General features: G+C 63.7%; 51 protein-coding genes (1 of these 51 running past the window's edge). 30 read left to right on the top strand and 21 right to left on the bottom strand.

The annotated features are described in order from the left end of the window. Nucleotides 1-25 precede the first annotated feature (25 nt). The 4 genes from NKJ78_RS10815 to NKJ78_RS10830 form a co-directional block, all read right to left on the bottom strand. Entirely contained in the window at nucleotides 26-910 is an 885-nt protein-coding gene (locus NKJ78_RS10815) for a transglutaminase family protein (RefSeq protein WP_023683456.1), read from the bottom strand. A 1-nt stretch (nucleotide 911) separates the two neighbouring features. Next, nucleotides 912-3,323, bottom strand: a complete 2,412-nt coding sequence (locus NKJ78_RS10820) for a circularly permuted type 2 ATP-grasp protein (RefSeq protein ID WP_352459809.1) — start codon at nucleotides 3,321-3,323, stop codon at nucleotides 912-914. A gap of 6 nt (nucleotides 3,324-3,329) precedes the next feature. Next, entirely contained in the window at nucleotides 3,330-6,689 is a 3,360-nt protein-coding gene (locus NKJ78_RS10825) for a transglutaminase family protein (protein ID WP_352562431.1), read from the bottom strand. A gap of 248 nt (nucleotides 6,690-6,937) precedes the next feature. Continuing rightward, a complete protein-coding gene (locus NKJ78_RS10830; protein WP_023699743.1) occupies nucleotides 6,938-8,134 on the bottom strand; it encodes an acyl-CoA dehydrogenase in 1,197 nt (398 codons plus the stop codon). A 105-nt stretch (nucleotides 8,135-8,239) separates the two neighbouring features. Between NKJ78_RS10830 and NKJ78_RS10835 the strand changes: the two genes are divergently transcribed. Continuing rightward, nucleotides 8,240-9,151, top strand: a complete 912-nt coding sequence (locus NKJ78_RS10835; RefSeq protein WP_023686321.1) for a LysR family transcriptional regulator — start codon at nucleotides 8,240-8,242, stop codon at nucleotides 9,149-9,151. Nucleotides 9,152-9,162: 11 nt separating this feature from the next. Here NKJ78_RS10835 and NKJ78_RS10840 read toward each other — a convergent pair whose 3' ends face one another. The 9 genes from NKJ78_RS10840 to NKJ78_RS10880 form a co-directional block, all read right to left on the bottom strand. Next, entirely contained in the window at nucleotides 9,163-9,345 is a 183-nt protein-coding gene (locus tag NKJ78_RS10840) for a hypothetical protein (RefSeq protein ID WP_023820690.1), read from the bottom strand. A gap of 65 nt (nucleotides 9,346-9,410) precedes the next feature. Beyond that, nucleotides 9,411-11,732, bottom strand: coding sequence for a Tex family protein (locus tag NKJ78_RS10845; RefSeq protein WP_023744238.1), 2,322 nt, complete (start codon nucleotides 11,730-11,732; stop codon nucleotides 9,411-9,413). Between the two features lie 114 nt (nucleotides 11,733-11,846). Beyond that, nucleotides 11,847-13,028 (bottom strand): serine hydrolase domain-containing protein, encoded by a 1,182-nt coding sequence (locus NKJ78_RS10850; RefSeq protein WP_023744237.1) that lies wholly within the window; start codon nucleotides 13,026-13,028, stop codon nucleotides 11,847-11,849. Nucleotides 13,029-13,060: 32 nt separating this feature from the next. Further along, entirely contained in the window at nucleotides 13,061-14,257 is a 1,197-nt protein-coding gene (locus NKJ78_RS10855; RefSeq protein WP_023831527.1) for a serine hydrolase domain-containing protein, read from the bottom strand. Nucleotides 14,258-14,319: 62 nt separating this feature from the next. Further along, complete coding sequence (locus NKJ78_RS10860; protein ID WP_023683465.1) at nucleotides 14,320-15,354, bottom strand: ABC transporter substrate-binding protein; 1,035 nt, start codon at nucleotides 15,352-15,354, stop codon at nucleotides 14,320-14,322. Nucleotides 15,355-15,377: 23 nt separating this feature from the next. Beyond that, nucleotides 15,378-16,178: an ABC transporter permease gene (locus tag NKJ78_RS10865; RefSeq protein WP_023820688.1), complete on the bottom strand. Its 801-nt coding sequence runs from the start codon at nucleotides 16,176-16,178 to the stop codon at nucleotides 15,378-15,380. Beyond that, entirely contained in the window at nucleotides 16,171-17,091 is a 921-nt protein-coding gene (locus NKJ78_RS10870) for an ABC transporter permease (protein WP_352459807.1), read from the bottom strand. The genes NKJ78_RS10865 and NKJ78_RS10870 overlap by 8 nt, the downstream gene beginning before the upstream one ends. 2 nt (nucleotides 17,092-17,093) lie before the next feature. Next, entirely contained in the window at nucleotides 17,094-18,194 is a 1,101-nt protein-coding gene (locus NKJ78_RS10875) for an ABC transporter ATP-binding protein (RefSeq protein ID WP_023691713.1), read from the bottom strand. A gap of 156 nt (nucleotides 18,195-18,350) precedes the next feature. Then, the gene (locus tag NKJ78_RS10880; protein ID WP_352459806.1) at nucleotides 18,351-20,030 is read right to left on the bottom strand and encodes an amidohydrolase; all 1,680 of its coding nucleotides are present in this window, start codon (nucleotides 20,028-20,030) and stop codon (nucleotides 18,351-18,353) included. Nucleotides 20,031-20,307: 277 nt separating this feature from the next. Between NKJ78_RS10880 and NKJ78_RS10885 the strand changes: the two genes are divergently transcribed. Together NKJ78_RS10885 and NKJ78_RS10890 are read left to right on the top strand one after the other, a co-directional pair. Beyond that, complete coding sequence (locus NKJ78_RS10885) at nucleotides 20,308-20,961, top strand: TetR/AcrR family transcriptional regulator (RefSeq protein ID WP_023686329.1); 654 nt, start codon at nucleotides 20,308-20,310, stop codon at nucleotides 20,959-20,961. A 24-nt stretch (nucleotides 20,962-20,985) separates the two neighbouring features. Next, nucleotides 20,986-22,017: a histone deacetylase family protein gene (locus tag NKJ78_RS10890; RefSeq protein ID WP_023737689.1), complete on the top strand. Its 1,032-nt coding sequence runs from the start codon at nucleotides 20,986-20,988 to the stop codon at nucleotides 22,015-22,017. 86 nt (nucleotides 22,018-22,103) lie between these two features. Here NKJ78_RS10890 and NKJ78_RS10895 read toward each other — a convergent pair whose 3' ends face one another. Both NKJ78_RS10895 and NKJ78_RS10900 read right to left on the bottom strand, forming a co-directional pair. Beyond that, nucleotides 22,104-23,297, bottom strand: a complete 1,194-nt coding sequence (locus NKJ78_RS10895) for a TMEM43 family protein (RefSeq protein WP_023737688.1) — start codon at nucleotides 23,295-23,297, stop codon at nucleotides 22,104-22,106. A 64-nt stretch (nucleotides 23,298-23,361) separates the two neighbouring features. After that, nucleotides 23,362-26,268, bottom strand: coding sequence for a M16 family metallopeptidase (locus NKJ78_RS10900; protein WP_023737687.1), 2,907 nt, complete (start codon nucleotides 26,266-26,268; stop codon nucleotides 23,362-23,364). 506 nt (nucleotides 26,269-26,774) lie between these two features. On the opposite strand from NKJ78_RS10900, the gene NKJ78_RS10905 reads away from it, so the two are divergent. After that, on the top strand, nucleotides 26,775-27,485 hold the full coding sequence (locus tag NKJ78_RS10905) for a helix-turn-helix transcriptional regulator (RefSeq protein WP_023683473.1): 711 nt from the start codon (nucleotides 26,775-26,777) through the stop codon (nucleotides 27,483-27,485). Further along, the gene (locus tag NKJ78_RS10910) at nucleotides 27,482-28,252 is read left to right on the top strand and encodes a helix-turn-helix transcriptional regulator (RefSeq protein ID WP_023737686.1); all 771 of its coding nucleotides are present in this window, start codon (nucleotides 27,482-27,484) and stop codon (nucleotides 28,250-28,252) included. Before NKJ78_RS10905 ends, NKJ78_RS10910 begins: the two co-directional genes overlap by 4 nt. A gap of 33 nt (nucleotides 28,253-28,285) precedes the next feature. Here the strand turns inward: NKJ78_RS10910 and NKJ78_RS10915 are convergent, their stop codons facing one another. Genes NKJ78_RS10915 through motA form a run of 6 tightly spaced genes read right to left on the bottom strand, consistent with a single transcriptional unit; the run spans nucleotide 28,286 to nucleotide 33,137 of the window. Then, nucleotides 28,286-28,723, bottom strand: a complete 438-nt coding sequence (locus NKJ78_RS10915; protein WP_023671756.1) for a BspJ family T4SS effector nucleomodulin — start codon at nucleotides 28,721-28,723, stop codon at nucleotides 28,286-28,288. Beyond that, the gene (gene flhB / locus NKJ78_RS10920; RefSeq protein WP_352562432.1) at nucleotides 28,720-29,802 is read right to left on the bottom strand and encodes a flagellar biosynthesis protein FlhB; all 1,083 of its coding nucleotides are present in this window, start codon (nucleotides 29,800-29,802) and stop codon (nucleotides 28,720-28,722) included. Before flhB ends, NKJ78_RS10915 begins: the two co-directional genes overlap by 4 nt. A 13-nt stretch (nucleotides 29,803-29,815) precedes the next feature. Beyond that, entirely contained in the window at nucleotides 29,816-30,832 is a 1,017-nt protein-coding gene (locus NKJ78_RS10925) for a flagellar motor switch protein FliG (RefSeq protein ID WP_023737684.1), read from the bottom strand. 38 nt (nucleotides 30,833-30,870) lie between these two features. Further along, complete coding sequence (gene fliN / locus NKJ78_RS10930) at nucleotides 30,871-31,260, bottom strand: flagellar motor switch protein FliN (RefSeq protein WP_023683477.1); 390 nt, start codon at nucleotides 31,258-31,260, stop codon at nucleotides 30,871-30,873. A 33-nt stretch (nucleotides 31,261-31,293) separates the two neighbouring features. Further along, nucleotides 31,294-32,226: a FliM/FliN family flagellar motor switch protein gene (locus NKJ78_RS10935; RefSeq protein WP_023737683.1), complete on the bottom strand. Its 933-nt coding sequence runs from the start codon at nucleotides 32,224-32,226 to the stop codon at nucleotides 31,294-31,296. A 35-nt stretch (nucleotides 32,227-32,261) separates the two neighbouring features. Further along, nucleotides 32,262-33,137, bottom strand: coding sequence for a flagellar motor stator protein MotA (gene motA / locus NKJ78_RS10940; protein ID WP_023671751.1), 876 nt, complete (start codon nucleotides 33,135-33,137; stop codon nucleotides 32,262-32,264). Nucleotides 33,138-33,281: 144 nt separating this feature from the next. On the opposite strand from motA, the gene NKJ78_RS10945 reads away from it, so the two are divergent. From NKJ78_RS10945 to flgK, 25 genes are all read left to right on the top strand, one after another. Next, entirely contained in the window at nucleotides 33,282-35,093 is a 1,812-nt protein-coding gene (locus NKJ78_RS10945; RefSeq protein ID WP_023737682.1) for a DUF1217 domain-containing protein, read from the top strand. Nucleotides 35,094-35,100: 7 nt separating this feature from the next. After that, nucleotides 35,101-35,826, top strand: coding sequence for a flagellar basal-body rod protein FlgF (gene flgF, locus NKJ78_RS10950; RefSeq protein WP_023691721.1), 726 nt, complete (start codon nucleotides 35,101-35,103; stop codon nucleotides 35,824-35,826). A 4-nt stretch (nucleotides 35,827-35,830) separates the two neighbouring features. Next, the gene (gene fliI / locus NKJ78_RS10955; RefSeq protein WP_023710976.1) at nucleotides 35,831-37,252 is read left to right on the top strand and encodes a flagellar protein export ATPase FliI; all 1,422 of its coding nucleotides are present in this window, start codon (nucleotides 35,831-35,833) and stop codon (nucleotides 37,250-37,252) included. Further along, nucleotides 37,233-38,105, top strand: coding sequence for a hypothetical protein (locus NKJ78_RS10960; RefSeq protein WP_023737681.1), 873 nt, complete (start codon nucleotides 37,233-37,235; stop codon nucleotides 38,103-38,105). The genes fliI and NKJ78_RS10960 overlap by 20 nt, the downstream gene beginning before the upstream one ends. An 84-nt stretch (nucleotides 38,106-38,189) precedes the next feature. Beyond that, entirely contained in the window at nucleotides 38,190-38,570 is a 381-nt protein-coding gene (flgB, locus tag NKJ78_RS10965; protein ID WP_023691724.1) for a flagellar basal body rod protein FlgB, read from the top strand. A 2-nt stretch (nucleotides 38,571-38,572) separates the two neighbouring features. Beyond that, entirely contained in the window at nucleotides 38,573-38,989 is a 417-nt protein-coding gene (gene flgC / locus NKJ78_RS10970; protein WP_023686341.1) for a flagellar basal body rod protein FlgC, read from the top strand. Next, nucleotides 38,989-39,324 (top strand): flagellar hook-basal body complex protein FliE, encoded by a 336-nt coding sequence (fliE, locus tag NKJ78_RS10975; protein ID WP_023737680.1) that lies wholly within the window; start codon nucleotides 38,989-38,991, stop codon nucleotides 39,322-39,324. The genes flgC and fliE overlap by 1 nt, the downstream gene beginning before the upstream one ends. A 12-nt stretch (nucleotides 39,325-39,336) precedes the next feature. Further along, nucleotides 39,337-40,125 carry a flagellar basal-body rod protein FlgG gene (gene flgG / locus NKJ78_RS10980; protein ID WP_023737679.1) on the top strand — a complete coding sequence of 263 codons (789 nt, stop codon included), beginning with the start codon at nucleotides 39,337-39,339 and terminating at the stop codon, nucleotides 40,123-40,125. 6 nt (nucleotides 40,126-40,131) lie between these two features. Further along, a complete protein-coding gene (gene flgA / locus NKJ78_RS10985; RefSeq protein ID WP_023737678.1) occupies nucleotides 40,132-40,659 on the top strand; it encodes a flagellar basal body P-ring formation chaperone FlgA in 528 nt (175 codons plus the stop codon). Next, on the top strand, nucleotides 40,656-41,897 hold the full coding sequence (locus NKJ78_RS10990; protein WP_023749089.1) for a flagellar basal body P-ring protein FlgI: 1,242 nt from the start codon (nucleotides 40,656-40,658) through the stop codon (nucleotides 41,895-41,897). The genes flgA and NKJ78_RS10990 overlap by 4 nt, the downstream gene beginning before the upstream one ends. A 3-nt stretch (nucleotides 41,898-41,900) precedes the next feature. Beyond that, nucleotides 41,901-42,482 (top strand): MotE family protein, encoded by a 582-nt coding sequence (locus NKJ78_RS10995; RefSeq protein ID WP_027049841.1) that lies wholly within the window; start codon nucleotides 41,901-41,903, stop codon nucleotides 42,480-42,482. Continuing rightward, complete coding sequence (gene flgH / locus NKJ78_RS11000; RefSeq protein ID WP_023691727.1) at nucleotides 42,479-43,183, top strand: flagellar basal body L-ring protein FlgH; 705 nt, start codon at nucleotides 42,479-42,481, stop codon at nucleotides 43,181-43,183. The genes NKJ78_RS10995 and flgH overlap by 4 nt, the downstream gene beginning before the upstream one ends. A 17-nt stretch (nucleotides 43,184-43,200) precedes the next feature. Next, nucleotides 43,201-43,701: a flagellar basal body-associated FliL family protein gene (locus tag NKJ78_RS11005; RefSeq protein ID WP_023735023.1), complete on the top strand. Its 501-nt coding sequence runs from the start codon at nucleotides 43,201-43,203 to the stop codon at nucleotides 43,699-43,701. Then, complete coding sequence (fliP, locus tag NKJ78_RS11010) at nucleotides 43,698-44,429, top strand: flagellar type III secretion system pore protein FliP (protein ID WP_023710973.1); 732 nt, start codon at nucleotides 43,698-43,700, stop codon at nucleotides 44,427-44,429. The genes NKJ78_RS11005 and fliP overlap by 4 nt, the downstream gene beginning before the upstream one ends. Nucleotides 44,430-44,638: 209 nt before the next feature. After that, nucleotides 44,639-45,523 carry a flagellin N-terminal helical domain-containing protein gene (locus NKJ78_RS11015; RefSeq protein WP_023683303.1) on the top strand — a complete coding sequence of 295 codons (885 nt, stop codon included), beginning with the start codon at nucleotides 44,639-44,641 and terminating at the stop codon, nucleotides 45,521-45,523. Nucleotides 45,524-45,805: 282 nt separating this feature from the next. Beyond that, nucleotides 45,806-46,690 carry a flagellin N-terminal helical domain-containing protein gene (locus tag NKJ78_RS11020; protein WP_023683302.1) on the top strand — a complete coding sequence of 295 codons (885 nt, stop codon included), beginning with the start codon at nucleotides 45,806-45,808 and terminating at the stop codon, nucleotides 46,688-46,690. A 189-nt stretch (nucleotides 46,691-46,879) separates the two neighbouring features. Continuing rightward, on the top strand, nucleotides 46,880-48,520 hold the full coding sequence (fliF, locus tag NKJ78_RS11025; RefSeq protein WP_023683301.1) for a flagellar basal-body MS-ring/collar protein FliF: 1,641 nt from the start codon (nucleotides 46,880-46,882) through the stop codon (nucleotides 48,518-48,520). 3 nt (nucleotides 48,521-48,523) lie between these two features. Next, nucleotides 48,524-49,168 (top strand): hypothetical protein, encoded by a 645-nt coding sequence (locus tag NKJ78_RS11030; protein ID WP_023737675.1) that lies wholly within the window; start codon nucleotides 48,524-48,526, stop codon nucleotides 49,166-49,168. 13 nt (nucleotides 49,169-49,181) lie between these two features. Then, nucleotides 49,182-50,528 carry a MotB family protein gene (locus NKJ78_RS11035; protein ID WP_023737674.1) on the top strand — a complete coding sequence of 449 codons (1,347 nt, stop codon included), beginning with the start codon at nucleotides 49,182-49,184 and terminating at the stop codon, nucleotides 50,526-50,528. After that, nucleotides 50,525-51,955, top strand: a complete 1,431-nt coding sequence (locus tag NKJ78_RS11040) for a MotC family chemotaxis protein (protein WP_023737673.1) — start codon at nucleotides 50,525-50,527, stop codon at nucleotides 51,953-51,955. The genes NKJ78_RS11035 and NKJ78_RS11040 overlap by 4 nt, the downstream gene beginning before the upstream one ends. Beyond that, nucleotides 51,952-53,334: a flagellar hook-length control protein FliK gene (gene fliK, locus NKJ78_RS11045; RefSeq protein WP_023737672.1), complete on the top strand. Its 1,383-nt coding sequence runs from the start codon at nucleotides 51,952-51,954 to the stop codon at nucleotides 53,332-53,334. Before NKJ78_RS11040 ends, fliK begins: the two co-directional genes overlap by 4 nt. Next, nucleotides 53,267-53,854: a transglycosylase SLT domain-containing protein gene (locus NKJ78_RS11050; RefSeq protein WP_444848970.1), complete on the top strand. Its 588-nt coding sequence runs from the start codon at nucleotides 53,267-53,269 to the stop codon at nucleotides 53,852-53,854. Before fliK ends, NKJ78_RS11050 begins: the two co-directional genes overlap by 68 nt. 220 nt (nucleotides 53,855-54,074) lie before the next feature. Further along, complete coding sequence (locus tag NKJ78_RS11055) at nucleotides 54,075-54,743, top strand: response regulator transcription factor (RefSeq protein ID WP_023683295.1); 669 nt, start codon at nucleotides 54,075-54,077, stop codon at nucleotides 54,741-54,743. Between the two features lie 94 nt (nucleotides 54,744-54,837). Next, the gene (locus NKJ78_RS11060; protein ID WP_023691731.1) at nucleotides 54,838-56,091 is read left to right on the top strand and encodes a flagellar hook protein FlgE; all 1,254 of its coding nucleotides are present in this window, start codon (nucleotides 54,838-54,840) and stop codon (nucleotides 56,089-56,091) included. A gap of 176 nt (nucleotides 56,092-56,267) precedes the next feature. Next, on the top strand, nucleotides 56,268-57,671 hold the 5' portion of the coding sequence (flgK, locus tag NKJ78_RS11065) for a flagellar hook-associated protein FlgK (RefSeq protein WP_352562433.1). It continues 51 nt past the right edge of the window; 1,404 of the gene's 1,455 nt are visible here — the first part of the coding sequence; it begins with the start codon at nucleotides 56,268-56,270; its stop codon lies beyond the right edge, outside the window.

Here is a 57,671-nt window from a genome sequence, read left to right on the forward strand (position 1 = left end):
GTTGAGAAGCTGTGCTTCGAGGCTGTCAGGCCTTCTCGAGCGCGACCGGGATGACGTCGACGGCCTGGTCGCCGACCTGACCGCCGGTGGTTTTCAGCACGCCGACGATCGGAGCCACGTCGGAATAGTCGCGGCCATAGCCAACGGTGATGTGGTCGTTGCTGGCCCGCATGCCATTGGTCGGGTCGAATTCCTGCCAGCCGGCATCGCGCCCACACCACACCTTGACCCAGGCATGCATGGCATCGGCGCCTTCGAGCCGCGGCTTCCCTTTCGGTGGAATGGTGCGCAGGAAGCCGCTGACATAACCCGCAGGAATACCTAGACCGCGCAGGCCGGCGATCATGATGTGGGAGAAGTCCTGGCACACGCCCCGCTTCAAACGGAAGGCATCGCTGGCCCCGGTACGCACCGTGGTCGCTTCCCCGTCATAGGTGAAGTCGCGGTGGATGCGGTTGCACAGATCGATGGCCATGCCGACCGTCGAGCCGCCGGCGCTGTCGCGAGCATAGGCGGTGATCGCCGCATCGATGCCGGCATGATCGCTGGCGGCGAGAAAGTGATGCGGTGCATCCGGCGCCAGTGACCGTACGGCGCCGAGTTCTTCCCGCAGGCGCTGCAGATCGGGCGACACGTCGAGCCCAGGCTCCGGCCGTGACACCGACACGCGCGCGCTCATTCTGATGTCGAGCCCGTCATGGACGTCGCGAAAGGCGATCGCGGTGACATTGTTGCCGAAGAAATCGGCAAAATCCGTGCGCTCCGATGGGGTCGGCACAAACGAAAGCGAGGCCGCGATCACGCGCTGCACGCCGGCAATGGTCGGCGGCAATACACGCACCTGATGCCGGCTGCCACCGGCCGCGGCGTCATAATCGTAGCTGAGATGAAGCCTGATATCGTACAGCATGTTAACCGAAATACGCTTTAGCCAGGCTGCTATAGAGGTTGCCGATCTCAGTTGCGAGATCGTCCAGCACCTCCGCCGACATCTCCGATGGCTCCATGACGGCAATTGCCGTGTTGAGCTGCAGGATTTCCTTGGCCGCGACCGACATATGCCCCTCCGGCCCAACCGATGGCAACAGGCCGATCTCCGCCTTCAGCCGTTCGAGCTGGAACAGGATCGAGCGCGGGTTGAGTGGGTCGAGCGCCAAGAGGTCGATCACCGTGCGCCGTCCGGCCCGCACCGGATATTGCCGGCGGTGGGTCATGACGCTGTCACCGATCTCCAGTATCATGTCGAGCGAGCCGTCCGGCGCACCGGACCTTGTCAGTCGGGCTAGCGTACGGGCGATCTGGATGCCGCGCTCGATCCGCCGGCCGATCTCGAGGAAACGCCAGCCAGTGAAACGGTACATATTCTCGTGCAACAGGCCGGAAAAGCCGGCCAACTTGCGCAGCATGACCGTCATCGCCCGTGTCGCGTCGTCACCCGGCGCCACCGTGGTGGCGAACTGATGAATGGTCTTCGACAGGTCGTTCAGCGCCAGCCAGCCATCGGGCGAAAAGCGGTCGCGGATCTGTCCGGCGCTGTAGACGGCGCTGTCCAGCGTGCCGATCAATCCGGGCGGAATGGCCGCTTCGAGATCGATGCCGAAGGGTTCGAGATAGTCCCTTATATCGGCGAGCAGCAGCATGTCAGGATCGGACGTCTCGGCCAGCCGCACATGATAGGCGCGCAGGATGCGAACCGTATCCTCCGAGCGCTCGATATAGCGGCCGAGCCAGGTCAGGTTTTCCGCCGCGCGGCTGGGCAGGCTGCCCGGCATGGTGCGGACGAAGCTGTCATGCTCCTGCGGCAGCAGCGTCTCGCGCTCGACCGACCGGTCGCTGACCACCCAGACGTCGGCCGCCTGGCCGCCGCGCTGCATGGCGATGGCCGTCGGGTCGAGCGAAAGGCCGACACGGGCGAAACCGCCCGGCATTACCGTCCAGCCATCGGGCGTGCGCGCGAGATAAACGCGCAGGCTTGCCGGCCGTGGCTCCAGCCAGCCGCCGACATAGACCGGCGTCGTCGACAGCGTCACCGCTTCCTGGCCGACGAAACCGCTGCCATCGCTCTCGATGCGCGCAATCAGCGCGATGCGTTCCTCCGGCGTCAGTGCCGAACCGAGCCTGGTCTGGCCGTCATCCTCGAAGGCCAGCCGCGTCGACAGCGCCGGACCGATCACCATGCGATCGATATTGGCAAGCACATGGGCCCGTTCGGTTGCTTGCCCGCACCACCAGGTGGCGACGCTTGGCAACAGAAGTTCTTCGCCGCGCAATGCGCGCGAAATCTTCGGCAGGAAGGCGAGCAGCGCCCGGGTTTCCATCAAGCCCGACCCCAGCGCATTGACCGTAGACACGGTGCCGCGGCGGATCGCCTCGACCAGCCCCGGCGTGCCGATATGCGAGTCCGACCGCAGTTCCAGCGGATCGGCAAAGGCGGCATCGAGCCGCCGCCACAGCACGCTGATCGGCATCAGCCCCGAAACCGTGCGCACCATCAGCTTGCCGCCGGACACGGTCAGATCCTCGCCCTCGAGCAGCATGATGCCGAGATAGCGGGCGATATAGGCGTGCTCGTAATAGGTCTCGTTGAGCGGCCCCGGCGTCAGAATGGCGACGCGGCCGTCATTCTCCTTCGCCATGCCGATCAGCGCATCGCGAAAGCGGCGGAAGAAACCGGCCAGGCGATGCACATGCATCTCGCCATAGACGTCGGACAAAGCCCGCGTCGTGGCGACGCGGTTTTCCAGCGCAAAGCCGGCGCCCGACGGCGCCTGCGTGCGGTCGCCCAGCACCCACCAGCTTCCATCCGGCCCACGGCCGAGCTCGAAGGCGCAAAAATGCAGGAAATGACCGCTGGCCGGCATGGTGCCGACGACGGGGCGCAAAAATTCGGGGCTCGCCGCAATCAGGCCTGCCGGCAGGATTCCCTTCTCGATCAGCCGGTTCGGGCCATAGATATCAGCGACTATCTCCTCGAAAAGGTCGGCGCGCTGGACGAGACCGGCGCTGATCCCGGCCCATTCCTTGTCTTCGATCAGCAGCGGGATATGCGCCAGCGGCCATTCGCGCTCATTGGCGCCGGCCTTGTCGTAGACGCGGTAATAAACCCCGGCGTCGCGCAGATACTGGTCGGCGCGGGCAAAGCGCTGGCCGAGCTTTTCCGGGCCCAGCTCCTCCAGCGCCTCGATGAAGGGCGCCCAGGCCGGACGCGGACGGCCCGAAGCATCGACCATCTCGTCGACGACGCCGTCAATCGGCTGATAGTGCTCCAGCAGACTGTGCCTCAGCGGCTTGCCGCGGACCTTTTTCTGATTCCCCTTTGCCATCGCTGATCAGACTCTTGCTGGCCGCCTGAGGTCAAGGGTCATGGGGAAGTCTTCAGAGGCTTCTTCATTGCGCAGCACATAGGCCGACGGCGTATGGCCGCGCGGCTCGAAGCGGGCGAGACGCCTCGCCTCGGCCTCATTGCCGTTGACCGGGAACGTGTCGTAGCTGCGCCCACCTGGATGCGCGACATGGTAGACGCAGCCGCCCACCGCCCGCCCCGACCAACGGTCGTAGATATCGAAGACGAGCGGCGTGTTGACCGGCAGCGCCGGATGCAGGCCCGACGAAGGCTGCCAGGCCTTGAAGCGCACACCGGCCACCGCGACCTCGCGATTGTCGGTGACCTTCATCGGCACGATTCGGCCATTGCAGACAATGGCATGACGTTCCGGGTTGAGGCCTTCGGTCCTGACCTGCAGCCGTTCGACCGAGGAATCGACGAAGCGCACGGTGCCGCCGATGGCGCCTTGCTCACCCATCACATGCCACGGCTCCAGCGCCTGCCGCAGTTCCAGCTTGATGCCGGCATGCTGGACTTCGCCGCAGAACGGAAAGCGGAACTCCAGCTGGGCATCGAACCATTCCGGCCGGAATTCGAAACCGTTGAGCTTGAGGTCGTCGAGCATGTCGAGGAAATCCGCCCAGACATAATGCGGCAGCATGAAACGGTCATGGAGCGAGGTGCCCCAGCGCACGAAGCGGCCATCAAGCGGGTTGTTCCACGCACGGGCGATGATGGCGCGTACCAGCAATTGCTGCGCCAGCGACATGCGCGCATTGGGCGGCATCTCGAAACCGCGGAACTCAACAAGCCCAAGCCGGCCGGTCGGGCCATCGGGCGAAAACAGCTTGTCGATGCAGATTTCCGAGCGGTGCGTATTGCCGGTGACATCGGTCAACAGGTTGCGAAACAGTCGGTCGACCAGCCAAGGCAGCGGTGGGTTGCCCTGGCCCGGGTGCGGCACCTGCGCCATCGCGATCTCGAGTTCGTAAAGCGAATCGTGCCGCGCCTCGTCGAAGCGCGGCGCCTGGCTGGTCGGGCCGATGAACAGGCCGGAGAATAGATAGGACAGCGACGGGCGCCGCTGCCATTGCAGCACCAGGCTCTTCAACAGATCGGGCCGGCGCAGGAACGGGCTGTCATTGGGCGTCGCGCCGCCGACGACGACATGGTTGCCCCCGCCGGTACCGGTGTGGCGGCCGTCGATCATGAACTTGTCGGCGCCAAGCCGCGTCTGCCGTGCTTCCTCGTAGATCGCCGTCGTCGTCGCCACGCAGTCCTGCCAGTTGGCAGCCGGATGGATGTTGACCTCGATGACGCCGGGATCGGGTGCCACCCTGATGACGTTGAGGCGCGGATCGTGCGGCGGTCCATAGCCTTCGATATGCACGGGAAGGCCGATCGCCTTGGCCGCGTTTTCGGCGGCTGCGACGAGTTCGAGATAGTCTTCCAGCGCCTCGACCGGCGGCATGAACACGCACAGCCGCCCGTCGCGTGGCTCGACCGAAAGTGCTGTACGCACCGCGCCGCCGATCTCGGTGATCTCCTGTTCGACCCTATCCTGCTGGCCGGTCGTCGCCGTGAAAGAAATCGCCTGCTGGCGTCGTGCCATCTCGTCGGCGCCTTCCAGCTCGGCCGGAGCCGGTTCTGGCAGTATGGCTTCCCGCGCCGGCAGCGGTCCACGCGGCAGCGACGGATCGACCGGCACAATATAGGGGAACTGCGCCGGCGGCACATAGGGCAGCGTGCCCAGCGGCAGGCGGTAACCGACAGGGGAATCGCCCGGCACCAGGAACAGCCGCCCGCGCCGGGTCTTCCACTTCTCCGAGCGCCAGCGCGGGTCCGAAGCCTGGCTGTTCCAGCGCTGCACCGGCAGCACGTAGCCCGACGGCTTGGTCAGCCCGCGCTCGAACACTTTCGCCATGCGGCTGCGCTCTTCCGGGTCTTCCAGCTTGGAGTTGGACGGATCGACATTGTCGGGCAGCTTGCCTTCTTTCAGCAGCCATTCGGCCGGGTCCTCATAGGCCTCGCTGACCATCGCCTTGTCGATGCCGAGTTCGCCGGCGATTGCCGTCAGCAAGCTCTCGGCCTGCTGCGGCCCCACCTTTGCGTCGCTCTTTTCGCGTGCGATCAGCGACGGATCGCTCCACACCGGCTGGCCGTCGGTGCGCCAATAGAGCGAAAAGGTCCAGCGCGGCAGGCTTTCGCCCGGATACCATTTGCCCTGGCCGTAGTGGAGGAAGCCGCCCGGCGCGAAGCGTTCGCGCAATTTACGGATCAGCGCATCGGCCTTTTCGCGCTTGGTCGGGCCGACGGCGGCGGTGTTCCACTCGGCGGACTCGAAATCGTCGATGGAGACAAAGGTCGGCTCGCCGCCCATGGTCAGCCTGACGTCGCCCGCTTGAAGTGCGGCGTCGACCTTGTTGCCCAGCGCATCCAGCGCCTGCCAGCTTTCGTCCGAGAATGGCTTGGTGATGCGCGGATGTTCGGCGATGCGGTCGACACGCATGTCGAAGCCGAATTCGACATTGGCGAAGCTCGCCATGCCGGAAATGGGTGCGGCGTTGCGGAAATGCGGCGTGGCCGCCAGCGGCACATGGCTTTCGCCGGTGAGCAGGCCGGACGTCGGATCGAAGCCGATCCAGCCGGCGCCCGGCAGATAGACCTCGCACCAGGCGTGCAGGTCGGTGAAGTCGACGGCGGTTCCGGCGGGGCCATCGAGCGCGACCAGATCGGGCTTCAGCTGGATCAGATAGCCGGAGACGAAACGCGCGGCGAGGCCGAGATTCCTGAGGATTTGCACCAGCAGCCAGCTCGAATCCCGGCACGATCCCTTTTTCGCGGCCAGCGTTTCCTCCGGCGAGAACACGCCGGTTTCCATCCGCACGATATAAGCGATCTCCCGCTGCAGCCGCGCATTGAGGTCGACGACGAAATTGACGGTGTTGGTGGCGCTACGGTCGATGGTTGCGAGGAAAGCAGACAGCAGCGGCCCCGCCGGCTCCGGCGTGCGGTAGATGGCGAGATCGTCCCTGATGTCTTCGGGGTACTCGAACGGGAAGGTCTCGGCCGATGGCTCGACGAAGAAATCGAACGGATTGTAGACCGTCATGTCGGCGACGAGGTCGACCTCGATCTTCAATTCCGTCACCGGTTCCGGGAAGACGAAGCGGGCCAGGAAATTGCCGTAGGGGTCCTGCTGCAGATTGACGAAGTGGTTCGCCGGCCCGACCTTCAGCGAATGGCTGAGCACCTTGGTGCGGGAATGCGGTGCCGGCTGCAGCCTGATGACCTGGGGCCCGAGAACCACCGGCCGGTCGTATTTGTAATGGGTCAGGTGGTAGACGGCTGCCAGTATTGCCATGGGGCCCCGGAGATCGGCGTTTCTTCAGCCGAACCCTGACACATCTATTGGCCATTCTCCAAGCAGAGATGTTGCGCTGCACCTAAATTAAGCAGCCGAAGTCGGCTACGCTGTGTCGAGATTCAGGTCAGGCCGAGTCGAAAATGGCTGATACCGAGAACCGGAGCAGAGCGTACTTTTGGTACGCGAGCACCGGAAGCGCAGGTATCGGCCATTTGCAGGCCGGCCTCACTTGAATTCGGCACAGCTTAGAAAAACGCCTGTATCCCCGTCTGAGCCCTGCCAAGGATCAGCGCATGCACGTCATGCGTGCCTTCATAGGTGTTGACCGTCTCCAGGTTCTGCGCGTGGCGCATGACGTGGTAGCCGATCTGGATGCCGTTGCCGCCATGCATGTCGCGGGCCTGGCGCGCGATGTCGAGCGCCTTGCCGCAATTGTTGCGCTTGACGATCGAGATCATTTCCGGGGCCATCTTGCCTTCATCCATCAGCCGCCCGACGCGCAGCGAGCCCTGCAAGCCGAGCGCAATCTCGGTCTGCATGTCGGCGAGCTTTTTCTGGAACAGCTGCGTGCCGGCGAGCGGCTTGCCGAACTGCTTGCGGTCGAGTCCATACTGCCGGGCCCGGTGCCAGCAATCCTCGGCGGCGCCCATCGCGCCCCAGGAAATGCCGTAGCGGGCCCGGTTGAGGCAGCCGAATGGGCCGCCGAGGCCCCTGGCGTTGGGCAGCAGCGCGTCTTCGCCGACTTCGACGCCTTCCATCACCACCTCGCCGGTGATCGAGGCCCTAAGGCTGAGCTTGCCGCCGATCTTCGGCGCCGACAGCCCCTTCATGCCCTTCTCCAGCACGAAGCCGCGGATTTCGTCCTTGCCGTTGTCGCCCTTCAGCTTCGCCCAGACCACGAACACGTCGGCGATCGGCGCGTTGGATATCCACATTTTCGAGCCGGAAATCTTGTAGCCGTTCGCCGTCTTCTCGGCCCGCGTCTTCATGCCGCCCGGATCGGAACCGGCATCCGGCTCGGTCAGGCCGAAACAGCCGATCCATTCGCCCGAAGCCAGCTTCGGCAGGTACCTCTTGCGCTGTTCTTCCGAGCCATAGGCATGGATGGGGTACATCACCAGCGACGATTGCACCGACATCATCGACCGGTAGCCGGAATCGACCCGCTCGACCTCGCGCGCCACCAACCCGTAGGTGACGTAATTGGCGCCGAGCCCGCCATATTCCTCGGGAATGGTGATGCCGAGCAGGCCGGCCTCGCCCATCTCGCGAAAAATGCCGGCGTCGGTCTTTTCCTCGAGATAGGCCTCCTCGATGCGCGGCGCGAGCTTGTCGGCGGCAAAGGCGGCCGCGCCATCGCGCACCATACGCTCATCCTCGGAAAGCTGGTTCTCGATCAGGAAGGGGTCTTCCCAGACGAACGCGTTCTTGTCGGCGGCCATGGCTTCGCCCTCTCCCAAATCTTGAAGTGCTCGGGCTTATCCACCTCCGCTTCGGAAAAATCAAACAAAATTGCATCACAGATCAATGAGGTTTAGTAATGGATCATGAACGTCCAACGCCGGCTTTTACCCAGCACCAGCGCCCTTGCCGCCTTCGAGGCCGTGGCCCGCCTTGGCTCCTTCACCGCTGCCGCCCAGGAACTCGATTTGACCCAAGGGGCCGTCAGCCGCCAGATAGCCCTTCTGGAGGAACAGTTCGGCCGCCGGCTGTTCGAGCGCGACAGCCGCAATGTTCGGCTGTCCACGGCGGGCGAAATCTATGCCGAAGCCGTGCGGGCGGCACTCGGGCAATTGCGCGACGCCGCGCTCGGATTGATGAGCAATCGGCATAGCGGCATGCTGAACCTCGCCATACTGCCGACCTTCGGCACGCGCTGGCTGATGCCTCTGATCCCGGATTTCGTCGCAGAAAACCCTGACATCACCATCAACTTTGTCACCCGCATCGGCCGCTTCGACTTCGCCCGCGAGCGGCTCGACGCCGCCATCCATCATGGCCAGCCCGACTGGCCGGACGCCGATTCCACATTGTTGATGCGCGAAACCGTGATGCCGGTGGTTTCGCCCGACTTCCTTGCCAGCCGCGATATCACCACTGCGGCCGACATCAGCCGCCTGCCGCTGCTGCACATGGCGACGCGTCCCGGGGCCTGGGGCGAATGGTTCGAGGAACAGGGCTTGAGCGCACCGATCGGACCCGGCATGCAGTTCGAGCAATTCGGCACCGTTGCCCAAGCCTGCATGGCGGGGCTTGGCGTCGCGCTCCTGCCGCAAGTTCTTATCGCCGGCGAATTGCAGCGCGGTCAGCTCGTGCCGGCGCCGGGACAGCCGATGCAAAGCCGCAGCGCCTACTACCTCGTCGTCCCGAACGACAAGCGCGGCCACCCGCCCGTCGTCAGCTTTCGCGACTGGCTGCTGGGCCAGGTTGAGAAGGAACCGGCCGTTCTGGCCTGGTAGCTACTTCCGCTTCATCGGCACGGTTTCCGGCTGGAAGCGCAGCGTTTTTGCGACTTGCGTTCGGCAACTTTCGCATCGAGCTTGCTTTTGATCCGGGCGAAAGCCTGGTCTCCATCGACCGAACTGCCACTCGCCATGCCCTCGTCCCAAAGACGCCCCAACTCTTGGACACTCACTTTCTCGAAACTTGCCATATCGCGCGTATCTCCACACAAGGATGGTAGATAACGCTCTAGCGATTGCAAGGAACCATTCGAGGCTACTTCCGCTTCAAGGCATCGGCCAGTGCTGCGCCAAACGCGCCTTGCTGTGCCGGTCGTTCCGGCTGACGCTGCGGCATCGGCGAAGGTTGCGCCGGCTTGCCGCCGCCATTGTCGCGCGGCCCCTTCGGCGTCCCGCCCTCGCCGCCGTCCTTGCGCATGGACAGCGCGATGCGCTTGCGCTTGATGTCGACATCGACGACCCGCACCTTCACCACGTCGCCGGCCTTCACCACCTCATGCGCGTCCTTGATGAAACGATCGGCCAGTTGCGAGACATGCACCAGCCCGTCCTGGTGCACGCCGATATCGACGAAGGCGCCGAAGGCAGCGACATTGGTGACGGTGCCTTCCAGAAGCATGCCGGGCTTCAGATCCTTGATGTCGTCGATGCCATCGGCAAAGGTTGCGGTCTTGAAGCCGGGGCGCGGGTCGCGGCCGGGCTTTTCCAGCTCGGCAATGATGTCGCGCACCGTCGGCAGGCCGAACCGTTCGTCGACGAAGACGCGCGGATCGAGCGCCTTGAGCGCGGCACTGTCTCCCATCAGCGAGCGCACATCGCGACCGCAGGCGGCGACGATCTTCTTGGCCACGCCATAGGCTTCCGGATGGACCGACGAGGCGTCGAGCGGCTCGCTGCCATTGGCAATGCGCAGGAAGCCTGCGGACTGTTCGAACGCGCGCGGTCCGAGCCGCGCTACCTTGAGCAGCTCCTTGCGGCTGGCGAACGGCCCGGTCGCATCGCGATGCGCGACAATGGCGTCGGCAAGCGAAGCGCCTAGGCCTGACACGCGGGCCAAGAGCGGCGCCGAGGCGGTGTTGAGATCGACACCGACGGCATTGACCGCGTCCTCCACCACCGCTTCCAGCGAACGGCCGAGCCGATACTGGTCGACGTCATGCTGGTACTGGCCGACGCCGATCGATTTCGGTTCGATCTTGACCAGTTCGGCGAGCGGATCCTGCAGCCGCCTGGCTATGGACACCGCACCGCGCAGCGACACGTCGAGCCCGGGAAACTCAGCCGCCGCTGTCGCCGAGGCCGAATAGACCGAGGCGCCGGCCTCGCTGACGATCACCTTGAGCGGCTTTGGCCTACCATCCGAAGGCATGTCGGACAGCATGTCGGCGACCAGCTTTTCAGTCTCGCGGCTGCCGGTGCCGTTGCCGATCGAGATCAGCTCGACCTTATGCTGGCGGATGAGTGCTGCGAGCTGGGCCTGTGTGCCGCGCACATCGTTCCGCGGCGGAAATGGATAGACGGTCGTCGTCGTCAGCACCTTGCCGGTGCCATCTACCACCGCGACCTTGACGCCGGTGCGGATGCCGGGATCGAGCCCCATGGTCGGCCGCGAGCCGGCGGGTGCCGCCAGAAGCAAATCCTTGAGGTTGCGTGCAAAGACATGGATCGCCTCTTCCTCCGCCCGCTCGCGCAGGTCGCGCATCAAATCGAGCGTCAGGTGCAGCGAAAGCTTGATCCGCCAGGTCCAGCCGGCGACTTCCATCAGCCAGCGGTCGCCCGGCAGGCTGCCGCCGATGGCGTAGGCATTGGCGATCATCCGCTCGACCGGCTTCACCGGCGAGGCATCGTCGGCATCGACCTCGATGTCTAGCGACAACACCTCTTCGTTGCGGCCGCGCAGCATGGCCAGCGCGCGGTGGCTCGGAACATTTGCCCAACGCTCGACATGCTCGAAATAGTCGGAGAATTTCGCCCCGGCCTCCTGCTTACCGTCGACGACACGGGCACGCATGAAAGCGCGCTCCTTCATGTAGGTGCGAAGCTTGCCGACCAGATCGGCATTTTCCGCGAACTGTTCCGACAGGATGTCGCGTGCGCCTTCCAGTGCGGCCTTGGCGTCGGTCACATCCTCGGTCACATAAGCCAGCGCCGCCTCGGCGGGCACCAACGACCGGTTGGCCAAAATAGCCTCCGCCAATGGCGCCAGCCCGCGCTCCCGGGCGATCTCGGCCTTGGTGCGCCGCTTGGGCTTGTAGGGCAGGTAGATGTCTTCCAGTTCAGCCTTGGTGGCGGCAGCCACAATTTTGGCCTCAAGTTCTTCGGTCAGCTTGCCCTGCTCGCGGATCGAACTGAGAATGGTATCGCGGCGCGCATCGAGTTCGCGCAGATAGGCCAATCGCTCGGCAAGGTCGCGCAATTGGGTGTCGTCGAGCCCGCCGGTGACCTCCTTGCGGTAGCGCGCCACGAACGGCACCGTCGCGCCCTCATCGAGCAGCCCTATAGCTGCTGATGCCTGCTCCGGCCGCGCCCCGATCTCTGCCGCGATGATGGATGCGATGCGTTTGCTGTCTGCTGCCATGCTGGTCCCTGTCGCAAAGAGCGGCGACCATAGGCGCTGATGTCCGTCACGCCAACCGCAGTGTTCTCAAGCGTCAAAGAGGTCCACAGGAAAGCGCCTTGCTTTGGCTCGTCCTCAGACCATCCCGCTCAGCGCCTCGAAAAAGGCAACGATCTCGCGTTCGAGCGGATAATCTTCAGGCACCGGCTGCGACCCCATTTTTGCAATCACCACTTCCGTCTTCGGGTTGACGTAGAGCCATTGGCCGTGGATGCCGATGCCGCAGAAGGCGCCGTTTGCCGCCCCCGTCTGGTACCATTTGTTACGGTAACGGCCCTTCGGGAACAGATGCACCATTGTGCCGCGCTGCCAGGCCTCCGCGCTGCCGCCGGCAACGGTCGTATCGCGCACCCAGCCTTCCGGCACGATGCCGCGGCCATTGGCCGTGCCGCCCTGCCGCATCATCTCGCCGATACGCGCCAGGTCGCGCGGCGTCACCGAAATGCCGCCGGCGGTGCGCGCCGTACCTTCCATGTCGACGCCGATCGAAGCCTCGCTGACTGCACCCAGCGGTAGCCACAGTTTCTCGCGCATCAGGTCCGGGAAGCGCTGGCCGGAAGCTCGTTCGAGCAGCAGGCCGAGCAGATCGGAATTGGGCGAACGGTAGCGGAAGGTTTTGCCGTGCGGTTCTTCGAGCCGCTGCAAGGTCAGAATGAATTCGCGCAAGCTTTCAGTGCCGCCGCCCGGATTCCACAGCGTCGCGCGGCGGTAACGGGCAAAGGCGCTTTCGGGATCGAGATAGGCCTCCTCGAAATCGAGGCTGACGCTCATATCGAGCACATGCCGGCAGCTTGCATCGGCATAGGCCGAGCCGGCGGCTTCCGGAATGTACTGGGTCACCGGCGCTTCCGGGTCGAACACGCCCTCGCCTTCCAGTATTCCGGCGATGATCGCGGTGACCGATTTGCTGATCGAAAAGATGATGTGACGGGCACCGAAATCCATATTGGGCGCGAACCAGTCGCCGATGACCTTGCCAGCCTTCATCACCGTCAGCGCGTCGCTGCTCGAACGTGTGAGGAATTCGGCCACCGTCTCCGGCGCGCCGGCGACGGGGACGTTTTCGCCGAGCAGGCCGCTCAGGTCCCGCACCGGTGCCTCGACGCTTCCCGGCGTCGCCGCCACGGGGGCGGTAGGCACCAGCTCGCCAAGGTTCTGGAACGACCAGCGGTTGAACGGGCTTTCGCGCCAGTTGGAGAGCAGCACCTCATTGCGGGCGAAGCCGTAGCGGGTCTCGAACGCGGTCTTGCCGGTCATGAACGTTTCCTCAGAGGGTGATTTGTTGTGGGTCAACCAAGCGCCATGGCGATGGTGTGCACCGCCTTCAGCGTTGCCACCGAATAGGCGACATTGCTGAAATCCGGATAGGTCGAAAGCTTGACCACGACCATGCCGGTGTCCCAGTCGATATGGATCATCTGCCCGAACACGCCCCGGCACATCAGCGCGCGTGAGCGCGGGTTTTCGATCCAGAACTGGTTGCGATAGCTGCCTTCGGGCAGGCTCGGATTGAAGTCCGGCCCATGCCTGCCGTTGCGCGTCGCCTCGATCCAGTCGGCCGGCACGATGCCGCGGCCCTTGTCGAGGATCAGCTGGCCGAAGCGGGCGTAATCGCGCAGCGTCGCGTTGAAGCCGCCATCGGCCAGCGCATAGCCGGCGCTGTCGACCGTGAAGCAAGCGCTTTCGTCGGCGCCGAGCTTTTGCCACAGCTCCTCGGACACCAGCTGCGCCAGCCGTTTACCGGTGACCCGCTCCATGATGAAGGCAAGCACGTCGGTCTCGATCGAGCGGTACTCGAACGCGACGCCATGCGGCCGCACCTTGTCCTTCAGCTGCTGGATCAACTCGAACAGATGCGGCGGCCATTGGAAATCCGGATCGCTGTCCGGCGGCACCGGCTTCCAGCCCGTGGCGACATCAACCTGGCCGATGTCGGAGTAACGGTCGGTGTATTCCTCGGAAAACCGCACGCCGGTGGTCATATCCAGCACATGCTGCACGCTGGCGCCGTCCCAGCCGGTCGCGCCGAGCTCCGGCAGATAGGCGGTCACCGGTTTGGCCGGGTCGATCAAGCCGCGCCCAACCAGAATACCGAACACGGTGCCTGTTACCGACTTCGCCATCGACTGCGACAGATGCAGCGTGCGCTCGGCCATGCCGTTGAAATAGCGCTCATAGGCGACCTTGCCGTCTTTGAGCACCAGGAAGCCGTCCGTGTAGGTCTCGTCGAGCAGGCCAACGAGCGTCGTCGGACGGCCCTTGCTGTCTTCCACCGGCAGCGCGTCGAGATCGGTCTCTGCGCGCTCAAGACGATGGCGATGGCCATTGCCGCGCCAGACCTCGATGGTCGGCAGGAATTCGCGGATGTGTTGGAAGGCCCAGCGATTCCATGGCGGCCGGTCCCAGTCGAGCTTCGGCAGCACCATTTGAGGCGGCGAGCCCTGCATGATCGACGGCCGCGGATCGCTGTTGCGATAGGAGTCCATGAAAGCCATTCCGGAAAAGAAAAGACCCGGCGGCGCATGCCGCCGGGTCTGTCAGACTGCGGTTATTTCTGCAGTTCGGTCCAGATCTTGGTGTAGATGTCCTGGATCTCAGGCGCGCACATCTTCTGGAATTCGCCTTGTGCCTTCGCAGCCTCCGGAATGACGACTTCCGGGGCATCCTTCATATCGGCCGGCATGTACTTGTCCGAGCCGGTAATGGCGTTTGCGTAGCGATGGAAGGCCGAGAGGCCGGCCGCGTTTTCCGGATCCATGATGAAGTTCTGGAACAGCTTGGCGTTCTCGACATTTTTGGCTTCCTTGAGAACGACGACGTTATCGCTCCACAGGCCGTAGCCTTCCTTCGGATAATTGTAATGGATGGCCGGATTGGCCAGCCGCTGACGCAGCGCCGAACCGTTCCAGTCGCTGGTCGCCTTGAAGTCGCCGGCGCCCATCTTTTCGATGGTGTTGTATTCCATGGCGATCCAGTTCGGCTTGGCCGCGACAAGCGTGTCGCGCACCTTCTTCAGCACCGTCTTGTCGTCGGTGCACTGCTGGCCGCCGACATATTTGATCGCCGCGAAGATAACGTCATTCATCTCGGGAACGACATTGGTCTTGCCCTTCAGCTCGTCCGGCGTGTTGAAGATGATGCCCCAGCTGTCGGCTGGTCCCTTGTAGGCATCGGTGTTGACGACGACGCCGACGGTGCCCAGCGCCCACGGCACGGAATATTTGCGGCCGGGGTCGAAGTCTGGATTGGCCCATTCCGGCGCCACGTTCTTGAAGTTCTCCATCTTGCCCGGATCGGTCTCCTGCACGAGACCCTCCTTGATCCAGATCGGCACGTAGGTTTGCGACGGAACGGCGATGTCGAAGCCGGTGCCGCCCTGGCGTACCTTGGCGAGCGCCGTATCGTTGGAATCGTAATCGGTGATGGTCACCTTGACGTTGTATTTGGCTTCGAACTTTTTGATCACGTCGGGGCTGGTATAGTTGCCCCAATTGTAGATGTTCAGCTCGCCATCGGCGCTGGCCAGGCTCGTCGTTGCGAGCAGCGCCAACCCCATGGCGGCTGTCGTTGTTTTCCAGTTCATGGTTTTAGCTCCCATTTGTCGGTTCAGTCTCTTTTCCTGCTGACGAAGAAAAACAACGTGACGATCGCGACCGAAAGCAGCAGGAAGGCGGTCGATATCGCGTTGATCTCAGGCGTGATGCCGCGGCGGATCTGGCCGAGCATGTAGGTGGGCAGCGTATCCTGGCCGCCCGATTTGACAAACTCGGTGATGACGACGTCATCGAGCGAGATGACGAATGCCAGCATCAGTCCGGCCAGTATGCCGGGCCACAAAAGCGGCAGCGTGATGCGGCGGAAGGTCTTCCAAGGCGTCGCGTACAGATCGGCGGCCGCGCGCTCCAGCGTCAGGTCCATGTTTTCCAGCCGCGCCCGGATCGGCAGATAGGCGAACGGGATGCAGAACGCCGTGTGCGCGGCGATCAGATATCCAATGCCGGAATAGCCGGTGAAGATCTTGATGCGCGAGAAGAAGATCAGCAGCGCCACGCCGGTGACGATCTCGGGCACCATCAGCGGCTGGTTGATCGCCGCATATTTGAAGGTGAGGCCCGGATAGGACGCGGTGCGCGTGGTGGCGAGCGCGGCCATGGTGGCAAAGATTGTCGACAGCACCGCAGCGACGGCGCCGATCTGGAACGAGCGTAGCGTCGCGTCGATAACTTGCACGTTCTGCCAAGCCGACTGGAACCAGCGCATCGAAAAGCCGCCCCATTCGGACGTCGAGTTCGCCGCGTTGAAGGCATAGGCGACCAGCACGATGATCGGCAGATAGAGCACGATAAAACAGGTCGCAGCGATCACCGTGAAGCCGGTCTGGTGCTTGATGGAAAAGTTCTTAGTCATGCCGCGCCCCCGACTTGCCGGCATTGCGCACATAGGCAAGCAGCGCCACCATGACGATGATCATCACCGTGATCGACAGCGCCGAGCCGAGCGGCCAGTTGCGGCCTTGGCCGAACTGCAATTCGATCAGGTTGGACAGCATCATATTCTTGCCGCCGCCAAGCACGCTCGGCGTCACATAGGCGCCAAGGGCTGGAATGAAGACCAGGATGGAGCCGGCAATGACGCCGGGTTTGACCAGCGGGAAAATGATCTTCCGCAATACCTTGAATCGGGTCGCGTAGAGGTCGTAGCCCGCCTCGACGAGGCGAAAATCAAGCTTCTCCATGCTGGCATAGATCGGCAGCACCATCAGCGGCAGATAGACATAGGCCATGCCGATCAGAATCGCCGTGTCGGTGAAGAGGATCTGCACCGGCGCTGAGACGATACCAAGCTTGATAAGGATGGTGTTGATGATGCCTTCGTTGCGGATGATCTGCAGCACGGCGAAGGTGCGGATCAGAAGGTTGGTCCAGAACGGAATGGTGATCAGGAACAGCCAGAGATCCCTGGTTTTCTCGCTGCGCGTCGCCATGAAATAGGCGGTTGGAAACCCCAATGCCAAAGTGGCGATCGTCGTTATCACCGCCAGCTTGATCGAGCGCCAGAAGATGGTGACATGCGCTGCCGCAAGCGAAAGCGTATCGTCGAAAATGTCGCGTTCCATGAACACCGACAGCCAGGCATCGGGCGAAAACTGCCACTTCACATCGCCATAGGGGCCAGGCGTCAGGAACGAGTAGATCAGCACGATCAGCAAGGGGCCTGTCGCGGCGAGGAAGATCACCAGCAAGGCTGGCGCTGACAGCAGCCACCGGTCGCGCACATCGCGTCGCTGCGCTGCCTTGGCGACTTGTTCCGCGGTCGCCATGATCAGTCCTTCAGCACTTGCGCGGCGTCGTTGCCGATCATGATGCCGATCTGGCCGCCCTGCACGAAGCCGTCACCGGCGCCGCGGCTGTTCTGACGCCGCACGATGAACGGCTCGCCACCGGCAAGGCGCAGATGGAAGTGCGTGTCGGTGCCGAGATAGACGATGTTTTCGACGGTGCCGGACAGCGAAGCGCTCGGGCTGGCCGTGCCCAACTGCGCATGCTCTGGACGCACGACGATGGTGACCTTGCCGCTGGGGCTGAAGCCTTCCGGCAGCGAGGCTGGGATTTCCACACCAGACGGCAGCTTCACCGTCGCCCGGCCACCAGTCGCGCTAACCACATCCGCCTTGAGGAAGTTCGACTCGCCGATGAAGTCGGCGACGAAACGCTCGGCCGGCCGGTCGTAGATGTCGCGCGGCGAGCCGACCTGCAGGATCTTGCCCGACGACATCACCGCGATGCGATCCGACATGGTCAGCGCTTCCTCCTGGTCGTGGGTGACGAAGATGAAGGTGATGCCCGTCTCGTGCTGCAGCCGCTTCAATTCGATCTGCATTTCCTTGCGCAGCTTGTAGTCCAGGGCCGAGAGCGGTTCGTCGAGCAGGAGCACCTTGGGCTGCGGCGCCAGCGCCCGGGCGAGCGCCACGCGCTGCTGCTGGCCGCCGGAGATCTGGCTGGTGCGGCGGCCCGCCAGCGCCTCCATCTTCACCAGTTTCAGCATCTCGGCGACGCGCGCCTTGATCTCGGCCTTCGGCTTGCCCAGCATTTCCAGGCCAAAGCCGATATTGTCGGCGACCGTCATATGCGGGAACAGCGCGTACGATTGGAAGACGGTGTTGACCGGCCGCTTGAAGGGCGGCAACGGCGCGATGTCCTGACCGTAGAGGAGGATTTCGCCGGCGGTTGGGAAGTCGAAGCCGGCAATCAGCCGCAGCAACGTGGTCTTGCCGCAGCCGGATGGTCCCAGCAGGGTGAAGAACTCATTCTCGCGGATGGATACCGAGACCGTATCGAGGGCAGCAACCTGCCCCTCACCCGATCCGAAAATTTTACTGACGTTTACGACTTCAATTGCATTCCGATCCGGTTTTTCCGGCACGATACGCCTCACTGTTGACCCCGCTCTTGCTGGCGGAGTTTTTCCCCTGTTCGATGTGACCACACGGCCGGTAGGTTGGCAAGTCCGGCATTGAACCACAGTTCAGTCGGTCATTTCGTCTTGCAAGCGGCAAGCTGTGCAAGCCGCATGCCATTGTCAGGCCTGGTAGGTGACCTTGCCACCGCAGACCGTCGTCACCGGCCGCAGCTTGTGTAGATCGGCCGGCGCCGTCTTCTCGATATCGGCCGACAAAACCACCAGATCCGCCATATAGCCGGGTTTCAGAACGCCTTTGCGATGTTCGGCGAATTCGGCATAGGCGCCCTCGACCGTGTAGGCGGCAATCGCTTCTTGCAGCGAGAAACTCTGGTCAGGATCGCCTTCTGCCCATGGTTTGCGCTGCACTGCCGCCTGAATGCTCAGGATCGGGTCGATCGCCGCCACCGGCCAGTCCGAGGCGAACACGACATGGGCGCCGGCGCTTTTCAGGGTGCGCCAGGCATAGCTCAGCGGCCAGCGGTCCCGCCCGATGCGTGACACCGTCGGCTCCAGCGGAAAATCCATGGCGCCGGGCGGATGCGACGGCTGCATCGAGGCGATGACGCCGAGTTCGGCAAAACGCGGCACGTCGGCTGCTGTGGTGACCTCGATGTGCTCAACCCTGTGCCGGCTGTCGCGCTTGCCATTGAGCTTCTGCGCCGCCTCGTAACCGTCGAGCACTGCGCGCACCGCGCCGTCACCAATCGAGTGCACCGCGATCTGCAGCCCGCGTTTGTCGATAGCCACGGCGAGATCGATAAATTGCTGCGGCGTGAACAGCGGCTCGCCGACCCAGTCGGGACGATCCGCATAGGGTTCGACCATAACAGCGGTCCAGGAATCGAGCACGCCGTCATAGAACACCTTGACCATGCCCGATGACAGCCACTCACTGTGGTAGCGCTCGGCCATGACGGACGCCTTCTCGAGCATGTCGAGCGTCATGAAATTCTTGTAGTGGAACGGGATCTTGACGCGGCAGGGCAATCCCTCCTCGGCCTCGATCTCGGAAAGCAGTTCGAGCTGGTAGAGATTGCCGTCCATGTTCTGGATCGAGGTGATGCCGTGGCGCGCGCACCATGCAAGCCCGCGCCGCATGATGTCACGGTCAGCGGCCCGCTCGGCGGTCGACGGCATTGGGTCGGGCTCACCGCCGGTCGACAGCCCCAGCCGCACCCGGCTTTCGCCGGCAAGGTCGAGCACCGGACCGAAGGCCTCGCCCTCGCGCAATTCGCCCGCGGCCAGGCCGTCGTCACCCATCACGATCTCGTTGCCCGGACCGAGCGTGCGTCCCTTCAGGATGCCGGCCATCTCCAACGCCTTGGTGTTGGCCCACATCGTATGGTGGTCGGGTGCCGCCATGCAGAAGGGGCGGTCGGGCAGGATGGCGTCGAGATGATGGCGTGTCACCCGCTCGTCGCCGAGCACGGTGTAGTCGACGCCCTGTCCCACAAGCATCTTCGCCTCGGGCCACGTCGTGGCGTAGTCGCGGATGGCGCTTTGAAGCGCCTCGAAGCCATGGATACCGCCGAGTTGAAGATGCGCGAGCTCGGCCCCTCCCGAGAACAGATGCATGTGGGCTTCGATGAAACCGGGCAGGACCGAACCGCCCTTGGCGTCGATCACCTCTGTGGTCGTTCCCTTGAGTTTTTCGATGGCGGCGTGGTTGCCTATGGCGATGATGGCGCCGTCCTTGACGGCAATCGCCTCGGCGGCGGGATTGTCATCGTCCATGGTCCGCACGCGACCATTGATGACGATCAGATCAGCATTTTGACCCGCACCCGTGACAGACATCGCGACTCCGCGCTTTTGACGACTGGCTGAGACCGACAACCCTCTTGTCCGACAAGCTGCCACTCCGCTGGAGCGGCGTTATCGGACGAAAACTGATGCCAGTGCGCTGTTTCGAAATTCCCCTTGTGATCTCTCGAAACAGCGTGGATAAAAGAATGCGACTAATTATTCGCGTTTGTCAACGTGCCGAATTTCGAATGTATTGTGGACAACACACCACGCCAATGTTGAGACCGGGACCTGTGTTGAAACCGGCAGGGAACGAAGGCATCAATCCGTGAAGCGCAGTCTCAGCCGCGAAACCAGGATGGCGCTCGAACCGCGCAAGCAGCCGCGGCAGGAACGGTCGAGCAAGGTGGTCGACAGGATACTCGACGCTGCGCTGATCCTGACGCGGGAGCAAGGAACCAAGACGCCGACGACGCTCGCCATTGCCCGGCGCGCGGGCCTGTCGGTCGGTTCGGTCTACCAGTACTTTCCCAACAAGGAAGCCATTCTCCTCGACCTCGCCCGGCGCTGGCTGTCGTCGTTTCCCGAGGTGATCGCCAGGCGCATCGAGGTCACCCCACCCACCAACCGCGACGAGTTTCGGCAGGAGGTGCGCAAGCTCTTCATCGATACCTCCAGAATATATCTCGAAAACGCCACCCTGATGCCGGTGATCGAGGCGATATCCGGCAATGCCGACCTCAGGCCGATCCAGGACGAATATGACGAGCAGATCATCGCGCTTTACGCCGCGTGGCTGCAGCATGTGAACCCGGCCCTTGAAGACAAGATCGCCAGCCGACTCGGCGTGCTGATGATGGATGTCGGGCACGCCTGCCGGCTTGTGGGGTTGAAGCGGGATCGCAAAACATACGACCTCATCGAGGACGATGTGGAAAGAATGTGGCTCGCTTTGGTCACCCCCTATCTCAACCTTGACTGATTTCGCTATTTCGAGAGGAAATTCATGAAGACTGTCTATTCGCCGCTTCATGCCGGCCATGCCGGCCAGATGGAACTGGTCACGTCGGCAATCGTGCCGGGTTTCGAAAAGCCATCGCGGGCCGAGTTCATCAAGGCGCGGGTCGAGAGCGAGAAGCTGGGGCCGATCATCGGACCGGTCGAGCACGATCTCACAGCCGCCAAGCGCATCCACAAGGCCGACTATATCGACTTCCTGCCAACCGTCTGGCCGGCGTGGAAGGCCGCCGGCCTCGAGGGCACGGCGATGCCCTTCACCTGGCCGACGCGCGGCCTGCGCGGCGACGTGCCACCCAAGCGCGTCGACGCCTTGCTCGGCTACTATTCCTTCGACGCCGGCGCCACCTTCGTCGAAGGCACATGGACCGCGATCAAATCGTCCTATGACGTGGCGCTGACGGCGGCGGCCTTGGTCAAGGGTGGCGAGCGGTCGGCCTTCGCGCTTTGCCGCCCGCCCGGCCATCACGCCGGTGCCGGGTTCATGGGCGGCTACTGCTACATCAACAATGCTGCGGTCGCCGCGCAGTGGTTCCTCGACCAGGGCGCCGAACGCGTCTCGATCCTCGACGTCGACTACCACCACGGCAATGGCACGCAGGAGATCTTCTATGAACGCGCCGACGTGCAGGTTCTCAACCTGCATGGCGATCCCATGGTCGAGTATCCGTTCTTCCTCGGCCATGCCGATGAACGCGGCGCGGGCGCCGGCGAAGGTTTCAACGTCAACTATCCCATGCCCTTCGGCACCAATTGGGACGCCTGGAACGCCTCGCTGGAGGATGCCTGCGTCAAGCTCGCCGCCTACGCCCCCGATATCGTCATCGTCTCCCTTGGCGTCGACACCTTCGAGAAGGACCCGATCAGCCAGTTCAAGCTGAAAAGCCCGGACTATCCGAAGATCGGCCGGCGCATGGCCAAGCTCGGCCTGCCGACGCTGTTCGTGATGGAAGGCGGCTACGCCGTCGAGGAGATCGGCATCAACGCCGTCGGCGTGCTCACCGGCTTCGAGGACAAATAGGAAAGCAATTCCAGGATAAGTGTGAGGCGGTTTTCCGGCCGGATTGCGCCAAAGAGATATGGGGCGGCTCCGGCCGCCCCGACCATCTAGGCGGCCGCAGCCGGGTTAGGTGCAACCACCGGAACGGCTGGCCTTCGCGACCGGCCGATGCGGTAGACAATCACCGCCGCAATCACGCCTGCCGCCAGGATGGCGAGCGCCAGCAACGGCCGGTACCAGAACCAGGCAATCGCGATCGTCACCGTGCCGACCAGGATCGCCAGAACGAAGGCGATGATGCCGGTGCCCATCCGCGCCATGCTGCCGAGGAAGGGTATGACGTCGAGGATCACCCCGATCGGGCTGAGGAACAGCGCAAAGCCTATGGTCAGCAACAGCAAGCCGGCGCCGCGCAGCAGCCAGGTGATCAGCGTGTTGGCGCTGACCGCGTCGGCGAACATCTTTTCGGCCGGGACGTTGCCGGTATCGACCATCAGCAGCGCATCGCCGGCTTGCGTCTGGTAGGGCTCCAAGCGGCTGCCGGCCTGGCGCGCGATGATACTGATCACGCCCAGCGGCGCCAGTTCGTAGCCGATGCGATAGTCACCCAAAGCGGGCGTCGTGTTGTCATTGCCGAGATAAATCTTGCCATCGACGATGCTGAGCGGTTTCGTTCCGATATAGGCAGCCTTTATCGCCGCCGACTGGTCGGCTGAGAGCGAATAGTCCTTGTCACCCTCGATACGGTCCAGCACTGGCGTATCGAGATCGAAGGCGACAAGCTTGCCCTCAGGAATCTGGAAGGTCCGGCCGTGGATTTCCATCGGCGGATTCTGGTGGCCGTCCGGCTTCTTGAAGTCCGACGAGTCGATCTGGCTGTCGTCCCACACCTTGGAATAGCTGTAGGTGGTCACCGTCTCTTCGCCACCGCCGAGCTTCTTGGTCGTCTCCGACTTGGACTCTTCCTTCCACTGATACATCTCGACACTGCGCGACAGCCGCAGCCCTTGCGTGGCGATGCCGAAATCCGGATCCGCCAGGCCGCTGTCCGCCGTCACCAGTCCGCTGACATGAACCAGCTTGCCGTCATTGGCGGTATCGACGCTGTCGGCGCCGACCGAAACCACCGCTCCAGAACCTTCGGCCAGCGAGCGCGCCGTCTGCACGGCGCGGCCCTCGTTCCAGAACAGCCCGATCACCATCAGCGCGATCAGGATAAGGCCGAAGATGACCCCGCCGACCGCGCGCTTGATCCGCCCGAACCACGAGACGGACGTTACTTCCCGAAATGAATCGCTCATCGTTTCCCCCGAAACAAAGTTATCCCAAAATTACAACGCGGCCGGCGGCTGCGCGTTTAGCCCGTCAATCGGCGTGGATCTGCGCGCCGCAATCCCTTTCGCCGGCGCAGGCGTGCACCGCCCGTGTCGTGCCGCCATCGCCGACCCGCCATGGCGATGCGGAGAGCGGCGCCTGGCGATTGCCCCCGAGAAGATCGAGCGCCCGCATCGCCGTCTCTTCGCCGACCTCGTCACGCTTGACGATCTCGACGTCCTTGAAACCGATAGCTGCAAGCTGCGGCATCACCACATCGGGGTCGCCCGCCACCACGATCAGCGACGGATCGAGCGACGCCAGGGCCAGCGCCTGTTTCTGAACCGCATCGAGTGTCAGCTTTGTGCGCGCCGCCATGCGGGTTTGCTGGTCCTCCAGCGTCGATCCGCTGCCGACCGCGCCAATCAGCGAGGAGAACAGACCAGCCGACGTCTCGGCCGATCCAGCCAGCGCCCGGCGATAGACAGTCACCGTGCGGTCGACTTCGTCCTGCGCCACCGGCAAGGTGGTCAGGCCGGCAAATCCTTTCAGGATTTCGGTAATCGCCGGCCCGGTGTTGGCGCGCTCGACGGTGGTTGCCACGACCAATCCCGAGCCGGCCTTCATCGGGCTCATCAGATAGCTCGACACGCCATAGGAGTAGCCCTTCTCCTCGCGGATCACCGAATTCAGCCGGCTGGAGAAATCGGCGCCAAGCAGGTTGGAGACCGCGGTCGATTCAGCGCGCTCGCTCTCGTCGGTGCCGGGCGCCGGCCGCGCCACGAACAGCGCCGACTGGCTGGCGCCGGGTTCGGGCACCAGCAGCACTTTCTGTCCCCCGTTGAAATGCGCCGCCGGCGACGGCTCGACGGCATAGCCGGCGGTGTCGCTTGTCCACGCGCCGAATGCTTTTTCAAGGCTGGCGGCGACGGTCGCGACCGGCATCGGGCCGACGCTGTAGAAGGTCACCGCCTTCGGCGTGAACTCCGCCTTGAATGCGTCCCTCGCCTCGTCGAGCGAGATCGAGGTCAGCGCCTTTGCCGACCAGTCCACCGCTGCCTTGCCCGGCACCTGCGGGATCAGCGTCGCCTTTGCCATGCGGCCGGCAACGCCGGGCAGATCCGCCTCGCGGCCGTTTAGCCAGTCGACCGTCTGCGCCATCAGCACCGTCCATTCGGTCTTGTCGAAACGAGGCTTCAGTACCGCGTCGGCGAGCAGGCCAATACCCTGGTCGAGCTTTTCCGGCGGCACGCCAAGCGTCATCATCGTGGTCAGCGTTCCGGCCTGGTGGCTGACGCCGGCGCCGATGTCGCTGGCCGCCTTGGCGAAATCAGCCGAGCCGCGATCGGCGGCCCCGCGTGTCGCCATGCTTGCTGCAAGCTCCAGCAATCCCTCCTTGCCTTCCGGCACGCTGTTCCAGCCGCCGGCGGCACTGGCCGCGACATAGACCATCGGCGCTTCCGGCATTGTGTAGTGGACGAGTTTGATGCCATTCGAGAGCGTCGCCGTTTCCATGGCGGGCAGTGTTGCCGAAGGCGCTTGCCCGGCCGCATGCTTCGGAATGTCGATCGCCGCTCGCTCCGGTGCGGTGAACGGCTGCGGTGTGCCGGACGAGCCGATCAGTGCATCGGGATAGCTGCCCCGCGGGCCGGGCTTCAGCATCAGTACGCTGGCATCTTCCGGTTTCAACAGCCGCTTCATCGTTGCCTCGACATCCGCCACGCTGGCGTCCTTCACCCGCGGGGCGTCGACCAGCGCGCTCTGCGCATCGCCGAGCACGTCGGCATTGTAGGAGACGACGCCGGCGCGATCCTTCAGTGCTTCGCTGCCGAGCCGCGCTGCCTGCAAGATGCCGGTGCGCGCACGCTCGACATCGACCGGATCGAGCGGGGTCTTCAGGAAATTCGCGAACGCCGTTTTCATCGCGCTTTCCAGCGCTTCCGGCGCCACACCTTCGGCGGCACCCGCCTCGAAGGTAAAGCGGCCACCGAGCAGACCGCCGGTCCAGCTCGCGCTGGCATAGGTGGCAATGCCCAACTGCGAAACCAGCCGGTTGCGCAAAAACCCATATTCGCCGTTGCCGAGCAGTTCGGCGGCAATGCTGAGCGCACCATTGTCGGGCGACTGCGCCACCGGGCCACTGAAGCCGACCACGACGATGGGGCTTGGCACACGATCCTCGAGCACCAGCTTGAGCCGGGCCTGCGTCGGTGCCGGCACGGCGGGCCGCACCACATCGGCGCCGCGCGCCACGCGGCCGAACGTGTCGGCAATCAGCGCCTTGGTGTCGTCGATCTCCAAGTCGCCGACCAGCACCAGCACCGCATTGTTGGGCAGATAGTAGCTGTTGAAGAAACCCCTGACATCGTCGAGCGTCGCCGCATCGAGATCGGCGACCGAGCCGATGACCATGCGGCTATAGGGATGCGGCTTCGGGAACAGGCCGGACCAGAAAGCTTCCCAGCCGGATGCGCCGGCCTTGTCGAGCACGTTCTGGCGCATCTCGTTCTTGACCACCGAGCGCTGCAGATCGAGCTTGGCCTGAGTCACCGAGCGGCCGAGATTGGCCATGCGGTCTGCCTCAAGCGACAAGATCATCGGCAGTGACGACGACAACCCGTCGACATAATAAACCGTGCCGTCCTCGGTGGTCCAGGCATTGATCTCGTTGCCGAGCGCGGCGTGCGCGCCGAACACGTTCGGCCAGGCCGGCGTGCCGGAAAACATCAGATGTTCGAACAGATGCGCAAAGCCCGAGCGTCCCGCGGGTTCATTCATCGACCCGACGCGGTAGCGCAGGTTCATCACCACCTTCGGCACGCGATGGTCGGGCACCAGCACCACCTGCAGCCCGTTGTCGAGCGCATAGGTAACGGTCGGCTCAGCCTTGGCGGGCGCTGCCATGCCGGCAAGAACCGCAAGCACCACCGTGAACGCCAGGAAAACCTGCTTCATCATGACCCCCGATGCTGATGGCCGCGAGCAAGCGCCGCCAAATCCGCCGTATGACCGAAGGGATGCCCATCCCTGCCGGCTGCCGAGACCCTATCGGAATCGATCGGCCCTCGATACGGCAGTATCGCAACACCCTCTGGCTTTTTCGTGTCGGCGTTTCAGGCCTTTTGCGGCGGAAAGGCCGCGAAAGTCGCGCCTGAGTCGCTTGAGTCCAATAATATTGATTTTGTCAAATCGCGTTTGATGTCGGATTCATCTGCGGGTAGATTAGACCCGAATCAGCCGGTCCTTGGGGGGCGCGGCGACCACCCAAAGTCTCAAGTTCCGGCCAATGACCGGCACCAGACGCGGACGGCTTCGCGTTCCCTGAATGGATTCGGTGATCAGCGCGACCGCCGCGCCGTGTGAGTGCTTCGTAAACGTGATGCGTCTTCAAGTTCGGCCGCTGCTAACCCCAGCGTCCGGGCTCAAGAAAAGACTCCGGCCATGACATACAACCAAAGCATCCAATGAGCAGTTCCGCCGCGCTTCTCCAATCCGATACGTTAGGCTCGCGCCTCGAATCGCGCGGCGATCTCACCTCCTTTTTCATGCAGCTTGCCGCCGAGATCGGCGCCGACAGCTACATGCTCGTCGCCATCGTCCACGACCAGGACCGCAACGACGCCCGCATCGTCTCATCCAACTGGATCTTCGACGCCATTGAACTGATCGGCAAGCGGCTGATCGCCGGCCTTGCCCAGGGACCGCTGACCGTTGCACCTGGCATCCGCCCGAGGCCCCTGGTCGCCGCCGCGGCACCCGACGCCGGCGGACTGCTCACAGGCGAAGAGGCGCGCCTGCTCGACGTGCTTGGACATGCCGAAGTCTATTCACTGCGGCTCAATGTCGGCCGCCAGCGGCTGTTTGCGCTTTTCTCGGCGGCCGAGGCCGGCAGTATCGACCAGCCGGCGCTGATGAAGGCTCAGTTGAAGTGCTGTTACGCGCTGTCCGCCATCCCGCAATTGATCGCCGCCGTCGCCATGCAGGACCCGCTGTCCGACCGCGAGCGCGAATGCCTGTTCTGGGTGTCTGAAGGCAAAACCACCGATGAGGTCGCAGTGATCCTCGGGGTCTCGTCCAACACCGTCAACAGCTACATCACCCACGCCATCCAGAAATTCGCGGCGTCGAACCGCGCGATGGCCATCGCCACGGCGATCAGGAGCGGCATCATTTGAAACACGCTGACATCAAGGCGGCGGCCGAAGCCCTTTTCAACGAGCAGCGAAATCCGTTCGGCGCCTTCTCCATCAGTTCCGAGACGCACCATGCCGTTACCATCCCGGACGCGGTGCGCCGCTGCCGCTGGATCGCCGTCGACATCAACGCGTCGGCCTTCGGCCTCTACTTCGTCAGCCCCTCGCCGGAACGGGCGCGCCTGGTGCCGAGCTTCGATTCCGACTATCCCGCCACCGCGGTGACAACCAAGTTCATCGCCGGCGCCAATGGCGAGGAGATGGTGCACCACAGCGGCGCCTCGACAGCGCCGCGCTGGTGGGCGGACGACGGCATCGCCGGCTCGGACGCCGTCTTCCAGAACCTCGCCTGGGCGGAGCGGACGGCGCCGCTGGCGCCGGGCACCAACGGCATTGCCTTTCCCGTCCATGCCGATCGGGGCCATTGCGGGCTGGTGGTGTTCCTCGGCTCGACGATCGCTTTGCCGGAGGACACGCTCTACGAAATCCACGCCCGCTGTTTTTCGCTGTTCGCCGCCGTCGCCCGAATTCGTCCGAACGATGCCGGCCGGATGCGGTCGATCTCCAAGCGTGAACTGGAGTGCCTGAAGCTGACCGCCAACGGCAACACCAGCGAAGAGATCGCCAGGCTGCTGAAGCTGTCGGTCCACACCGCCAACCAGTATCTCACCCAGTCGACGCAGAAGCTCAACGCGGTCAACCGCAACCAGGCGGTGGCCAAGGCGCTGCGGCTGGGGCTGATCGAGTAGTCAGCGTCCAGCGATTCGGCTTGCGAAAGAAAATCAGCGATAGGCGAGCGGCTCGGTCCGGCGAATGCGCGCCTCTTCGATGACCGTCTCCAGCAAGGCGGTGTTGTGCTCGGGGTCTTCGCCGGGCTTCTCGAACGACACATAGTTGACCGCGACCGAAGACCTCTCCTCGCTCAGCGTCAGCTGGAAATAGACGGTGACGCCCGGCGGCCGAAGCTCGAGATCGAGCACGATGCGCGGGCTGCCGCTCCAGTCGACATGTGCCTCTCCGCCATGGCCGAGCCTGAGCGTGCCCGGCAGGAAGAACAGCTCCACCGCCGAATCCACCAGATCCGACAGGCAAGCGAAATGCTCGAGCCGGATGAAAGCGATGTAGTCGGCGACATCGATCAGCCGCAACTCGTCGACCACCTGCTCGATGGCCTTGGCGACAATGAGTTCGCGGGATTTTGCGTGCGGTTGGCGGTTCATGAAATTTGTCTCCGCTCAGCCTTTTTGGAGTAGACGATCCGCACCAATTCGGCGACGGCCTGGTAGAATTGCGACGGGATCACGCTATCAACCGAAACTTGCTTGTACATGGAGCGGGCGAGCGCCACGTCCTCGAAGATCGGGATGTTGTGCTCCTTGGCGATCTCGCGAATCTTGAGCGCAACCAGGTCCTGGCCCTTGGCCAGCACCAGGGGTGCTGAATCCTCGTCGCGGACATATCTGAGCGCGATGGAAAAGTGCGTCGGATTGGCAATGATCAGCGTCGCGCGCGGCACCGCCGTCATCATCCGCTTGCGCGCCCGGTCGCGCGCCAGCGAGCGCAGCCGGGACTTGATGATCGGGTCGCCCTCGGACTGTTTGAACTCGTCCTTGACCTCCTGCTTGGTCATCCGCAGATCCTGCTTCCAATGGAAGCGCGACCAGACGACGTCGACCGCCGCGATCAGCCCCATGACGAAGACGATCGCCACCAATATGTCGACGGTGATGCTTTTGATGACGAGGCCGAAAGCGACGGGGTTGGTGATCATGCCGGCCAGGAGCTGGCGGTAGTCCTGCGACAGCGTGAAGTAGAGCACGATACTGGCGAAGCCGAGCTTGCCCAGCGATTTCAGGAATTCTACCCAGCCCTGAATGCCGAACATCCTGGTCCAGCCCTTGGCTATCGAGATGCGCGACAGTTGCGGCCGGATCCGCTCGCCGACGACTTGCGGCATGTTCTGCAGCACCGAGGCGCCGATGCCGGCCACCACCAGCAGCACCAGCAGGCTGACGACGGCGTTGCCTATTTCCATCATCACGGTGTTGTAGAGCGCGATGACGTCGGTCTCGGTGTCCATCGGCCACGCCTCGGGCTTTTCCAGGAACATCGACAGGAACATGCCGAGATTGACGACCGCGTCCTTGGCGTAGAAGACGGTGAACACCAGTAGGGCGATGAAGGACGCCAGAAGTGCGGCCTCCCTGGAATGGGGCAGTCTGCCCTGTTCGATGGTGTCGCGGATCTTCTTTTCGGTCGCGTCTTCGGTTTTGGAGTCTTTGTCCGCCGCTTCAGCCATTCAGCTCTCGGCGTTAAGCCGCTTCGCTCTGCTGCGACGAGGGCAGTTCGAAAGCCCCCTCGCGCGAAAGCCGGATTGTCGCCACCGCGATGTTCTTGCGCGCCGTCATGATATCGGCAAGCTGAATGCCTTCCGAGCCCTGTCCGAGCTCGGACTCGATCATGCGCCGCGACCGTGCGCCGATCGCCGAGAGCGCCGATTCCGTCAATGCGGGTGGTGCACCGCGCAGCGCCAGCGTAATCAGTTCGGTCGACAGCCCGTCGAACAGAAGCACCCGCGCCTTCTGCGTCAAAAGCGGCAGATCGTCGAAGGCAAACAACCTGGAGCGGACACCGCCGAGGTCCGGCGTGCCGGCCTCTTCCAGATCCTGCATGACCTCTTCCAGCTGCGGCTTGTCCATTTCGTTGAGCACACTGGCGACGCGCGCCTGTCCCGCCGAGATGTCCTTGGTCGCGGTCTGCGCCAGCACGCTGGCGCGCAGCTGGTTCTCGATGATCCTGGTGGCCCCGTCCGGAATGGTCGCCATCGTCACCATGCGCTTGATGATCTCGCTGCGCATCGGCTTTTCCATGGTCAGCAAAATGTTGGCGGCGGCCTGCGGCGCAAGCTTCGACAGCACCATGGCCGCGGTCTGTGGATGCTCGGCGGCAAGGAACGTGCCCAGACGCGTCGGTTCGAGCTTTTCCAGCTGCGGCCAGATCGGCGGTGGTCCTTCCGGCGCAACCTCGAAGCGCTTGTCGCCCATGATGGCGCTCATCTCTTCGGGCGACAGCGATTCATTGAGGATCGTGTCCATCCGGTCGGCGGAATCGAGCAGGCCCGCACCTTCGGTGAACTCGGCCTCGAATTCGGCGACGATGCGTTCAAGATCGCTTTGCGGAATGGTGCGCAGCAGCCGCGCCCCTTCGATCAGTGCCTTCAGTTCTTCCTGCTTGAAGAATTTCAGGAGCCGGCTGGCCGAAGGTTTGCCCATCGCCACCAGGATGGCGGCGGCCTTTTGCGGGCGCGTGAGCGTCACCGGCGTCGTCATGGCATCCGCTCCTGCTGAGACCGCATGTCATTCATTGCTCAAGCGCCCTTGGTCGCCGCGATAATTTCGGTCAGCCTGATGCCGAAGCGCGACGGATCGCTTTCCAGCACGGTGATCTCGCCGCGCGCGATCTTGCGGCCGTTGACCACGACATCGACCGGTTCGCCGATGCGCCGGTTGAGCGCCACCGTCGAGCCCTTCTGCAGCGCCATCAGGTCCGACACCGGCATTTCCGTACTGCCGAGGATGATCTGCACATCGACCGGGATGCTCATGATGATGTTGGAATTGGCGCCGGACGTGGCAGCCCGCAAGGCGGCGTCGGGCCGCTTTTCCTCCTCCTGGAGGACACCGCGCAATTCCTCGATGGCGCGGTCGAGCTGTTCGTCCGGCTGGTCGATATTGGCTTCCACCTTGGTCTTGGCCATCAGTCGTCTCCAAATGCTTGGGCTTGCCCGGCGTCAGCCCGGCATGAGCCCATCGATAAAATCCTGACCGGCATCGTAAGGATGCCTGATCCGGACGGTGTAGTTCTGCCCGAGTTTACCGAACTCGCAGACAAACAGCGTCTTGTCGCGCGCGCTCAGCTTGGCCTGCGACTGCGCGGTTTCCTCGAACTCGATGATCTGGCCCGGCTCGAAGCCGGCGAGGTCGCCGAGCGTCAGGCGTGCCAACGGCATGGTCGCTTCGAGCGTCACCGTCGAGCGCATCACCTCTTCGGAAAAACGTGCCCGCCAGTCGGAGGTCGTGCCTTCGCTGTCGTGGACATCGGCGATACCGCGTGTGGCCAGCAGGATGCGCTGCGGGATCATCACCGTGACCGTTCCGCTGTCGGTCGGCGTCGAGATGCCGAAGACGATGCGCACCGCCGCGCCATCGCGCAGCACGCGGCGCTTGGCTTCGCTGCCCGAAAGTGCCCGCGGCACCGGCAGCCGCAGCTCGAGCGAGCGCCGGCCTGATCCGTTCAACGCCTGCGCAACTTCCTGGAAGACCGTGGTCGCGACATCGGTCTCGATCTGCGACAGAGCGCGCTCGATCGGCGAAACCGGCTGATCCGGATCGCCGCCGAACAGCGCGCACACCATCACGGCGATGGCCGGCGCATCAGCCACCAGCGTCATCGCATCCGAAGACGTCGGCGATGCTATGATGGCCATGGCAAAGGCATCGCCGGCATTCGTGCGGGCATCGGGAACACGGCTGATCTCGACCGTGCGCAGGTCGACGGTGACCGGTGCACCGAGCTCGCCGGCCAGGCTCTTCTGCAGCAGCGGCAGTGCGCGCTCCCCCATCGAGCGCCCGGTGCCGATGACGTGAGCGGCCTCACCGCTTTCACCGACCAGACGCTCGATGATCAGCGAGCGGGCTTGCGAGGGGCTGCCAGGACTTGTCATGACGGCGTGCGGTCCTGTCTGTCTTCATGCATGGCTCAAGCCGCTTTCTTCTCGGCGGAAGCTGTGTTCATCGTGCTTTGCTCGACGGCATCGATCGTCGGCCGCTCATAGGACGAGATGGTCTTGCGGCCGAACTCGATCGCCACCTGCGGCAGAGCGCCGTTCATATAGGCAAGCAGCGTCTGCTTGACGATGATATAGAGGCGATTCTTCTTCTCGCGCACCGTCTTGATCTTGGTGGCAACCGGTCCGACCACCGCATAAGACAGGAAGATGCCGAGGAAGGTTCCGACAAGGGCGGCGCCGATCAGGCCGCCGAGGATTTCGGGCGACTGGTCGAGCGCGCCCATCGCCTTGACCACGCCGAGCACGGCGGCGACGATGCCGAGCGCAGGCAGACCGTCGCCCACCGCCACCAGCGCATGGTAGGCCTTCATCTTGTCGGACTTGATGGTCTGGATTTCCTCGTCCATCAGCGCCTCGATCTCATGCGAGCGGGCATTGCCGATGATGATGATGCGGCAGTAGTCGCAGATGAAATTCGTCAGGTCGTGGTTCTTCAGCACGGTCGGGAACGCCTGGAAGATCGCCGACTCCTCCGGATTGTCGATGTGCGCCTCGACCTCGCTGCGCGACTTCGAGCGCAGTTCGCGCATCAGGCTGTGCAGCACGCCCAGCGTCTCCAGATAGTCGCGTTCTTTCGGTACCGCCTGCTTGAACGCTTCGAGGATACCCCTGCCGGTGTCCTTGACCGTCTTCATCGGGTTGGCGACGAGAAAGGTGCCAAGTGCGGCGCCACAGATGACCACCGCTTCCCAAGGCTGCATCAGCACATGCAGATGGCCGCCCATGGCCATGAAGCCGCCGAGAACACAGCCGAGCGTCACCACAAGTCCGATCAGAATGCCCACGCCAGATCCTTCCGCATCACGTCAGGCCTAACCGATAGCCCCCGTGCCTTGTGTGAGGCTTGAATCATGCAAGGTGAGGCGATTCAGCCTCGCGCAAGCAAGTCCGCATACTCTTGCTTTTGAAGCTGCGACCGGAGGCATGTCGTGTTGAGCACTTTTACCAGCTACCAGCTCATCGCCAGGGACATCCCCAAGGCGATCGACCGCATCGAGGCGGAGCCGATCACCAAGCGCGACACCGACTACTATCTCGCCAACATCGGCAGCGTGAAATCGATCGACGATTTCGTAAAGAACGACCGGCTGTTCAAATATGCCATGAAGGCCTTCGGTCTCGGCGACATGGCTTACGCCAAGGCCTTCATGGTCAAAGCCCTGAAGGAAGGGGTGTCGGATTCCGACAGCTTCGCCAACAAACTGAGCGACAAGCGTTATGCCGAGTTCGTGTCGGCCTTCAATTTCGCCGCCCTGGGCCCTAATGCCACGAGCTACAATTCGGCGCAGCAGGGCGTGACCAACAATTATGGTCTCCAGGTCTCGGTCGGCCCTTCGCAGAACGGCTTCACCTATTACAAGGGCGAAACCTCGTACTACCTGAGCAACATTTCCAACGTAAAATCGATCGACGACCTGATGGGCAACGATCGCCTGCTCACCTATGCGATGGCCGCGTTCGGCCTGGACGCCGACGCCGAGCCGGCTGCGACCGTGCGGGCCATGCTGGAAGGCGGCGTCACCGACCCGAACAGCCCCGCAAACACGTCGACAAACAAGGGCTATGCGGCTTTCGTCGCGGCTTTCGACTTTGCCCAATATGGCGACCAGGCTACGGCGCGCGACGCCGTCCAGCAGGCGGTGCCGAAGGCTGTGATCGGCGGAACCGGACTGTTGCTCGTCAAGCCGACCGCGCAATACATCAAGGGCGAGGCCGACTACTACGCAGCCAACATCTCCAAGGTGAAGTCCATCGAAGACCTGCTGAAGGACAAGCGCCTGCTGACCTTCGCCATGGCTGCCTATGGGCTTGATGCATCGACCCAGACGACGAAGCAGATCCGCACCATGGTCAATGGCGGCGTCACCGATCCGTTGAGTCCCGCCAACCTGTTGACCGACAAGAGCTACGCCAACTTCGTCAGCGCCTTTGATTTTGCCCAGTATGGCGATCAGACGACCACGCGCGACGCGGTGCTGAAGACCACGCCGAAGCTCTACACGACCGAGTCCAGTCTTGGCCTCATCAAGCCGAATGCGGACGCCGTCCAGGCCGAGACCAGCTACTACCTCGCCAACATCACCAAGGTGAAATCCGTCGACGATCTGATGGCCGACAGCCGCCTTTATAAGTATGCTCTGTCCGCCAGCGGGCTCGATCCTGCGACCACCAACAAGGATCTCGTCCGCGATGTCCTTGAGGGTGGTGTCCGCGATCCCGCCAGTGTCGCCAACAAGCTCTCCAACAAGGCCTATGCCAGGCTCGCCACCTCGTTGAATTTCGAGGCCTACGGCGAAGCGGCAACGACCCGCAGCCCGTCGCAGCAGCCGGTGGTCGACAAATACATGCGCCAGACCCTGGAAGAAGACGCCGGCAAGACCAATGAGGGCGTGCGGTTGGCGCTCTATTTCGAGCGCAAGGCCTCGACCATCACCAACTGGTACGACGTGCTGGCCGACACGGCCCTGGCCAGCGTGCTACGCACCGCCATCGGCCTGCCCGATTCCTTCGCTGCCGCAGATATCGACAAGCAGGCGCAGGCCTTCGAGGCAAAGCTCGACCTCACCGATTTCACCGACCCGGCCAAGCTCGAGAAATTCCTCACCCGCTTCACCAGCCTTTGGGAAATCAATCATCCGACCTCGACCGCCCAGACATCGATCGGTGTGCTGTTTGCGCAGCCGACCACCGTCGGCATCTCGACCGATCTGATGATGGCCATGCAGAAACTGAGATTCTGAGAACACCATGCAGGACAGCCTTTACGTCGCCCTTTCCTCGCAGATCGCGCTTGAGCGCCGTCTCGACACCATCGCCGACAATGTCGCCAATGCCTCGACCATCGGCTTTCGCGCCACCGGGGTGAAGTTCGAGGATGTCGTCTCCGGCACAGGTCCCAAGTCCGTGTCCTTCGCGTCCTCCGGCAAGACCTATTTGTCCGGCGCCCATGGCGCGATGACGCAGACCGGCAACCCGTTCGACTTCGCCGTCCAGGGCGATGCCTGGTTCGGCATCGACACTCCGGCCGGCACCGTGATGACGCGCGACGGGCGGTTTTCGATGAACGAGAACGGCGAGCTGATGTCGCTCGAGGGCCATCCGGTGCTGGATGCCGGCGGCGCGCCGATCCAGCTTGACCCGCGCGACGGTCCGCCCAAGGCGGGCGCCGACGGCTCGCTGCGCCAAGGCGACAAGCTTGTCGGCGCCATCGGCCTGTTCAATTTCGACCCCGGTCCGAACTTCGTCCGCTACGGCAATTCTGGCATCGTGCCCGCGCGTGCGCCGGAGCCGGTCACGGACCGTTCCGATCTCGGCGTCGCGCAAGGCTATGTCGAGGAATCCAACGTCAATCCGGTGCTCGAAATGACGCGCCTGATCATGGTCCAGCGCGCCTTCGAGAACACCGCTGCGCTGATGCGCCAGACCGACGCCTCGACCGACGACGCCATCAAGACGCTCGGCTCCAAGTCGTAGCAGCATGTCGAGCAGCAAATCATCGATACGCGCGCTTGAACGGCAACCGGAGACAGCACCGGAAAACCGGCTGGCTGCGCTGGAGCGGATCTGGCGCCGCTTCGATGACACCGAGACGTTGCTGCGGCGCGGCGGCCGTGTTTCGGAGGTTTCGCCAACGCATTACAAGGTGCGCGGCCTGTCTGAAGTCGCCAGGCTTGGCGACCTCGTCGAGCAGCGCGGCAATGCCGGCACGCGCCGCGGCGAGATCGTCAGGATCGGCCGCGACGAAGTCGTCATCGCCCCTTTCGAACGCAGCGCCGACGCCGGCATCGGCGACGCCGTGTTTCGCCGCGGCCCGCTGACGGTAACGCCGCATGCTTCGTGGCGCGGGCGCGCCATCGACGCGCTGACCCGCGTCATCGACGGCGGCCCGCCGCTGATCAGGATCGGCGAGGCTGCGAGCGGCGACGGCACAACGCCCGGCGCCATGGCGCGGCAGCGCGTCGGCACCGCCTTCACGACCGGGGTCAAGGTCATCGACATCTTCACGCCGCTCTGCCTCGGCCAGCGCCTCGGCGTCTTTGCCGGTTCCGGCGTCGGCAAGTCGACGCTGCTCGCCATGCTGGCCGGCGCCGACGCCTTCGACACCGTGGTCGTGGCGCTGATCGGCGAGCGCGGCCGCGAGGTACGCGAATTCCTCGAAGACACGATCGGCGCAGAGAGCATGGCCAAGACGGTCGCCGTCGTCGCTACCAGCGACGAGAGCGCCATGATGCGCCGGCGCGCGCCGGATACCGCCATGCGCGTTGCCGAACATTTTCGCGACCAGGGCCATCGCGTGCTGCTGGTGCTGGATTCGATTACCCGCTTTGCCCATGCGCTGCGCGAGGTAGCGACCGGCACCGGCGAGCCGCCGGTCGCCCGCGGCTATCCCGCTTCGGTTTTCACCGATCTGCCCAAGCTGCTCGAACGCGCTGGCCCGGGCGCTGAAGGCCCCGGTATCAAAGGACAGGGATCAATCACTGCCATCATCTCGGTGCTGGTCGACGGCGACGACCACAACGACCCGGTCGCCGATTCGGTACGCGGCATCCTCGACGGCCATGTCGTGCTCGACCGCGCCATTGCCGAACAGGGCCGCTACCCCCCGGTCAATCCGCTGTCGTCGATCTCGCGCCTCGCCGACAAGGCATGGAGCCCCGAGCAACGCATGCTGGTGACCAGGCTGAAGTCGATGATCTCGCGCTTCGAGGACACGCGCGACATCCGCCTGCTCGGCGCCTATCAGGGCGGCGCCGATGCCGAGCTCGATATTGCCGTGCGCCAGGTGCCGCTGATCTACGAGGCGCTGACGCAGTCGCCCAGGGATCGCGCCTCGAGCGACGCATTCTCCGACCTCGCCCGTCATCTGAAAGGCAAGCAAAGTGTCGATGCAGGAGACTGAGCTTCAGTACACCGAGCGGCTTTTGCGCGAGATGATCGCAGAGGCCAGTGCCGCCGAGGAAGCCCGGGCCAACGAAGCGAGAGCTGTCAGGGCAAAGGCCGATCTCGACAAGGTCGCCAAGGCTGAGGCCATTCTGGCCAGGGCCGGCAGGCCATTCTTGCCCAGGGTAGCCAGCGTAGTCGAGTCCACTGTGCCTCGCTTGGCCGAGCCTGCCTTGCCCAGCGTCGTCAAGCCTGAATTGCCAAGGACCCCTCGCGCCGGCCCCGAAGAAGCTATGGAGACCAGTCGCGACTCGCTTCTCGACGGGCTGTTCCCGGTCACCGAATGGCCGCAACCGCCAAGGCCGCAATATCCCAGGCTCGATAAGAAATCCGACCGCCGCAGCGATATCGTCTTTGCCGCGCTCGGCATCACGCTCGGCCTGATCTGCGCGCTGTTTCCCTGGTATATCTTCTTCAATCAGGACCAGTTCGGCGTGCAGGCGATCAAGTTCGGCGGCAGCGGCACCAATGCAGGGCGGGTCAGCGGCGGTTCGCAGATGGAAAACAGCGGTCAGCCGCTGACGGCAAACGATGTTCCCGATGTCGACCTGTTCGCCACCGGCACGCTGCAGGACCCCGAGGACAAGACCCAGCCTCCCGGCGTCGACGAGCAGCCCTTCCCGGCGGATCCCAAATTTCGCATGGTTCATGTCGCCAATGGCCGCGCCATGATCGAGGACGATGCCGGCCTGTGGATTGTCCAGCGCGGCTCGAAGCTGCCCGACTCCAGCGTCGTCTCGTCGATCGAGCAACGCGGCGGCAAGTGGGTCATGGTCACCAGCACCGACCAGGTGATCGAACTCTCCAAATAGCGGCACACCGGCTTACGCCTAGCCCGCGCAAGGTCCGCGCAAGACTGGCAGCCTAGTCTTGTACGTACCAGCCTGGAGATCCCCATGGAGCCCATCAATCTTTTCGATCTCGCCGCCAAGCAGTCGCAATGGCTGTCGGTGCGCCAGTCGGCCATTGCCGGCAACATCGCCAACGTCAACACGCCGGGCTACACCGCCGGCGATGTCGAGCCGTTCGAGAAGGTGCTCGACCGCACGGCAGTGTCGCTGACCGCCACCCAGGCAGGCCACCTCGGCACTGCCGCCACTAATGCCGGCTTCACGGTCAAGCCAGAAGAGACGACCGGCGCCATCATGCCCTCGAAGAACACGGTGGTGGTCGAGAACGAACTGATGAAGGCCGGCGAGGTCCGCCGCTCGTTTGAACTCAACACCGCGATCGTCAAGGCCTTCCATTCGATGATGATGATGGCGGTGAAGAGCTGACCATGGACGCTTTGACCTCAGCCCTCAAGATCGCCGCGTCCGGCCTCAGCGCCCAGTCTGACCGTTTGCGCGTCGTTTCGGAAAACCTTGCCAACGCGCAGTCGACCGGCAACACCCCGGGCGCCGACCCCTATCGCCGCAAGACCATCAGTTTCGTCTCGGAACTCGATCGTGCCTCGGGTGGCACGACGGTTGAGGTCAACTCCATCGACCGCGACCCCAGCGACTTTCCCGTCGAATTCCAGCCCGGCAACGAGGCCGCCGACGACAAGGGCTACGTCAAGATGCCCAATGTCAACGTGCTGGTCGAGATGGCCGACATGAGCGAAGCCAACCGCTCCTACGAAGCCAACCTTCAGGTCATCAAGCAGGCGCGTGATCTGATCTCCATGACCATCGACCTGATGAGGAACCAGTAATGATCAGCGGCATTGGCGGTATCGGATCGCTTCCCCTCAAGCCGGAGATCGGTGGCGCCGATACCACGACCGACCTGTTCCAGGGCACCAAGGCGCCGATGGCCGGCAGCGAAATCGGCACCACCTTTGCCGAGGCGCTGAGCCAGGCCGCCTCGAAGACCGTCAACACCTTGCAGAATGCCGAGCAGGTGTCGATCCAGGCACTCAGGGGCGACGCCGATACCCGTCAGGTCGTCGACGCCGTCATGAGCGCCCAGCAGGCCCTGCAGACCACGATCGCGATCCGCGACAAGGTCGTCTCCGCCTATCTCGAAATCAGCCGTATGGGCATCTGAGGAGAACTTGCCGTGAAAGCACTCGCCATCGCAGCGACCGGCATGAATGCCCAGCAGACAAATCTGGAAGTCATTGCCAACAACATCGCCAACATCAACACCACCGGCTACAAGCGCGCGCGCGCCGAATTCTCCGACCTGCTCTACCAGGTCGACCGCACGCAGGGCGTGCCCAACCGCTCCAATTCATCGCTTGTGCCGGAAGGCGTGTCGATCGGCCTCGGCGTCAAGACGACGGCGGTGCGCAACGTCCATACGCAGGGCGAACTGACCTCGACCGGCAACAGTTTCGACATGGCGCTGACGGGCCGCGGCTGGTTCCAGATCGAGGGCGGCGACGGCGGCACGCTCTACAGCCGCGCCGGCGCCTTCAATACCAACGCCACCGGCCAGCTGGTGACCGTCGACGGCGCCAATGTCATCCCGGCCATCACCGTGCCGACCGATGCCATCGAAGTTGTCGTCAACAAGACCGGCCAGGTCTTTGCCCGCATCGACGGCCAGACCGACCTCCAGCTGCTGGGCCAGCTGCAGCTCGCCAACTTTGCCAATGAAGCCGGCCTGGCGCCGCTCGGCGAAAATCTGTTCCAGGAGACGCCGGCCTCCGGCCCGGCCAATGTCGGCGTGCCCGGCGATCCCGGCTTCGCCTCAGTCGAGCAGGGTTATCTCGAGGCCTCCAACGTCGATCCGGTCAAGGAAATCACCGAGCTGATCTCGGCGCAGCGCGCCTATGAGATGAACTCCAAGGTCATCCAGGCCGCCGACGACATGGCCTCCGTCGTGTCCAAGAACATCAGGTAAGGTTTGATGGTCTCTCCGGCCTCCCGCTCCGCGCTTTGCCGCACCGCGCTGATGCTCGCGCTGGTAGCCGGCGGTGTGCCGGCGTTTGCGCAGGAAGCGGCAAATCAGGAGACCACCACCCAGGTCGCAAGCAGTCAGGCAACCGGCGAGATCGTGCTGATCCCCAACCGGGTCATCTATCCCGGCGAGATGATCGACACCGGCGCGCTGAAGCCGGTGACGCTGCTCCCCGGCAAGCACAGGCCGGATGCGGTCGCCACGCAGGCCATGGAACTCCAGGGCAAGGTCGCCAAGCGCACGCTGCTGCCCGGCCGCTATATCCCGGTCGCCGCCATCCGCGACGCCTGGCTGGTCGAACAGGGTGCCGCCGTGCAGGTCTATTTCATCGCGGGCGACCTCACCATTTCGGCCACGGCGGTGTCGCTGCAGCCGGGTGCCGCCGGCGATTTGATAAAGGTCCGCAACACAGACAGCGGCAAGATCTTTTCCGGCACGGTGATGGCTGACGGCACCATCCGGGTCAGCGCGTCATGAGACGCGGAGCTGCCCTTCTGCTCGCGGCCGTTGTCGGCCTGCAGCCGGCGCTGGCCGACGGTCTTACGCCGAAGCAAAAGCGCGATCTTGCCGGCCAGAATGGCGGCGCCTTTGTCGATCCCGAATACGATCCGGCCACCACCAACCGCATGTTCAGGGTCTCCAACGGCCCAAGCTCTCTGCCACCCGGCCAGGTCGCATCGCGCATCAAGGACATTGCGCAACTGCAGGCTTCGCGCGACAACCAGCTCGTCGGCTACGGCCTCGTCATCGGCCTCGCCGGATCGGGCGACAGCCTGCGCAATTCGCCCTTCACCGAACAATCGATCCGCGCCATGCTCGAAAATCTTGGCATTGCCACCGAAGGCGGCAGCGCGCGTGCCAAGAACGTCGCCGCCGTCATCGTCACCGCCAACATGCCGCCTTACGTGCAGTCGGGCGCCCGCATCGACATCGACGTCTCCTCGATGGGCGACGCCACATCGCTTGCCGGTGGCACGCTGATAATGACGCCACTGAAGGCGGCCGATGGCGAAATCTATGCTGTCGGGCAAGGCTCGGTCATTGTTTCCGGCTTCACTGCCCAGGGCGATGCCGAAAAGCTGACGCAAGGCGTGCCGACCGCCGGTCGCGTGCCCAACGGCGCCATCGTCGAGCGCACAGTGCGCGCCGAATTCGAGGATCAGGCGCTGCTCACCTTGCAATTGCGCAATCCCGATTTCTCCACTGCCGTCCGCATCGCCGACGCCATCAACGGCTACACCTCGCAACGCTTCGGCACGCGCGTGGCGGCGGAGCGCGATGCACGCACCGTGCAGATCAGGCGGCCGAAGAATGTTTCGGCGGCGCGTTTCTACGCCGAGATCGAGAATTTGGTGGTCGAGACAGACACGCCGGCACGCGTCGTCATAGACGAACGCACCGGCACCATCGTCATCGGCAACGAGGTCAAGATCTCGCGGGTGGCGATCAGCCACGGCACGCTCACCGTGCGGATCACCGAGCAGCCGAAGATCGTCCAGCCCGAACCGTTCTCCAAGGGCGTGACAGCGGAGGAACCGTTCACCACCATCGACGCCACGCGGCCTGACGCCCGCGTCAATGTGCTCGACGGACCGAACCTCGAAACGCTGGTGTCGGGCCTCAACCGTCTCGGCGTCAAGCCGGACGGCATCATTGCCATTTTGCAAGGCATCAAGTCGGCCGGCGCTTTGCAGGCCGATCTGGTTCTCCAATAGGCCATGCCGATGATCGATTTCTTTTCCCAAAAGCAGCACCGCCGCAGCGCAGCCTTGGCAGCTTGCGTCATCGCCGCCACCGTCCTTGCCGGCGGCACTGTCCGCGCGGAAGAAGCGGTGCGGCAGGTTCTGCCTGGCGGGCAACAGCCGGCGGCAGTGCAGCAGCTGGTCCGCGAGAAGGTGCCCGATGAAAGCGAGATCCAGCGCTTCTGCTCCAACATCGCCGACGCCGCCCGCGACCGCCGTTACGCGCTGCAGGCCGAAGAGCTGAAGCAGCTGCAGGCCGGCATCGACCTGCGCATGAAGGCGCTGGACGACAAGCGCGCCGAATACGAGCAATGGCTGAAACGGCGTGAAGTCTTCCTGGCCCGCGCCGAGGATGGCGTCGTCAAGATCTATGCCGGCATGAAACCGGATGCCGCGGCCGAGCGCCTGGCCATGGTCAACGCCGATCTCGCCGCCGCCATCCTGATGAAACTCGATTCGCGCAAGGCCGGCGTCATTCTCAACGAGATGGACCAGAAGGCAGCGGCCACACTCACCGGCATCATGGCCAGCGCGGCCCGAAGGGTAGATCCGTCATGAAGTCGCATATTCTCGCCCTGGTCGCCACGGCTTCACTTGCCGGCTGCGCCTCCGACCCCAGGGAGATCGGCAGGGAGCCGGCGCTGTCGCCGGTCGGCACCGGCATTACCGGCAGCGTCAATGCGCCCTACTCCTATCCCGAAACGCCAGCCGCGCCGGTGAAGAAATTCTCGCTGTGGGACGACCGCCAGAGCCGGCTGTTCACCGACCCGCGCGCGCTGCGCGACGGCGACATCCTGACCGTCAGGATCAAGCTCAACGACAAGGCCAACTTCAAGAACCAGAACGATCGCAGCCGCACCGCCGGGCGCAAGCTCGGCTATGACGTCAACCTCGGATGGGAAGGTGCCACCACCAGCGGCAAGGGCGACGCGGGGCTGAGCTCCACCACCGAAACCAATGCGGACGGCGAAATCAAGCGCTCGGAGAACCTCGAGCTCAACGTCGCCGCCGTCGTCACCGAAGTCCTGCCCAACGGCAATCTGATGATCCGGGGCTCACAGGAGGTGCGCGTCAATTACGAGCTCAGGGTGCTGACCATCGCCGGCATGGTGCGTCCATCCGATATCGGCGCTGAAAACACCATCTCTTATGAACGCATCGCCGAGGCGCGCATCTCCTATGGCGGCCGCGGCCGCGTCAGCGAAATCCAGCAGCCCGCTTACGGTCAGCAGATCCTCGACCAAGTCCTCCCCTTTTAGGACTGGAGAACGGCGCCGTGGCAAATGTCGAACAGGTTCAGCAAAAAAAGGGCCCGTCGCTTGTCATCCAGCTTGCGATGCTGCTGGCGGTGACGGGCGCCGCGATCGGCATGGGCTGGATGTCCGGCGGCTATCTGAAGGGCGTCGGGGGACCGGTGCCTGTGCCCGCCGCACCGGAGAACCAGTCCAATGGCGAGCAACCGAGCAAGGCGGCCGAACATGCTCCCGGCACCGGGCCGACGCTTGTCCAGCTGGCGCCGATCACCACCAATCTGGCTTCGCCTGCTGACACCTGGATAAGGCTGGAAGCGTCGGTGGTCTACGATGCGCCGCAGCCGCCGGAACTTACCGAAAGCATTCACCAGGACCTGCTTGCCATGGTCCGCACCCTGAAGATGCATCAGATCGAAGGCGCCAGCGGCTACCAGCATTTGAAAGCCGACCTCGAGGAGCGCGCCGCAATCCGCAGCGGTGGCCATGCCAAACAGGTTCTGATCAGGACATTGCTGCTCGAATGAGAAAACTCGTCCTCGCCGCCGCGATCGTCGTCGCCGCCACCTCTGTCGCCGCCGCCCAGCAGCTCGATCTCGGCGGCATCGGCAAGGCCGACGGCGCCACCGTCGGCTATATCATCCAGATGTTCGGTCTGCTCACCGTGCTGTCGGTGGCGCCGGGCCTGTTGATCATGGTGACGAGCTTCACCCGCTTCGTCATCGCCTTCTCGATCCTGCGCGCCGGCATCGGCCTGCAGTCGACGCCGGCCAATCTGATCCTGATCTCGCTGTCGCTGTTCATGACCTTCTACGTCATGGCGCCGACCTTCGACCAGGCCTGGAACACCGGCGTCAAGCCGCTGATGGACAACCAGATCAGCCAGACCGAGGCGTTCGAAAAGATTTCGGACCCGTTCCGCACCTTCATGCTGCACAATGTCCGCGACAAGGACTTCGACCTGTTCGCCGATCTCGCCCGCGAACGCGGCCAGGTCGTTGCCAGGGACACCGTCGACCTGCGCATCCTGGTGCCGGCCTTCATGATCTCCGAAATCCGCCGCGGCTTCGAGATCGGCTTCCTGATCGTGCTGCCGTTCCTCGTCATCGACCTGATCGTCGCCACCATCACCATGGCCATGGGCATGATGATGCTGCCGCCGACCGTCGTTTCGCTGCCCTTCAAGATCCTGTTCTTCGTCCTCATCGACGGCTGGAACCTGCTTGTCGGCAGCCTGGTGCGCTCCTTCACCTGACCGTCCGCGCGCCCTTGCGCCTTGCTAAAATTTTATGCAATATATTTCCGGTTAACCGTCCCGTTTAGCCCTTTGGTAGGGACTTGCCCGCATATTGCTCGCAGATGGCGGGTGATCGGGTTTCACGATCATTGGCATGATGCCGCTCCGTCATACCGGAAAAGCCGGTATGTCAAAAACACCCTGTAAAAATCAAGGTACGAGTAGCCATGTCCAGTATCATGACGAACGCCTCGGCGCTGACCGCGCTGCAGAGCCTGAACAACACCAACAAATCCCTCGAGCAGACGCAGGCCCGCATCTCGACCGGCTATCGCGTTGCCACCGCTTCCGACAACGCTGCTTACTGGTCGATCGCGACCTCGATGAAGTCCGACAATAAGGCCAACTCGGCCGTGCAGGACGCCCTCGGCCTCGGCGCCGGCAAGGTCGACACCGCCTACACCGCAATCAACGACGTCAAGGACCAGGTCGACCTGATCAAGACCAAGCTGGTCACGGCCCGCAGCGCCTCGAAGGAAGATCAGCAGAAGATCGCGACCGAAATCAACGCCATCCAGGCGCAGATCAAGTCCTCGGTCGCCAACGCCAACTTCGCCGGCTCGAACCTGCTGCAGAACGACGCTGCCGCTGCGTCCGACCTGAAGATCGTTGCGGCTTACAACCGTACCGGCGCGACCGTCACCATCGACACCATCGACGTCAAGGCAGCCGATACGCAGGTTCTCGATGTCGCCGGCACGGGCGGCATCGTCGGCGGCCTGCTCGCCGCTGCCTTCTTCGACCCGAGCACCACGGCGGTTACCCCCGCCGCCATCGACACCGCGCTCGGCACTGTTGAAACCGCGCTTGCCAAGCTGTCCACCGGCGCTGCCTCGCTCGGCGCTGCCAAGTCGCGCATTGACACCCAGAAGAGCTTCCTGTCGAACCTGTCGGACTCGATCGACAAGGGCGTCGGCGCTCTGGTCGACGCCGACATGAACAAGGAATCGACCCGTCTGCAGGCCCTCCAGGTCCAGCAGCAGCTCGGCATCCAGGCGCTGTCGATCGCCAACGGCAACTCGCAGTCGATCCTGTCGCTCTTCCGCGGCTGATCTCTCGACATTACGACTGACACCATCCGTCGGGCCGCGCCAACAGCGCGGCCCGATTTCTTTTTGCGGCTGTTGATTTTCTTGCTAAATGGCTGCCGATTTTTGCTCTTGGCCAGCGCCCTGAATGGCTTGGTTTAACAGGCCGTTAACCATATCCCGGTAGTCATGGTTAACCATTCCATGGCGGGCAGACCATACGGTCGATGGGCTTATGCCTACCCCCTTGATGAAGTTGATCCGGCGCGTTCGGGACACGCCAGTGTTTGAAAAGGGGTAAATATCTTGGCTAGCATCATGACGAACGCTTCGGCTCTGACCGCGCTGCAGAGCCTGAACAACACCAACAAGCAGCTTGAAACCACCCAGTCACGCATTTCGACCGGCTACCGCGTCGCCACCGCCAGCGACAACGCCGCCTACTGGTCGATCGCCACCACGATGAAGTCCGACAACAAGGCGCTTTCGGCCGTTCAGGACGCGCTTGGCCTCGGCGCCGGCAAGGTCGACACCGCCTACACCGCCATCACCGACATCAAGGACCAGGTCGACCTGATCAAGGCCAAGCTGGTCACTGCACGCAGCGCCAGCAAGGACGACCAGCAGAAGATCGCCACTGAGATCAAGGCTATCCAGGACCAGATCAAGTCGTCGGTCACCAACGCCTCCTATGCCGGCTCGAACCTGCTGCAGAACGACGCTGCTGCGACCTCCGACCTGAAGATCGTCGCGTCCTATAACCGCACCGGCACGACCGTCGCCATCGACACCATCGACGTCAAGGCGGCCGACACGCAGGTCCTCGATCTTCCCGGCACCGGCGGCATCGTCGGCGCTCTGCTGGCGACGACCTTCTTCGATCCCAGCACAACCCAGGTCCTTCCGGCAGCCATCGACACCGCACTTGGCGCCGTTGAAACGGCGCTTGCCAAGCTGTCCACGGGCGCTGCCTATCTCGGCGCCGCCAAGTCGCGCATCGATACCCAGAAGAGCTTCCTGTCGAACCTGTCGGACTCGATCGACAAGGGCGTCGGCGCGCTGGTCGACGCCGACATGAACAAGGAATCGACGCGGCTGCAGGCCCTACAGGTCCAGCAGCAGCTCGGCATCCAGTCGCTGTCGATCGCCAACGGCAACTCGCAGTCGATCCTGGCGCTGTTCAAGCAGTAAGCCTGACCCGGCTTTCTCTTCCTTGAATAGGCCGCGCCAACAGCGCGGCCCTTTCCTGTATGGGTGTGTTTTGACGCATGTCGTTGACCCGGAACCGCTGCACACTTCCGGGCGACATGCTCTATCATCTTCGCACAAGCTTCGCGGTCTAGTGTTCCCACGGAATATCATGCTGGGAGCGCTTGAATCGTGCCGCAACAGATCCAGAGCATCATCTCGAATCTCAGGGCATTTGGCGTCAGGCGCCTTGCCATGCTGGCCGGCATTGCCGCATTGGTGATGGCCGTCATCGGCATCGGCTCGGTCTATCTCAACCGCCCGGCCTATGAGACGCTCTATGTCGGGCTCGATCGCTCCGACGTGAACCAGATCGGCCTGGTGCTCGGCGAAGCCGGCATCGGCTTCGACGTCGGCTCCGACGGCACCTCCGTGCTGGTGCCGGCCGGCACCACCGCGCAGGCGCGCATGCTGCTCGCCGAAAAGGGCCTGCCGACCAGCGCCAATGCCGGCTACGAACTGTTCGACAATGTCGGTTCTCTTGGCCTGACCTCCTTCATGCAGCAGATCACCCGCGTGCGCGCGCTGGAAGGCGAGATCGCCCGCACCATCCAGTCGATATCCGGCATCAAGGCCGCCCGCGTTCACATCGTCATGTCCGAGCGCGCCAATTTCCGCCGCGACGAACAGCAACCCTCCGCCTCGGTGGTCATCCGCTATTCCGGCATCGACGCCGAAAAGAGCGCCATGTCGATCCGCCATCTCGTCGCCGCCGCCGTGCCGGGCCTGTCGGCCGACAAGGTTACCGTGCTCGATTCCAACGGCAACCTTCTCGCCGCCGGCGACGATCCCTCCAACACAAGTGCTGCCCGCACGCTCGGCGTCGAGCAGACCGTCGAGGCGCAGATCGGCGACAACATCCGCCGCGCGCTGACGCCTTATCTCGGCCCCGACAATTTCCGCGCCAGCGTCAAGGCCGATGTCAACACCGACACCCGCCAGACCGAAGAGACGATCTTCGATCCGGAGTCACGCGTGGAGCGTTCCGTGCAGTCGGTGCGCGCCAACGAAAACAGCAATCAGAGGCAGGCCTCGACCCCGGCCACCGTCGAGCAGAACCTGCCCGAGACCCAGGCGACCAGCACCGATGGTCCGCAGACGTCATCGGAGAATGATCGCAAGGAGGAGATCACCAATTACGAGATCAACTCCAAGAAGATCGCCACAGTCTCGAACGGCTATTCCGTCACCAAGATGTCGATCGCCGTCGTCGTCAACCAGCAGCGGCTGATGACCATCCTCGGCAAGGACGCCACACCCGAACAGATCGCCAAGCGCGTCGCCGACATCCAGAAAATGGTCGCCTCAGCCACCGGCTTCGACGACAAGCGCGGCGACATCATCGATGTCTCGGCGGTCGAGTTCATCGACGGGCTGGACGGCGAGCCGGTCGAACAGCCGGGCATAATGGCGTCGATCGGAACCCATGCCGGTACGATGATCAACGCCGGCGCGTTCATCGTCGTGGTGTTCCTGGTCGCCTTCTTCGGCCTGAGGCCAATGGCCACCGCGCTGAGCGCGCGGCCGACGCCGGCACTTGCCGGTCCGAGCTTCGACGACGTCCAGCGTTCGCTGCCGACACCCGAAGCCGCCGGCGCCGAACCGGCGCCGGCTGCCTTGCCCGGCAGCCGCCCCGGCCCGACTCCACTCGATGATCTTCGCCAGAAGATCAGGCCGGCGCCACAGGAGCGGCTTGCCCGCATGGTCGACATCAATGAGGAGCGCACCGCGCAGATCCTGCGCAAATGGGCGGCCCAGGAAGCAGCGGTATAGACCATGGCCTCGGCAGCGCTTTTCGACCTTTTGCCGGATTTCGGCGCACGCAGCCAGCGTGCCGGCCAGCCCTCGCTCGCGGCCATGGCCGAGCCAAGGCCGGAGACGTCGGCGCCGCAGGCCGACATCGGCGCGCTGATCGCCGAAGCGGTCATCGATGCCGAAGCCGCCCTTGAAGCCCGCCTTGCCATCGCCCACCAGGCAGCGCTCGAGGCGCAGAGACAGGCCAATGCCGATGAAGCAAAGGCCTTTCTGGAAAGTTTCGGCGGCGATCTCGGCGCGGTCGTCACTGCCCGTATCGAGATCATGGAGGCCAAGGTCAGCGACCTCGTCGGCGCCACCATTGCGCGCATCATTGGCGGCCTTGTCAGCGACGATCTGCAGAAGCGTTCGCTGGAAGCCCTTGCCGGCACGATCCGCGAAGCCGTCGGCGACAGCGAGGCGGTGCGCATCGCCGTGCGCGGACCGCTGTCATTGTTCGAGGCACTGAAGGCTTCGCTCGGCCCACGCGCGGCCAATCTCGATTTCATCGAGGCGCCCGGCTTCGACCTTACCGTCGCCATTGACGAGGCGGTGTTCGAAACCCGCATTGCCGAATGGTCGGCCGCCTTGTCGGAGGCCCTGTCATGCGCGGGGGCCCTATTATGAACGAGTGGACGTCATGAGCGTTGTCGAGGCCGCAGACGCCAGGCACGAGATCATCATCGTGCGGCGCAATCACGACGACCACGACGACGCCCACCATGGCGGCGTCTGGAAGATTGCCTTTGCCGATTTCATGACCGCCATGATGTGCTTCTTCCTCGTCATGTGGCTGATCAACGCCGCCAACGAGCAGACCAAGGCGGCGGTTGCCAGCTACTTCAATCCGGTCAAGCTGGTCGATCGCAACGCCAGCCGCAAGGGCCTCGAAGACCTCGGCGATGGCCCGAGCAAGGTCGGGCTGACGGCGGACGACCCGCGGGACAAGACCAGCAAGGCGGGACAGGACGGCATCGGCGGCGCCGGCACCTCGGACAAGAAGCAATCGAAGGAATCGGCGCCGAAGACCGATCTTTCCGACGAGCATCTGTTTGCCGATCCCTATGCGGTGCTGTCGGAAATCGCCACCGACACCGGCGTCATGCAAAATGTCAGCGAGAAGGGCGATGGCGGCGCGCAGGCGTCCGGCCCGGCTACCGGCGCATCCGGTGGCCAATCCTACCGCGACCCGTTCGCGCCGGATTTCTGGTCGCAGCAGGTGGCTGCACCAGGCGCCGAAGCCACCGCCGAACGCAGCAAGATCGAAGGCGATCCGCTGAAGCCGGGTGACAAGGCGGCACAGACGCAAGTGGCGGAGGTGAAGGCCGTGCCGGCCGCGCCGCCAGTGGCCGCGGCGCCGCTCGAGCCGCTGGCGAAATCCGTTTCCGATAAGCCACTGACCAAGGCTGAAGCCAAGGCAGAGGCCAAGGCTGAAGCAGCGAAGGCCCAGATTGCAAAGGCCGAAGCTGCCGAAGCACAACCCGCACCCAAACCCGAAGCCGCGGAAAAGGCGCCGACGGCCGCCACTGTTAGAGCCGCGGCGCAGGTCAAGCAGGAACTGGCCGAGGCCTTCAAGCCAGGCGACAAATTGCATAATGGCGTCTCCGTCGAAGCCACCGACAAGGGTGTCGTCATTTCGATCACGGACCAGTTCGATTTCGGCATGTTCGAGATCGGATCGGCGGTGCCTAGGCGTGAACTGGTGCTGGCGATGGAAAAGATCGGCCGCATCGTCAACGAGCAGAAAGGCACGATCAGCATCAACGGCCACACCGACGCGCGGCCGTTCCGCAGCGACACTTACGACAATTGGCGGCTGTCCACGGCGCGCGCCCATTCCGCCTATTACATGCTGGTGCGCGGCGGCGTCGACGAGCGCCGCATCACCGAGGTCGCCGGCTTCGCCGATCGCGAGCCGAAAATTGCAGCCGACCCGATGGCGGCCGCGAACCGCCGCATCGAAATCCTGATGGCGACCGACGGATGAGGCGCGCCGCGATCATCGGCCGCGCCGTCGGGCTGCTGCTGCTGAGCGCTGTCCATCCGCCATCGGCCTTCGCCGAGGACGGCTTGCAGCCCTATCAGCTGGTGCGCTCGCTGCAGCTTGTGCAGGACCGCATCGCCGCCGGCGATCACGCCGCGCTGCCGATGCAGGCCAAGCTGCTCGAAATGGCCGACACAAGGCTGCGCGCGGCGGACGCAGATGATTTCAGCGACCCGAAGAATTTTCGCGCCTTGCTGGTCTATGGCATGAGTGGCGGCAACCCCGTCACCGTCGAGGCGGCGGTGTCGCGCGCCAAGACCGACCCGCAAAGCCTGACCATCGCCAAGGGCATCGTCGATTATCTGAACGGCCGGCCGGCGGCTGCGATCGAGGCGCTGAAGCCGATCGATCCGATGACCCTGCCCCCCGATCTCGGTGCCTTTCTGGCGCTGGTCAAGGGCTCGCTTCTCGCCACCGAGCAACCGGTCAGCGCGCTTGCGCTGCTCGACGATGCTCGCCTGCTCAGCCCCGGCACGCTGGTCGAGGAAGCAGCGCTGCGCCGCTCGGTCGGCATCGCCGCCGCGCAAGGCGACGGTGCGCGTTTCGCGCTTGCCTCAACCCAATATGTCGAAGACTACCTCTATTCGCCCTATGCCAGCCAGTTCGCCGACGCATTCGTCTCCGGCGTCATCACGCTGCACATGGCAATCAGCCAGGACAAGCTCGCCGACATCACCGCAATGATGGATCCCGAGCGCGAGAAGGTGATCTATCTGCGCATCGCCCGCCGCGCCGCGATCGACGGCTTTGCCGATCTCTCCGCCTTCGCCTCGGCCAGGGCTGAACGGGGCCGCGACGGCATCCACAATCAGGACGATCCGCGCGCCCAGCTCTATTCCAGCCTGTCCACGGTAACGTCCGGCACCATCGGCGAGGTCCGCGCCAAGCTGGACAAGATCGATCGCAACCAGCTTTCGCAAAGCGACCGCGACCTGCTCGATGCCGCGCAGGCCGTGGCGGGTGAAGTCATCGCCCCGCCGGCGCCGCTGCCTGCCGAAAAGCCCGCACCTGCCGCGGCCAGGCAGGAGCCGGTCAAGACCGCGGCCGTGGAAAGACCCGACGAGCCAGAGCTGCCGCCGGTCGAAGGCGCGATGCCGGAACAGCCAGCCGCCACAACGTCGAGTGAACAGCCCGCAACCGACCAACCGAAGGCGGCAAGTGAGCCGGCCGCGAAGGCACCGAGCACGCCAGAGGCAAAGGCGGCGGAAACGCCTGCAGTGGCCTCGGCCAGCGATGCGGCTCCGGTCGTGCCGGCATCGGTGCCGGCCCCCGCCGCAGTAGAGCCTACCGATCCCACCGACGCCGCCATGGCGAGGACGCGTCACCAGCTCGATTTGATCGACCAGATGCTTGGAGCAGCCCCGAAATGACCACCAATGTTGGCCAGGCCCTGCCGGCTCCCGCGCACGCCGGATCGAAGCAGTCGGCCTCAAACGCCAAAGGTGGCGACAAAAGCTTCGGCGACATGGTGCGCGGCGACGACGATGCGCCGACACCGATAGGCCAGGGAGCAATTGAGGCCGCGTCGCACGAGCTGCATTGGGCCAAACGCAGCCCTGCCGGTCCCGGCAAAAGCGAAATCCCACACACCCAGTCTGGCAAGACGGGGACGAAATCCGCTGCCGGCAAGGCCGCAAAAGAACATGCCGATAGTGGCCCGGACAAACCATCCAACGACGCTGAAGTGGCCGGACGAGACGCGGATGCAGGACCGCTGCAGGATCATTTGCCATTGGTGCTGGCGCTGCACGATATCAGGCATTTCTCAACGGTCCGGACAAGCGGGAACGGCATCGCGACGAATGGACAGACTGGGCAACCGGCGCCCGCTGGCGAGGCCATTTCTGCACAGACGTCGCCTCTGAAGAGACACCGCGCAGCTTCCGGCATTGACGACAGACTCGACACGACGACGCGATCCGAACGGGCCAAGACCGGTACCAGCGTATCAGCACGGGATCAGGGGCAAAAGCTGCCCGCGATCGGGCTCCAGTCCGGCAAACTGCCGCATCAGGATGGTCCGACGCCTCCTCTACCGGCGGACCAGACGGCAAGCGACGTTTCGGCACCCGAGGCAAAACGGTCCGCGCCGTCGGCGAAGTCCGTCGATGGAGCCCATTCCGCGGCATCGTCCACACAGGGAAAACAGCCGCCATTCGCTGCGCGCGTCGACATTGTCGCCGAGCAGAGTTTCCCGGCCCCGGCGCAAAGCCCGATGAACCAGACGACTTCGGCGCTTATCGACGCGCTGGCCTCGGATAGCGGCCTGCGGCAAGCGGTTTCGACGCCGTCGACGACCGCCCAGACGGCCGGTTCTGTTGCCGTTCCGACACATATATTGAAGATCGAGCTTCACCCGGCAGAGCTCGGCATGGTCACCGCCAGTCTCAGGCTTTCCGGAGAACAACTTTCGATAGAATTGAAGCCCGAAACCCATGAGGCTTACCGCCGTCTCGCCACCGACAGCGACGCCATCGTGAAGTCGTTGCGCGGGCTCGGCTTCGATGTCGACAAGGTCACCATCCTGCAACCCTCGATAGCGATCCACGCAGCGGCCCGCAGCGATGCAGCGAACTCGCATATGCCGCAAGGCCGCGACCAGTCCGCTTTTCAGCCCGGAAACTCGAGCGGCAACAATACGGGTTCGGGCGGCCAGCAGTCGGGAAGAAGCCGCAATGATGATGCCCAGGAATTCGGCCGCGCTGGCGCGCCTGCTCGCGAGCGCGCTGGCGACGATATGTTTATCTAGCCTCGCCACCAAGCCGGCCACCGCCGCCACCAACCCTTGCGAGCCCGAGATCTTGCGTGCCGCCGACCGCTATGGCGTGCCCGCCGGCATCCTCTATGCGGTCGGGCTGACCGAGACCGGCAAGAAGGGTAGCTTGCAACCTAACGCCATGAATATAGAGGGAAAAGCGGTATTTCCAAGGAGCCGCACTGAGGCCCTAGCCGCCTTCGAAGCAGCCCGACGTGAGGGCAAGACGCTGATCGACCTCGGCTGCATGCAGATCAACCATCACTATCACGCCGCGCATTTCCGCAGCGTCGACGACATGCTCGACCCGCGCCAGAATGTCGACTATGCCGCGCGCTTCCTGGCCAGCCTGCATGCGCGTCATGTCAGCTGGTCGATGGCCGTCGCCCGCTACCACGCCGGCCCCGACAATGACCCCGCGCAGAAATTCTATGTCTGCCGCGTCATCGCCAATATGGTCGCCACCGGCTTCGGCAAATGGACCCCGAACGCCCGCAACTTTTGCAACCCTTAGGTGAATCATCTCTTGCGAACGGCTGCAAATCCACGCCCGGCGGGTGACGTGCCACGTCACCCGTTCGGCAACCAACGATACAACCTCCTGATTGCGGTTATTTCGATACTCGAAATAACTCCCAAGAAAATAGCTACAAGAAATGACGGTTGTTCAGGATTCCCTGCACCGGTTACGCCTCTTCCCACGGGGCAGATGATCTGATTCGGAGGCGGGGCCGATGATTGTAATCGTTGACGAGCGAGAGCTCGTAACTGAAGGCTATAATTCACTTTTCGATCGTGAGGGCGTTGCCTGTGCAGGCTTCGCGTCCGGTGAATTCGGCGAGTGGGTGACATCGGCCGCCGACACGGATTTGCGATCGGTCCGAGCCTTCCTCATCGGCGACTGCCGCGAAGGCGCCATCTCGCCACGCCAGATCCGCGACCGCACCGGCGCTCCGGTCATTGCGCTGAGCGAACAGCACTCGCTCGAGAATACGCTGCGGCTGTTCGAGAGCGGTGTCGACGACGTCATACGCAAGCCGGTCCATATCCGGGAGATCCTGGCCCGCATCACCGCCATCCGCCGCCGCGCCCATGAGGACGTCAGCTACACCGAGATCGGCGCCATGCGCATCTTCATGGACGGCCGCGATCCCGAGATCGATGGCCAGCCGTTGCCTCTGCCGCGTCGCGAGCGCCGCATCCTCGAATATCTGGCGAGCAACCGCGGACGCCGCGTCACCAAGACCCAGGTCTTCAACGCCATCTACGGCATCTTCGACGAAGAGGTCGAGGAGAACGTCGTCGAGAGCCACATCTCCAAATTGCGCAAGAAGCTGCGCGAAAAGCTTGGTCAGGACCCGATAGATTCCAAGCGCTTCCTCGGCTACCGGCTGGTGTTCTGATGCCGGTCTGCGCCAGCCTCGCGCAAGACAAAAATTATATCCTCGCGACCACAGACATGGGCCCAACGATGTTGGGCATTGAGGAGACGTTTCGATGAGCCTTTACGGAATGATGCGGACCGGCGTTTCCGGCATGAACGCGCAGGCCAACCGCCTTTCGGCCACAGCCGACAACATCGCCAATTCCGACACCACCGGCTACAAGCGATCCTCGGCCGAGTTTTCGACGCTGATCATGCCGCAGGTCGGCGGCGCCTATAATTCCGGCGGCGTAAACACCACCATCCGCTCGGCCATCAGCGCCCAGGGCGTGCTGCAGTACACGACCTCGGTTTCCGACCTTGCGGTCAACGGCAACGGTTTCTTCGTCGTCCAGGACCCCAGCGGAACGCCTTTCCTCACCCGCGCCGGCGCATTCGTTCCCGACGCTCAGGGCAGACTGGTCAACGCCGCCGGCTACCAGCTGATGGCCTACAGCTACGCCAACGGCACACCGGCTGCCACCGCCAACGGTTTCGAAGGGCTGGTGCCGGTCCAGATCTCCGACCAGGAAATGACCGCGACGCCCAGCACCGCGGGCAACTTCAACGCCAATCTGCCGGCCGGCGCCACGCCGCCCGCCGGTCCGCTGCCGTCCACCAACAGCCCGACGGCGGAATACACGTCGAAATCCTCGATGGTCACCTACGACAATCTCGGCAACAAGAAGCTGCTCGACCTCTATTTCACCAACACCGGGACCGGCACCTGGTCGGTCTCTGTGTTCGACCAGTCCCAGGCGACGCCGGGCACATCCTTTCCCTATACGGGCGGCGCGCTGGCCACGGCCAACCTGACCTTCGACACCACCACCGGCAAACTCACCGGCGCCGTCGATTCGATTACCATCCCCGTACCGGGCGGTGCGTCGCTCGACCTCGATTTGTCCAAGCTGACTCAGCTCGGCACCGGCTTCACGGTCTCCGAAGCCAAGGTCAACGGCAACGCGCCCAGCACGATCGAAAAGATCCAGATCGGCGAGGACGGAGTCATTTACGCCCAGTATCAGGACGGCTCGACCAAGCCGCTGTTCAAGATCCCACTGGCCGACGTCCAGAGCGCCGACAACCTCACCGCACTGCCTGGCAATGTCTATGCGCAGTCCACCGACTCCGGCACCGTGCGCATCGGCTTCGCCAATGAAGGCAAGCTCGGCAGCATCATCTCCGGCGCGTTGGAAAATTCCAACGTCGATATCGCCGAGGAATTGACCAACATGATCGCGGCGCAGCGCAGCTACACCGCTAACTCGAAAGTGTTCCAGACCGGTTCCGACCTCATGGATGTCCTTGTCAACCTGAAGAGATAAACGACGGGCGCCAGGGGAATGAACCCAAACCAGAGCAGCGCGGTGCGCGGATTTCGAATTCAAGGCCACACCGGCAAACCGGCCGGGGTGGTCTGGAATTGCAGGTTTCCGAACGCCGACGCCGCCGACAGGGCAGAGACGTCATCCCCTCCCCACTGGCCTCGTGAAAGACCCGCATGTCGCTGACTTCCGCATTGACCATAGCCCAACAGTCGCTTCAGACCACATCGAAGCAGACCAGCGTCCTTTCCCGCAATATTGCCGACGCCAGCAACCCCGACTATGCCCGCCGCACGGCGGTCGTCGTCAGCAGCGCGCCCGGCGCCCGCTCGGTCGAGATCCAGCGCGCCACCAACGCCCTGCTGTTTCGCCAGAACCTTAGCGCGCAATCGGCATGGAGCGGCCAGAGCACGCTTTACAGCGGAATTGACCGCCTCGCCGTTGCCGTCAACGGCGTCGACAACGCCTCCTCTGCCTCGACCGCGATCGGCAAGCTGCAGAACGCGCTGCAGCTTTACGCCGCTACGCCATCCAACCAGAACCTCGGCTCCAGCGTCATCGACGCGGCCCAGCAGGTGGTGCGCGCTCTGAACGACGGCACCAACGCGATCCAGGATTTCCGCACCCAGGCCGATGGCGAGATATCAACGGCGGTTAACGATCTCAACTCGCTGCTTAGTCAGTTCCAGGACGCCAACAAGGCGGTCATCTCCGCAACCCGTTCGGGTACCGACGCATCCGACGCGCTCGACCAGCGCGACGCTTTGCTGAAGAAGATCGCGGACTATGTGCCGGTGTCGACCTTCACGCGTGGCGACAACGACATGGTCATCACCACCAAGGATGGCACGACACTGTTCGAGACCATTCCGCGCTCGGTAAGTTTCACCCCGTCGGCGGGCTACACGGCCGGCACACCAGGCAACACCATCTACATCGACAATGTGCCGGTCAGCGCCGGGGCTGGCGGCAACACCAGCGCCGACGGCAAGCTCGCCGGGCTCATCACCTTGCGCGACGGCGTCGCGGCGACGATGCAGAGCCAGCTCGACGAAGTGGCGCGCGGCCTCATCACCGCCTTTGCCGAAACAGCACCTTCGCAGCCCGACCGAACCGGCCTGTTCACCTGGTCGGGTGCGCCCGCCATTCCGGCCGCCGGCACCCTGATCGACGGGCTTGCCGGCTCGATCAAGGTCAACGCCGCAATGGACTCGAGCGTCGGCGGCAATCCGGTGCTGCTGCGCGACGGCGGCGCCAATGGTGCGGCCTATATCGCCAACACTGCCGGCAACGCCTCCTATTCGCAGCTCTTGATCGGCTATGGCGACAAGCTCGACAAGCCGATGCCTTTCGACGCTGCGGCCGGCATCACCGTCATGACCAGCGTGTCCGACTACGCCGCCAATGCCATTGGCTGGTTCGAAGGCCAGCGCCAGCAGGCCTCGAGCAACGCCGACGCCAAGGAAGCGCTGGCATCGCGCACCGCCGAGGCGCTGTCCAACGACACCGGCGTCAATGTCGACCAGGAGATGTCGCTGCTGCTCGACCTCGAACACACCTATCAGGCCTCGGCGCGCATG

Origin of the sequence: Mesorhizobium sp. M0037 (genome assembly GCF_040323635.1) — a bacterium.
Classification (GTDB): domain Bacteria; phylum Pseudomonadota; class Alphaproteobacteria; order Rhizobiales; family Rhizobiaceae; genus Mesorhizobium.

Bases quoted from the DNA above. Each gene is read 5' to 3' on its own strand.
- NKJ78_RS10815 (WP_023683456.1), bottom strand. From the start codon at position 910: ATGCTGTACGATATCAGGCTTCATCTCAGCTACGATTATGACGCCGCG.
- NKJ78_RS10820 (WP_352459809.1), bottom strand. From the start codon at position 3,323: ATGGCAAAGGGGAATCAGAAAAAGGTCCGCGGCAAGCCGCTGAGGCAC.
- NKJ78_RS10825 (WP_352562431.1), bottom strand. From the start codon at position 6,689: ATGGCAATACTGGCAGCCGTCTACCACCTGACCCATTACAAATACGAC.
- NKJ78_RS10830 (WP_023699743.1), bottom strand. From the start codon at position 8,134: ATGGCCGCCGACAAGAACGCGTTCGTCTGGGAAGACCCCTTCCTGATC.
- NKJ78_RS10835 (WP_023686321.1), top strand. From the start codon at position 8,240: ATGAACGTCCAACGCCGGCTTTTACCCAGCACCAGCGCCCTTGCCGCC.
- NKJ78_RS10840 (WP_023820690.1), bottom strand. From the start codon at position 9,345: ATGGCAAGTTTCGAGAAAGTGAGTGTCCAAGAGTTGGGGCGTCTTTGG.
- NKJ78_RS10845 (WP_023744238.1), bottom strand. From the start codon at position 11,732: ATGGCAGCAGACAGCAAACGCATCGCATCCATCATCGCGGCAGAGATC.
- NKJ78_RS10850 (WP_023744237.1), bottom strand. From the start codon at position 13,028: ATGACCGGCAAGACCGCGTTCGAGACCCGCTACGGCTTCGCCCGCAAT.
- NKJ78_RS10855 (WP_023831527.1), bottom strand. From the start codon at position 14,257: ATGGACTCCTATCGCAACAGCGATCCGCGGCCGTCGATCATGCAGGGC.
- NKJ78_RS10860 (WP_023683465.1), bottom strand. From the start codon at position 15,354: ATGAACTGGAAAACAACGACAGCCGCCATGGGGTTGGCGCTGCTCGCA.
- NKJ78_RS10865 (WP_023820688.1), bottom strand. From the start codon at position 16,178: ATGACTAAGAACTTTTCCATCAAGCACCAGACCGGCTTCACGGTGATC.
- NKJ78_RS10870 (WP_352459807.1), bottom strand. From the start codon at position 17,091: ATGGCGACCGCGGAACAAGTCGCCAAGGCAGCGCAGCGACGCGATGTG.
- NKJ78_RS10880 (WP_352459806.1), bottom strand. From the start codon at position 20,030: ATGTCTGTCACGGGTGCGGGTCAAAATGCTGATCTGATCGTCATCAAT.
- NKJ78_RS10890 (WP_023737689.1), top strand. From the start codon at position 20,986: ATGAAGACTGTCTATTCGCCGCTTCATGCCGGCCATGCCGGCCAGATG.
- NKJ78_RS10895 (WP_023737688.1), bottom strand. From the start codon at position 23,297: ATGAGCGATTCATTTCGGGAAGTAACGTCCGTCTCGTGGTTCGGGCGG.
- NKJ78_RS10900 (WP_023737687.1), bottom strand. From the start codon at position 26,268: ATGATGAAGCAGGTTTTCCTGGCGTTCACGGTGGTGCTTGCGGTTCTT.
- NKJ78_RS10905 (WP_023683473.1), top strand. From the start codon at position 26,775: ATGAGCAGTTCCGCCGCGCTTCTCCAATCCGATACGTTAGGCTCGCGC.
- NKJ78_RS10915 (WP_023671756.1), bottom strand. From the start codon at position 28,723: ATGAACCGCCAACCGCACGCAAAATCCCGCGAACTCATTGTCGCCAAG.
- flhB (WP_352562432.1), bottom strand. From the start codon at position 29,802: ATGGCTGAAGCGGCGGACAAAGACTCCAAAACCGAAGACGCGACCGAA.
- NKJ78_RS10925 (WP_023737684.1), bottom strand. From the start codon at position 30,832: ATGACGACGCCGGTGACGCTCACGCGCCCGCAAAAGGCCGCCGCCATC.
- fliN (WP_023683477.1), bottom strand. From the start codon at position 31,260: ATGGCCAAGACCAAGGTGGAAGCCAATATCGACCAGCCGGACGAACAG.
- NKJ78_RS10935 (WP_023737683.1), bottom strand. From the start codon at position 32,226: ATGACAAGTCCTGGCAGCCCCTCGCAAGCCCGCTCGCTGATCATCGAG.
- flgF (WP_023691721.1), top strand. From the start codon at position 35,101: ATGCAGGACAGCCTTTACGTCGCCCTTTCCTCGCAGATCGCGCTTGAG.
- fliI (WP_023710976.1), top strand. From the start codon at position 35,831: ATGTCGAGCAGCAAATCATCGATACGCGCGCTTGAACGGCAACCGGAG.
- flgB (WP_023691724.1), top strand. From the start codon at position 38,190: ATGGAGCCCATCAATCTTTTCGATCTCGCCGCCAAGCAGTCGCAATGG.
- flgC (WP_023686341.1), top strand. From the start codon at position 38,573: ATGGACGCTTTGACCTCAGCCCTCAAGATCGCCGCGTCCGGCCTCAGC.
- fliE (WP_023737680.1), top strand. From the start codon at position 38,989: ATGATCAGCGGCATTGGCGGTATCGGATCGCTTCCCCTCAAGCCGGAG.
- flgA (WP_023737678.1), top strand. From the start codon at position 40,132: ATGGTCTCTCCGGCCTCCCGCTCCGCGCTTTGCCGCACCGCGCTGATG.
- NKJ78_RS10990 (WP_023749089.1), top strand. From the start codon at position 40,656: ATGAGACGCGGAGCTGCCCTTCTGCTCGCGGCCGTTGTCGGCCTGCAG.
- NKJ78_RS10995 (WP_027049841.1), top strand. From the start codon at position 41,901: ATGCCGATGATCGATTTCTTTTCCCAAAAGCAGCACCGCCGCAGCGCA.
- flgH (WP_023691727.1), top strand. From the start codon at position 42,479: ATGAAGTCGCATATTCTCGCCCTGGTCGCCACGGCTTCACTTGCCGGC.
- fliP (WP_023710973.1), top strand. From the start codon at position 43,698: ATGAGAAAACTCGTCCTCGCCGCCGCGATCGTCGTCGCCGCCACCTCT.
- NKJ78_RS11015 (WP_023683303.1), top strand. From the start codon at position 44,639: ATGTCCAGTATCATGACGAACGCCTCGGCGCTGACCGCGCTGCAGAGC.
- NKJ78_RS11030 (WP_023737675.1), top strand. From the start codon at position 48,524: ATGGCCTCGGCAGCGCTTTTCGACCTTTTGCCGGATTTCGGCGCACGC.
- NKJ78_RS11035 (WP_023737674.1), top strand. From the start codon at position 49,182: ATGAGCGTTGTCGAGGCCGCAGACGCCAGGCACGAGATCATCATCGTG.
- NKJ78_RS11040 (WP_023737673.1), top strand. From the start codon at position 50,525: ATGAGGCGCGCCGCGATCATCGGCCGCGCCGTCGGGCTGCTGCTGCTG.
- fliK (WP_023737672.1), top strand. From the start codon at position 51,952: ATGACCACCAATGTTGGCCAGGCCCTGCCGGCTCCCGCGCACGCCGGA.
- NKJ78_RS11050 (WP_444848970.1), top strand. From the start codon at position 53,267: ATGCCCAGGAATTCGGCCGCGCTGGCGCGCCTGCTCGCGAGCGCGCTG.
- NKJ78_RS11055 (WP_023683295.1), top strand. From the start codon at position 54,075: ATGATTGTAATCGTTGACGAGCGAGAGCTCGTAACTGAAGGCTATAAT.
- NKJ78_RS11060 (WP_023691731.1), top strand. From the start codon at position 54,838: ATGAGCCTTTACGGAATGATGCGGACCGGCGTTTCCGGCATGAACGCG.